Raw genomic sequence first — 55,964 nt, 5'->3', positions numbered from 1 at the left:
CGTCGAGGAGGTTGGCCGATGATCCTGTTTCCCGCAATCGATCTGATCGGCGGCAAGGTTGTGCGCCTGGAGCGCGGCGACCGCAGCCGCTGCAAGGTATATTCCGACGACCCCGTGGCCGTCGCCCGCTCGTTTGCCGAGCAGGGCGCGAGCTGGGTGCACGTCGTTGACCTGTCCGCTGCCTTTGGCGAGGACGAGGACAAGTGCGCTGCCAACTCGGCGGCGATTAAGGCCATCTGCGGCGTCGACGGTCTGTCCGTGGACGTGGGCGGCGGCGTTCGCTCGCTCGCACGCATCGACGAGCTGGCCGGCTATGGTGCTCGTCGTATTGCGCTGGGCACCGTGCTGGTGACCGAGCCGGGTTTTGCCGAGGTGGCGGCCCAAGGCTTTGGCGAGCTGCTGGTCGCCGATATTGCCGCGCGCGACGGCCAGGTTAAGGTGAATGGCTGGCGCGACGGCGCGGGCGTGGCGCTCGACGATGCCGTGGCGCAGCTTACCGAGCTGGGCTTTAAGCATCTGGTGTATACCGACATCGCGCGCGATGGCATGCAGACGGGCATCGATGTGGCGGCGTATCGCCATGTGGCCGAGGTCGCGGGATTTCCCGTCGTGGCTTCGGGCGGCATCTCGACGCTAGACGACATCCGCGCGCTGGCCGCGGTGGGCGAGGGCGCGATTGAAGGCGCCATTACCGGCCGTGCGCTCTACGAGGGCAACTTTACGCTGGTGCAGGCGCTGGCCGCCGCCCGAGGGGAGGAGTAGCCCATGCTTACCAAGCGCGTGATTCCCTGCCTAGACGTCAAGGACGGCCGTGTGGTCAAGGGCGTCAACTTTGTGAGCCTGCGCGATGCGGGCGACCCGGTGGAGCTGGCACGTGCCTACGACCGCGAGGGTGCGGACGAGGTCGTCTTCCTGGACATTACCGCCACGAGCGACAACCGCGCGACGACTATCGAGATGGCAGCGCACGCGGCCGAGGAGCTGGCCATTCCCTATACCGTGGGCGGCGGCTTTCGCGACTTGGCGGGCATGCGGACCATGGTTGCCGCCGGTGCCGACAAGGTGTCGCTCAACTCGGCGGCCGTGCGCGACCCGTCGCTGATTAGCCAGGCTGCCGCGGCGTTTGGCAGCCAGGCCGTGGTCGTGGCGATTGATGCCAAGCGCGTGGGCCTGCCCGGTCAGCCGGATGCCGACAAGTGGGAGGTCTTCACGGCGGGCGGTCGCAACGCCACGGGTATCGATGCGGTGGCGTGGGCCGAGGAAGCGGCTCGTCGCGGCGCCGGTGAGATCTTGCTCACCAGCATGGATCGCGACGGCACCAAGGCTGGCTTCGACCTGGCACTCACCCGCGCCGTGGCGCGCGCGGTGCCGATCCCGGTGATCGCAAGCGGCGGCGTGGGCACGCTCGAGCATTTTGCCGAGGGCGTGATCGAGGGCGAGGCCGACGCCGTGCTGGCAGCAAGCGTCTTTCACTTTGGAACCTTCAGCATTCGCCAGGTCAAGGAGTATATGGCCAGCCAGGGAATACCTGTGAGATTGGATTTTTAAATGGAGCAAGTGACAACCGCGGCAGAGCTTAAATACGACGCCCGTGGGCTCATTCCTTGTGTGGTTCAGCAATATGACACCGGCGAGGTGCTTATGGTTGCTTGGATGAACGAGGAATCGGTGGGGCTGACGCTCAAGACCGGGACCACGTGGTTTTGGAGTCGCAGCCGTCAGGAGCTCTGGAACAAGGGCGCGACGAGTGGCAACATGCAGGAGGTCAAGGAGCTCTGGGCCGACTGCGATAGCGATACGCTGCTGGTCAAGGTGGACTCACCGGGCCCGGCCTGCCATACCGGCAACCGTACCTGCTTCTTTAAGCGCGTGGAAGGGGGAGTGCGATGAAAGTCGTGACGCCGTTCGAGGTCGCCGAATGCAACACCGAGCTCCTCCGCGCGGGCGTGCCATGCCGCGTGCACCTGACTGATGCCTGCGGGGCGCAGTCGCTTTGGCTCGAGGCCGAGAAGGAAAGGCTCAATGAGGCCCATGCCGTCATCGTCGAGTTCTTTGAGAAAAAGGGCGCAAAGCCTCGGTTCGATGAGACCGGTACCTACTTTACGCTGCAGTAACGAGAGGAAATAACCATGGGAGTCAGAACAGCTAACGTGCAGCCGGGAAATATCGGCGAGACGCTGACGGGTCTGGCCGAGGTGATTCACGGTCGTCGCGATGCGTCGCCACAGGAGAGCTACACCGCCCGTCTGCTGACCGACGTCGAGGACGAGCTGCTCAAGAAGCTTGCCGAGGAGGCGAGCGAGGTGATCATGGCCTGCAAGGATAACGACCACGATCACATTCGCTACGAGGCCGGCGACCTGATCTACCACCTGCTCGTGACGCTCGAGCGCTACGGCATCACCCTCGACGAACTGGCCGGCGAACTCAACGCCCGCCGCCACTAGTCATTGGGGACGTTCTTAAACGACTAGTTAGGCGAGGGGCGTGGATTCCCATTCGCCGGTGGGGTGGGGGATATCGAAGGCCCGGTAGCCGCAGTCGTAGGCGTGGGCCTGGGCCTCGCGGATGTTCCAGCAGATGTCGCAGGCGCGGTGCGCGTCCGAGCCAAAGGTGATGGGCACCTCGGCATGGGCGAAGCGGCGCAACAGCCCGGTCGCGGGGTAGTAATCGTCGAGCCCCTTGCGCGGTGCGGCGGTCGAGACCTCAACGCGGCGACCCGTATCGTGGGCGCATTCGGCCATCTGCTCCCAAAACGGCGCGGGGTCAAAGTCGGGTGCAAAGCCGTCCTTCGAAAAGCGCATGACCAGGTCGGGATGGGCCATCGCGTCAAAGTTGAGTGAGCTTTCGCAAGCACGGCACCAGTCGTCGACGTAGCACTCCCACACGCCGCGCACGCCTAAGTTTTCCCAAACATGCAAGTTGGTATCGTCGTCGATCCAACCGCAAAGGGAATCGGGTGTATCGGGGCGCGCGACGTCCTCTGTCCCTGCCGTGCCCGCGGCGCCTGCCGCAATATCGCCCGGGTTGCCAATCCAGTGCACGCTGCCCAGACGTACGACGGCGCCCTGGGACCAGTGCTCTACCAAGGGCTCGCAGCCCTCGTACCAATCGCATTCAAAACCGTAGATAAAGGTGAGCTCCGGCGCAATCTGCGCGGCGAGTTTGCGGGCGTCCTCAAAGGCCAAACGATGTGCCGGCAAGTCGCCCTCGACGACCTGCACCTCGCAGTTAGCATCCATACTGGCGGGCAGGGTAAGGTGGTCGGTCGAGACCATGACGCGGCAGCCGGCGGCAGCAGCGGCACGGACGTTGTCCTCGAACGAGGCGTGCCCGTCCGAGAACGAGGTATGAGTATGGCAATCGACCAGCGGGCAGGCGGGCATGGCGACTCCTTTGCATTTGGTGAATCCGCTCCATTGTAATGGTGCAGCTCTCAACACGCCGCGCACGCCGGGGGTCGAAATCGATCGGAAAGGCTGCGCGGTGCGGCCTCGTTTGCTCTCAAAACGTGTACGTCAGCCTCCAAAAGCTGCAAAAAATGACATGTTTGGAGGCTGACGTACACGTTTTGAGATGAGGACGAGGGGCGGGGCGGCGCGTGCCGGCGCCGGCGACTACTTGCTTCGTGCCGCCACGCGTTTGGCCTGCACCGTTACCATCGCGTGTCTTACGGCGGTGATGGGGCGATAGCGGATCATACACGGTCCCGACCAGCGCATGATCTCGCGGATCTTCTCGCGCATGGCAGGCCGGTAGCAATGCGAAGGACAGGCCGAGCAAAATGTCTTGGTGCCCATGTGCGGGCAGTGCTCAATGCGCGCGATGGCGTATTTCTGCAGCTCGGCGCATTCGGGGCAGAGCGTAATGGTCCGAAGGCGGAGCTTCACGCGCACGGGCTCATCGTCGCCAGCCTGTTCGACCGCATGCCCGCCGCCATGATGCCCACGACACCACAGCGCAATCATCTGCGACACCATTTGGGCCTCGCGCTCACGTTTGCGTGCCAGCTCCGGTGTGTCGGCGGTGCGCGCCATCTAGCTCAGCCTCCCGTGCTCGACCGAAAGCGAGCAATCGGCAAAGGCGCAGGTGCTGGCACGGTGGCTTACGAGTACGATGGTCTTGCCGCGGCGCTTGAGCTCGTCAACGGCCTGCATTACGGACGCCTCGTTGAGGGCGTCGAGTGCGCTGGTGGGCTCGTCGAGCAAGATGAAAGGCGCGTCGTTGAGGAAGATGCGCGCAAGGCCGATGCGTTGGCGCTCGCCGCCCGAGAGCGAGTCGCCCAGCTCGGCAACCGGGGTGTCGAGACCCTGCGGCAGGCGGTCGATGAGGGCGGTAAGCGAAGCGGAGCGGCAAGCGTCGAGCAGCTCGGCATTGGTGGCGTTGGCGCGCGCGACCAGCAGATTCTCGCGCACGGTGCCGCAGAACAGATGTGTGTCCTGGGTCATATAGGCCTCGTGGCTGCGCAGGCTCGCTGTGTTGATGTGGCGGGCATCGACACCGCTCACCGTGATGGTGCCGGCTGCGGGGTCCCAAAAGCGCATGAGCAGCTTAAGCAGCGTCGACTTGCCCGAGCCCGAGCGCCCCATGATGCAGGTCATGGTACCGGGCGCAAAGGTGCAGGTCACGTCGTCGAGGATGAGATTCGCAGCGGCGTCGTTCGCGACCTGCTCTGTGGCGCCGGCACCGCCCGCGTCCACGCCGCCCGCATAGCTAAAGCTCACATGCTCGGCTGCGGCGCCGGCAAACTCAACGTCCTGTCCATCGGCGACCTCGGCGCACTGGGGCCGCTCGTCGAGCAAATCGAGCACGCGTGCGCCCGAAGCGAGCGTCTCCTGCAGTGAGGCGCCCAGGCGGCTCACGGCCATTACCGAACCAAACGACGACACAAAGGTAAAGACGGCGACAAACGCTGCGGCAAAATCAATCGTTCCCGCAGCCACCAGCTGCAGCGCATGCCCGAGCATCACCAGATTGGCCGCAAGAATAAGCGCATCGGCTACGGCCTCGCTGGCCGCCTGGCGGCGCTTGAGGCGCGCGTCCACGGCGCCGACTTGCTCGGTCAGCTTGGCCAGGGCACGGCTGCGATCGGCGCCACCGGCGAACTGGATAGTCTCGGACGCGCCGCGTAGACTGTCGAGCACATAGGCGCCCAGCTTACCGGCGCCCTCGCGGCTCTGGCGGCCGGTGGTGCCGCATGCCTTGGCCGAGGTCAGGGGCAGTAGCACGCCCAGGACCGCGTAGGCCACGAGCGCGATGCCCGCGAGCTCGGGGCTCACAGCCAGCAAAAAGCCCTCAAACACAACGGTGCAGACCAGAGCGATGGCAATGGGCGAGATGGTGTGCGCGTAGAAGACCTCGAGCAGCTCGATATCCGAGGTGACCAGGCTCACGAGCTCGCCCTTGCCGCGGCCCTCGAGCTTGGCGGGGGCGAGCTGGCGCAGGGCGCCAAACACCAGGTCGCGAATGTGTGCGAGTAGGCGGAACGCGATGTAGTGATTGCAGAGCTGCTCTCCGTAATGGAGCGGTCCGCGTGCGATGCCGCAGGCGGCGCAGGCCGCGCATGCTGCGATAAGACCAAGCCCCAAGGCGTTGCGGCCCAGCGCGGCCATAAGGCCAAAGGCGCCAAAGGCCGGCACGAACGCGGCGGTGAGCATGCCAATGCTGCCCAGCACGACAGCTAGCATAAGCCAGCCGGCAAGCGGTCGGACGAGCCCCATCATGCGCCACATGATGGACGGCGCCGAGCGACGGGCGCGGCCGGAGTCAGGCGCCGCGGCAGCGGAAGACGAGCCGGCACCGTTGAGGCCATCGGCACAGGCGGCGCTGCCGTCAACAGCCTCAACCGCGCCGGCATCCTCGGCATCACCCTCTGCATACGCATATGCCGAGAGCTGCTCCTGGCTGTTCCACATGCGCACATAGGCGCCCGCGGTGGCCAGGAGCTCGCCGTGAGTCCCGCGCTCGGCAATGCGTCCGCGCTCCAGCACCATAATCTGGTCGGCGTCCACGATTGTCGACAGGCGATGTGCCACCACGATTACGGTGTGCTCGCCTGCGAGCGACGCGATGACCTCGCCGATCGCGGCCTCGCTTGCGGCATCGACGCTGCTCGTAGCCTCGTCAAACACATAGATCGGCGAGTCGTGCAGCAGGGCGCGGGCCATGCACACGCGCTGGCGCTGGCCGCCCGAAAGGTTGGTGCCGCCCTCGTTAATCACCATGTCGAGCCCGCCGTTGGCCTGCACAAAGGCCGCCACGCGCGTGCGGTCGAGCGCGCGCAAAAGCTCGGTATCGGTGGCGTTGGGCTGGGCGAGCAGCAGGTTGTCGCGCAGGGTGCCGGCAAACAGGTAACCGTTGGTGGGCACCAGGGTGACGGTGCGCATGAGTGAGGCGGCCGTGGCATCGCGCAGCTCGACGCCGCCGATGCGAACGCTGCCACGGTAGGCACCCTTGCGGCCCGCGATAATCCCCGCGAGCGTGGACTTGCCGCCGCCGCTTTCGCCCACGAGTGCCACGAGCGAGCCGTGCGCAATGGTCGCGCTGGCGCTGTCCAGCACCGTGCGGTCGCCGTATGCATAGCTCACGCCCGCGAGCTCGATATCGCCGCGACCGTCAAGCTCAACATCGCCGCGCTCGGGCTCGGGCGTATCCAAGATGCCAAACATGCGGCGCGAGGCGGCCATGCCGTTCATGGCTGTGTGGAACAGCGATCCCAGGCAGCGCATGGGCAAAAAGAACTCCTGCGACAGAAAGACGATGAGGAAGGCCGCCTCAAAGCCAATCTTGCCCGTGGCGAGCTGCAGTGCGGCTACGATAATGCCGAGCGCGGCGCCCATATAGACGACCAGGTCCATAACGCAAATGGAGCGCAACTGCATCACCAGCAGGCGCATGGTCGCCGTGCGGAAACGCTCGGACTCGGCGTTGATGCGCTCGTGCCAGCTGCGATCGGCCTGGTAGACCTTAAGGGTGGTGAGACCCTGCACGGCCTCCAGGAACATGCCGCCCAGATCGACATAGCTACCCCAGTACTCGGCACCGATCTTTTTGGCGTTGCGCATGACCATCATAATGGAGATAGGGATGACCGGAACGCACGCGAGCAGCAGCGCGGCGGGAAGTCCCGCTTGGCCCATGAGCAGGACGAACAGCGTGGCAGGCGCCAGCCCGGCAAAGAAGAGCTGCGGCAGGTAGCCGCCAAAGTACACCTGGAGCTGCGTGGCGCCCTCGACGCTGGTCTGGACGGCCTCGGCGGTGGGGACGGTCTCGGTGTAGGAGGGGCCGAGTGCGGTGAGCTTGTCGTAGACGAGCGAGCGCGCGCGGCGGACGGCCTCGAAGGCGGCCTTGTCGCCGGTGCGCTGAGCCAGGTAGATGGCGGCGGCGCGCACGATGATGGCGACGGCGAGCGGCAAGGCGGCTTGTGCGAGCGCGTCGACGGCGAGCGCGGCGGAAAGGCCGTCCGTGACGATACCGCCCAAGATGCGCGCAAGCACCCACATCACCGTGATGTTTGCCATGAGCGCGATCCACTTAAACAGGACGCTTGCCATAATGTAGGGCGTTGCCTGCGGAACCAGGGAGAAGAGCCGCTTCTCGAACATGAAACCTCCTATGCCGTAACGGTGCCGGGCTGGGTCCTCGGCAGCCGCTTAGTTAGCCAAATGCAACTAGAGTAACATCGTGCAGCGGGTAAGTATGCCGAGGGTAATTTTTAGCCGATGAACTGCGTAGTAAGTTCAAAATTGTTGAGTGCGGCGAACTTTGTGGTGGACGGAATGCGGGCGCAATTTTGATCGTGTGCGGCCCGCTCCAAAACGTGTACGTCAGCCTCCAAAACCGACAAAAAATGACATGTTTGGAGGCTGACGTACATGTTTGGATAGGGGCAAGGGCGACGACGGACGAAAGTCACGCCTGTGCCACGTTCGATGTGCTAGCGTTTGGGTGAATAAAACGAGCCCGTGCGGAAAGGATCCGGACCGTATGCAACGTGGAAGTACATCTCCGCTGTCCCGCGAGACCGATGCGCCCGAAACTATCGTCAAGCTGGAGTGCGACATCGATGACGCGTCGCCCGAGGTGCTCGCCTACGCCGCCGACCGCCTGCGCGAGGCCGGCGCCCGCGAGGTGCACTGGCTGCCCCTCTACTGCAAAAAGGGCCGCCCCGGATGGCAGTTGCAGGTGATTTGCTCGCATGAGGATATCGAACGCCTGCAGACGACTATCTTTTTGGAAACCACGACCAACGCCGTTCGTCGCCAGGTGATGGAACGCGTCTGCCTGCCGCGTCGTTTTGAGCAGGTAGCGACGCCTTGGGGCGAGGTGGCCGTCAAAGTAGCCACCCTGCCCGACGGCAGTGAGCGTGCGGCGCCCGAGTACGAGGACTGCGCCCGTCTTGCCCGCGAGCATAATGTGCCGCTCCAGCGCGTGATGCAGGCGGCACAAGCCCCGGCACTGCGATTTGAATAGCGCGGCCGGCGACATCCCGCGCCCAGCCCCATCAACCCCACACCGAAAGGACTCCCCATGAAATACCTCATCGCTTCCGACATTCACGGCTCGGCATACTGGACCGAGCGTCTGGTCGCCGCCATCGAATCCGAGCAGCCCGACCGCATCGTGCTGCTGGGCGACTTGCTCTACCACGGCCCGCGCAACGACCTGCCGCGCGACTACGCTCCCAAGCGCGTGATTCCGCTGCTCAACGCCCTGGCCGACCGCATCATCGCCGTCCGCGGCAACTGCGACGCCGAGGTCGACCAGATGGTGCTCGACTTCCCCGTCATGGCCGACTACGCCACGCTGTTCGACGAGACCGGCCGCGAGCTGTTCCTGACGCATGGCCACGTCTTTGGCGCTGGCATGCATAACAGCGTTGACCACGCGCCCGCGCTGCCCGAGGGCTCCGCGCTCGTCTACGGCCACACGCACATCAAGGTTAACGAGGCAAGCGAGGCGCACCCGGGCCTGTGGCTCTTTAACCCCGGCAGCGTGAGCATTCCCAAGGACGGTACGCACAGCTATGGCATCTACGAGGACGGCGCGTTCCGTCACGTGATCCTGGAGGAGGAATAACCATGGCCGAGCATATGGCTCAGCAAAATGCCGAGGGTTCGCGCGACCTGTCCACGCTGGTCGACGCGTCGGCCGAGCTGCAGCATCTGGTGCAGACCATCTGGCGCCTGCGTCAGCCCGATGGCTGCCCGTGGGACCGCGAACAGACGCATCAGAGCATTGGCAAGAACATGATCGAGGAGGCCTACGAGGCGCTCGACTGCATCGAGGCCGACGATGCGGCACACCTTCGCGAGGAGCTGGGCGATGTGCTCATGCAGGTAGTGCTGCATGCACAGATTGCCGCGGATGCCGGCGAGTTTACGCTGGCCGACGTGGCGCACGATATCGACGCCAAGCTCATCCGTCGGCATCCGCACGTCTTTGGCGATGCGGATGCTGACAGCTCCGATGAGGTGCTCAAGATTTGGGACGAGGTCAAGCTTGCCGAGAAGGCCGCCAAAGACCAGGCCGTGGCGGCAGGCGAGGCCGCGCCCGAGGGTCTGCTCGACGGCGTGCCCACGCACCTGCCGGCGCTGATGCAGGCTCAGAAGGTGTCGCGCAAGGCGGCTGCCGTGGGCTTTGAGTGGGAGACGGTCCAGGACGTGTGGGACGAGGTCGCCGAGGAGCGTGCCGAGTTTGAGGCCGAGGCTTCCGGCTCGCCCGAGCGCGAGATGGAGTTTGGCGACCTGCTCTTTGCCCTGGTCAACGTTGCGCGCAAAGAGGGCATCGACGCCGAGAGCGCTCTGCGCGCCAGCACGGCCAAGTTCCGTCGCCGTTGGGCCGCAATGGAGCAGATGGCATCCGACGCCCACGTTGATCTTGCCGAGCTTTCGACCCACGGCCTCAACGACCTGTGGGATGCCGCAAAGGCGGAGGAGTAAGACTGCGGGAACGACGGGCTGGCACGCCTCATCGTTCCCGCTAAATTTTTCGAAAATCAAGTGTATCCCTCGGCTAACTTAGGGCATAATGCAAAAAGTGCGACATGGCTAACTTACGGAGGCGCACCGACGGTGCACGGTCAGCCGGTCGCTTGCATCCACTATGTTTCCAAGTGAGAGGGAGACAACATGAGCGATATTTTGGACGTCTACGGTCGCGAGGTGCTCGACAGCCGCGGCAATCCCACCGTCGAGGTCGAGGTCGTGCTCGAGGACGGCAGCTTTGGCCGCGCAATGGTGCCTTCGGGTGCTTCGACCGGCGCCTTTGAGGCCTGCGAGCTGCGTGATGGCGACAAGGGCCGCTATCTGGGCAAGGGCGTCTCTCGGGCCGTCGAGCACGTCAATAACGAGTGCGCTAACGCCGTCGTGGGCCTCGACGCCTTCGACCAGCGCGCCGTCGATGCCGCGCTGATTGCCGCGGACGGTACCCCCAACAAGACCAAGCTCGGTGCCAACGCCATCCTGGGCGTGTCGCTGGCCGTCGCCCGCGCCGCTGCCGAGTCGGCGGGCCTGTCGCTGTACCAGTACCTGGGCGGCGTCAACGCCCACCTGCTGCCCACGCCTATGATGAATATCCTCAACGGTGGCGTCCATGCCGACAATAACGTTGACTTCCAGGAGTTCATGATCATGCCGGTGGGCGCCCCGAGCTTTGCCGAGGGCCTGCGTTGGTGCGCCGAGGTCTACCACACCCTTAAGGGCGTGCTGCACGAGGCGGGCCTGGGCGGCGGCGTGGGCGACGAGGGCGGCTTTGCGCCCAACCTCAAGACCAATGCCGAGCCGTTCGAGTACATTACCAAGGCCGTCGAGAAGGCTGGCTTTAAGCCCGGCGTCGACTTCATGTACGCCATGGATCCGGCCTCGACCGAGTTCTACAACGCCGAGACCGGCATGTACGAGCTCAAGGGCGAGGGCGTGGAGTACACGAGTGCCCAGATGGTTGATTACTGGGAGAAGCTCGTCGACACCTATCCCATCATCTCCATCGAGGACGGCATGGCCGAGGAGGACTGGGACGGTTGGGTTGAGCTTACCCGCCGCATTGGCAACAAGGTGCAGCTGGTGGGCGACGACCTGTTCGTCACCAACACCGAGCGCCTCAAGAAGGGCATCGAGCTGGGTGCCGCCAACGCGATCCTGGTCAAGGTCAATCAGATCGGCACGCTCACCGAGTCGCTCGAGGCCATCGAGACCGCCAAGGAGGCCGGTTACGCCTGCATCGTGAGTCACCGCTCCGGCGAGACCGAGGATTCCACGATCGCCGACCTGGTCGTGGGCGTCAATGCCGGCCAGATCAAGTCGGGCGCCCCGTGCCGCAGCGACCGTATCGCCAAGTACAACCAGCTCATTCGCATCGAGGACGAGCTCGAGGGCAGCGCGCGCTACGCCGGCAAGGCCGCGTTCTACAACATTCGCTAAACGGGCGAATTTGGCGAGGAGGAGGCTGACTCGGTTCCGCCCCGCCTTGGCTGGACGCCGCAAAGCGCTGTGGGCGCTGGGCCATATGGCTCAGCGCCTTTTTTATGTCGAGCAATGGCTGGCGAAGGCGGTGCGGGCGCTCGTGCTATAACTAAAGGACTTAGCGCAAACAAACCTCAACCGCACAAGGCGCACATGGATCAGATTTACGACAACAGGTACTATTCCGCCGGTTCACGCGAGCCGTCGCCTCGCCGTGCACGCACGGTGCAGCTCGGTGGGCCCGCCTACGCCGGCGTCGACCGCCCCGTGCAGCGCCCGACAAGTACCTCGCGCCCCAATGCTCAAGTGAATACTTCGACAGATGGACCGGTGCGCCCGGCACGTTCGTCGCATACGTCGCGTCCCTCGACTCAGGCACACGACAAATCGAGCAGGCCCTCGAACCGCTTTTCGGGCTCGGACTTTATGCGCTACGCCAACGACAACGCGGTGGTCAAGGCGATCTATGACTTTACGCATGGCTCTCTGCGTCCGCTGTTTATCGGTGTCGTGGTGGCGCTGGTGCTCGTGAGCCTGTATTTCCCCGTGCGCGACCTGTACGTGGCAAAGCGTTCGAGCGATATCTTGGCCAAGCAGGTCGAGATTCGCCAGCAATACAATGATGAGCTGCAAAAAAGCGTCGACAAGCTGCTCTCGGAGGAGGGTATCAAGGACGCGGCGTCCGAGGACCTGGGCCTGGTGATGCCCGGCGAGAAGAAGATTGACGTGCTGGGCTTGGACGACGATTCGGACTCGTCGTCGAGCAAAAAGTCCTCAAACGCCAAGAAGGCCAGCGAAGTGGCCAAGGAAATCGAAGAAGTCGGCAAGGACGCGCCGTGGTACATCCAGGCGCTCGACATGCTGTTTGGGTTTAACGGCGTCGAGGGCCAGACGGTCGTGTCCAACGGCAAATAGCGCCCGGAGGGGAGCCCGCAATGACAAATTGCAAACGCTATAAGGTAGCCGCGATCGACCTGGGAACGGTGTCGTCGCGACTGGTGCTGGCGCAGGTCGAGGCCGGGGCGATCGTGGAATCGTCCAAGCATACCGAGATTACCGACCTGGGCGAGGGCGTGGACGCGACGGGCCGCTTTTGCGAGGCGGCCGTTGAGCGTGTGCTCGCTGCGTGCCGTACGTTTGTGGACGAGGCGCGCGCCTTTGGGGCCGTGTGCGTCTGCACCACGTGCACGAGTGCCGCGCGCGATGCGTCCGATGCCGCGTTGCTGCTGGACGGCCTGCGCGAGTTGGGGCTCGAACCACAGGTGATTCCGGGCGAGGTCGAGGCGCGCCTGACGTTTTTTGGCGTGGCGCACGACTTTGCCGGCGAGCGCATCATCGTCGCGGATTCGGGCGGCGGGTCCACGGAACTCGCGACGGGCGTATACGCTCCGGAGCGCGGCGTCTTTGCGCTGGAGGGAACGCGCTCGCTGGACATCGGTTGCCGTCGCGTGACGGAGCGCTTTTTCTCCGCGTTGCCGCCCGCGGATGGCGAGCTTGCTGCCGCTGCCGCGTGGGCAGGCGAGCAGTTCGCCGCCTATTTTGAAGGCCTGCCCAGCGACTTTGAGCGCGCCGAACGCCTCGTTGCGGTGGGCGGTACCGTCACCACGCTCGTGGCGCTCGTTCACGAACTGGAGCCGTACGATTCGAGCTTTGTGCACCTGCGCGAGCTTTCGATGGAGCAGGTCTCGGCCGCTATCGAGCGCATGTCCGCGCTGGACGTTACGGGCATTGCCGCGTTGCCGGGCGTGCAGCCCAAGCGCGCGGGCGTGATTCTGGCCGGCGCCGTGGTGATCCGCGAGCTTATGCGCGCCGGTGGCTACAGGGCGCTTACCGTGAGCGAGAACAGCCTGCTTGCCGGTATGGCCGCCACCATTAACGAGGTTCTCGACGGCGAGCTACCCACCATCGGCTGGACCCCCCCAGCCTCAGCACCCTCCAATAAGTTGCGGTGAAATACGGACTAAAATCGCCCTTTCGGGCCCCAAACAGTCCCTATTCCACCGCAACTCAACAGCCGGCACTTAGGGACGTTCCTTTTCTGCCGGCACCTGGGGACAGTCCTTGGGTTGATATGGGCAGTCAAAAAAGCCCCGTCCCAAATTATCTGCTCTGCAGTTGACGGCGTTCAAAAGAAATGAGCCCGCATCCCCGGGGGACACGGGCCCGTAAAAGCCAAATGGTAGGGGCGGTGGGACGTCTGCGCATTTGCTGCGCAAATACGCACCGGCTTCGGCCGCCTGTCGGCGCCCTCGCCGGCTCGCTACGGACGCTGCGCGTCCGCTTAACGCTCGCCCCCTCGCGGGTTCGAGTCCCGCCGGCATCTTAAAGAAACGAGCCCGCATCCCTGGGGGACACGGGCCCGTAAACAATACGTGGTAGGGGCGGTGGGACTCGAACCCACAATCCTTGCGGCGAGAGATTTTAAGTCTCCTGCGTATGCCAATTCCGCCACGCCCCCGTGAGACTAGAAGTCTAGCACAAGCCGCCCGTTACGCGTTGACGGCCATCGAGTGTTGGCCCGACTTCTCCAGGAACTCCTGGAACTTGGCTTCGTCGCCCTTGTTCTGGTACTGCAGGGCCAGCAGGTATTCCAGGCGGCAGCTCTTGACCTTGTCGTCACCGGCTTCCTTGAGCATGCGCTCCAGCTCGGGAATATCGTTGTGGCGCTTGAGGATCATCGTGTCATACATCAGCTGGCATTCGTGTGCGACCGCCTCGGCCTGATCGCCCTCAAAGCCCTTGATCTCGTGCAGGAGCTCCTTGGACTTTTTGCGGTCCTCCTGACCAACGTAGTAGTTAAAGGCCTTAATGACCAGGTCGACGCGCTGCATCTTGGGCAGATTGAGCCCCAGCAGCAAATCGAACATCTCATCGGCGCGCTTGTGGTCCTCGCGCAGCAGATAGGAGTTCAGGCGCAGGTAGTCGCGGTTGTAGCGCGGGTACAGCATGCTGGTGAGTTTGCCGTCGAGCAAACGATCGAACTCGTCCCACTGCTTAGCGGCCATAAGCTGCTGCAGGCGTTTAAACGTGGTGCGTTTTTTGACGCTAAAGAACACCGACACGGCGATGCAGATGATAACGACGGCGGTCCAGAGTGTGCGGGAATCGGGCATATTAGGGTCCTTAGTCACTCATAAAGCGAGCGGTATGACAACACGTACTGGATGTATTATACGCAGCGCGCAAGCAAACTGGCATAAAAGCTCATCGAGGCCGAGTGCTATCGCTCGCTGCGGTACACTTACCTAAAGTAAACCATGAAGGGAGACATTACCTATGAAGAAGATCGTTTTGGCTTGCGGTGCTGGCGCTGCTACTTCCACGCTCGTTGCCCAGAAGGTCGCCACCTTGCTCGACGCCAACGGTTACGCCGGCAAGTACGAGATCGTGCAGTGCGCCATCTCCGAGGCCAAGGACTACTGCGACGAGGGCGCCGACCTGCTGATCGCCACCACCGTTGCCCCCGAGGGCCTCACCTGCCCGTACGTGAGTGGCGTGCCCTTCATGACCGGCATGAACCGCGTCGCTGCCGAGAAGGCCGTCCTCGACGTCATGGCTCAGTAGGCGCTGACTGTATGAGTGAGCAGAACGCCAATCCGGTCGAGCTCTTTGGCATGCGCGTTGCCCATGTGGGCATTAACGCCACCGACCCGGCAGATGCCCTGGAGATCGCGGAGCTGTTCTCGACGATGATGGGCCTGCCCGTTATCGAGACCCCGGTTTCGTACTTTAACGATTCGCTGGTCGAGATCATGAAGCAGAACGGTCGTGGCGCCAAGGGCCACATTGGCTTTGCTGTCAACGACATCGATGCGGCCGAGAAGTGGTTTGCCGAGCGCGGGCTCGAGGTCAACGAGGAGTCGCGCGTGCTGCTGCCCGACGGCGGCACCAAGCTCGTGTACTTTAAGCGCGAGTTTGCCGGTTTCGCCGTGCACCTGTGCCGCGAGTAGCGCACAAGCTGCCATAGCTAGCAAAAAGGGATAGGGCCGTGTGGCCCTATCCCTTTATTTATGCCGAGGGGCTTCCTAGCGCGGCAGGCGAATCGTAAAGCGGCTGCCGACGCCCTCGACTGAGGTCACGCCAATGACACCGCCATGGCTGTCGACGATCCACTTGGCAATGGCAAGCCCCAGACCCGAGCCCTGCGCGCCGGCATCGCGTGCGTTGTCGGCGCGGTAGAACCGTTCAAACGCGTGGGCTGCGGATTCCTGGTTCATGCCGATGCCCTCGTCCTCAACACTTATGTCGATCGTGCCCGCGCCCGCATCCGGCGTCACGCCAAACGAGATGGATGTGCCCGCGTCCGAATACTTGGCGGCGTTCTGCACGATCACGCGCAGAGCCTGCTTCACGAGCGCCACGTCAACGGGCGCGTCGCAGCGCGGGTCGCTGGTAAGTGCGGCATCGTACGCCAGTCGATATGTGTGCGCGGCATCGATCATCTGCGATTCCTCGCATACCTCGCCGACCAGTGCGGCCAGGTTAGTATTCGCACGCCGCAGGACCGTGCGCCCGGCATCGCCGCGCGCCAAAAACAGCAGCTGCTCCACGAGCTCCTGCATATGCTCGCTTTCGGCCTTGAGCGAGGCAATGGACTCTGCCAGCACGTCCGGGTCGTCTTTGCCCCAGCGGTCGAGCATGTTCACGTAGCCCTGAATCACCGCGATGGGCGTGCGCAGCTCGTGGCTCGCATCGTTGACAAAGCGCATCTGCTGCAGCTTGGCCTCTTGCATCTGGCGCAGTAGGCGGTTGAGTGCAACCTCGATGCTTGCCAGGTCGGCGTCGCCGGTAGTGACGCTCGGCGAGTCGACGCTTGCGCGCTCGATGGCCTGCTCCAGTGTTTCCATCTTGCCGCCGGAGAGCTGCATGCGGCCGAGTTCGTCCACGCGCAGGGCCAGATCGTTGAGCGGCGCCATGGTGCGGCGCACGCGGCGGGCGCCGCCGAGCATGTTGAGCACGCTGATGACCTGCCCACCTGCAACGACAAGATAGAGGGGCCACAGCGCGATGAGGTCCTGCGCGAGGGGGAAGGTCTTGGTGGTGCGCGCAAGCTCGACGGTATAGGTGAGCGTGGCGGGGTCCCAGCCGTGCGCGGGCGTCAGCGACATGCCGCGAACGGTGGCGCTGGGGATCCATCCTGCGGTAAACGCGCCGTTGGGCAGCGTCTGGTTGTATCCATAGACGAGGATCGCCGCCGCAATAACCAACAGTAACAGATCGAGCCAGATGTGGCTCATCAAGCGGCGCCACATATAGCTCCAGTTGATGGCGCGGGCGATGGAGGTGACGCGCTTGACCTCGGCGTTACGCACGGCAGACATAGCCCACCCCGCGCACGGTTTGGATGATGCGGGCACCGCCGGCGTCTTCGATCTTGGCGCGCAGGTGCGCGATGTGCACGTCGACGTTGTTGGTGTCGCCCACGTATTCGTAGCCCAGCGCCTCGTGCGCGATGCGCTCGCGCGTGAGCACGGTTTCGGCATGCGTCATAAGCAGGGCGAGGACGTCGAACTCGCGGGCCGTGAGCGCGATGGGCGAGCCACCGACCGTGACTTCGCGGCGGTCGGGGTCGAGCGCAACCGAGTCAACGGTAAGCGCGGCGTGGGAGGGCGTGGCAGCGGTCTGGGCCGTGTCGGTTGCCGGGGGCATTGTGGCGATACCGGCGCCCGCGCCGCCTGCCGCGCCCGCCCCAGTACCGGCGCCTCCAATGCCCGAAGCCGCCCGCACGGCCTCCGAGCGCTTCAGCGCCACGCGGATCCGTGCGAACAGCTCCTCAATCGCAAATGGCTTGGTCAGGTAATCGTCGGCGCCGGCATCGAGCCCGGCCACCTTGTCCATCACGGCATCGCGCGCGGTGACCATAATCACCGGCACATCCTTGTGCTTGCGGACACGCCGCAGGACCTCCATACCGTTGAGCTGCGGCAACAGCACATCGAGCAGAATCAGATCGTAGTCGCGCTCCAGCGCCAGGTTCACGGCGGTGCGACCGTCGGCGGCGTGCTCCACCTGGTAGCCTTCGTGCTCCAGCTCGAGCGTCACAAAGCGGGCGATTTTCTCCTCGTCCTCTACGATCAGAATCCGTGCCATGCGTGCCCCCGTCTGCGACTACTTGTCGTCGTTCAGATTTTGCTTGATGTCATCCGCGGCGTTAGCAGCGCTATCCATAAGGTTGTTGATGCTGCCGGGCACGTCGCCGTCGCTGTCGATGCGGTAGCGCATGCCAAAGAACAGGCCAATCAGCATCAGCCAAATCGTAGCGCCCCAGGCAAACAGCGCGACGATGGGAATCAGGATGGGGATGTTGAGGATGATCGCATCGCGGCGCGTGGCGATAAACTTGGTGTCCAGGCTCAGGCGGAAGAGCTTTTTGAGGTACTCCCACACGCCGTCCATCTTCTTGGAGAAGTCGGTCTTTTCGCTCGACTTTTCGTAGGCGGCCTGCGCGGCGACCATCTCGGCCGAGGGCTCATCGACCGGTGCGGACTCGGTCGCGGCGTGCGCCGACGTGGTCGGGGTCTTGCCCTGCGACTCGAGCCAAATGATGGCATCCAAAACGTTGCCGTTGGCAGCGTCGAGCGCCGCCTTGGCATCGGTGTAGCTCACGCTGCACTTGGTGCGGATGGTTTCAACTTTTTCGAGGTCGTCCATGGCCTGTCCTTTCGTTCGATGGGCGCGACGCCGGGCAATTTGCTCGGGCGCGAGCGTTGCGTTCGGCGGTCTGCGTTGCGCCGCCCCGCCCTTGGTCGAACTCTATAGTGCAGGTTATAGATTAAGCGATTCTTGAGCCAAGATTAATGTTGGATGAGTTTTTGGGTGGCAGTGGGAAAAGTATTAGACCTCGATAACGGGGGATGGTGAGCCGATGACAAGCCGGCGGCAGAAATGGGATAAGCAAGGCGAACGGATCATATGGATTAAAATCGCGTTGCAAAAGTATGAGTTTCACACACGGCAGCCATGGAAGGACCTTAATATTACTTAGGCATGTGGCATTTGACGCCAGTCCTAATTGAAAGGCCAAGGGTAAATGGCTCCATGGGCAAGTGATTCTGTTTGCTAATGACCGAAAGCACCAATCCGTCATGTTGATTAAGGTTTCTGTTTGCTTGCATGGTTCGCTAGCTGCTAAAAGGCTGACCGATTGACTGTTTATGGCATCGTTAGTCGTCGGTGTTTTATAACATTAATTTAAAATAGCTGCAGTGGCTGAATGAATATAGAGAAAGGACTATCAATGGAGTGCAACTGGATTTACTTCCCATTAAACGGTCGTCCGCCGCAGCCGTTAATGGACGTTGTAAAAGCTGTAAATAAAAATATTGAGCAGATTCGTTCTGATAAAAACAGTGAGCACAGCGATAGCGTGCTCCGAATTTTGGCGTTCGATTTGGAGCAATTTGGTTTCAATGTTGAGGTGGGGAAAAAGAAAAACGAGAAACTATCGATGCCAGTGTTGTATGGGGAGAAAGGCTTAATTGATAAAGCTTTTGAGGTCGATGCCGTCCATAGGGACACTAACACGATAGTGGAGATTGAGGCCGGGCGCGCTGTCGCGAACAACCAGTTTCTGAAGGATTTTTTTGAAGCGTGCATGATACAGGATGCAGCATATCTTTGTGTAGTCGTTCGTAATGTGTACAAGAGTGGTGACAACTCAAGCAGAGACTACGAAAAGGTCGTAACTTTTTTCAAAACATTGTATGCAAGCGGGCGCATGCCTGTTCCGTTAAAAGGCATTATGGTTATTGGGTACTAACTGCAGTGGTTCTTTCAGTTTTGGAATAGTTCCGCGTGTAACTATTTGTGTGTCGGGCACATGGTGACTTGGGCAGCGGCTCGGACTCAGCGGATGCGAACAGCATGTATGCGGCAAGGTTTTCAAATTGTTTTAGAGGAAAACCTCTGCTGCTCAGTCAGCATTCGGCACCCTTCCCAACGCACGTATGATTAGCTTTTGAGATCGCTTCTGCTCTCTAATGGCGGCCGCAAGAGCCCTTCGACGTTCGATTTTGGCTTGCAGCTCATCAACCTTTGTAGCGGGTACATAGTCACTTTTGACCTTGTCGCCGACTCGATAGTTGAGATAGCAGTATTCGTGGCCCTTTATGTTTCGCATGCGGATGCTGCCCTTTGGAAGGAGACTGATTTCCTGCTCCATGAGGCCCAAGAGGCGGCTCGAGCGTGCATATTCCTCTTCTAGGACATCTTCTAAGACGGACATGGAGCCTCCTTTCCGAGTAGTTACCCTACATTCTATCAAATCCATTAACTTGTAGGGTAACTCAAGCATGTCCGCACGACATGTGACACTTACCCTGCCGCCCTGCTCTGCCGCGGCGGCATGTACCCAAACAACGGTCCTCTAAGGAGTTCGATATCGATGAGTGATAACACCAAGCATCTCGCAAAGAAGTGCGTCAAGAACGCGGGGCCGTGCCTCGTGCTGTGCCTTGCCGGCGCAACGGTCGCGCTGCTGGCTGTTCTGGGGCCGTTTGATGTGCTCCGAAGTGCCAGTTCTCTGCATGTTTGCATGGCTCTTGCCGGCGCCATGATGACCGGCGGCGTGCTCGATCTGATCTTTTGGGTGTTTGACCCGTTTGGATGGAAGAGCGAGGGGTAGGTCCCAAAGGATGGAAGGGCTGGAACGGTTGACTTAGTGATCGTGCAGAATGTGGGCTAGCGACTTACAGGGAAGCGGTGATCCGATGACGGTCTATGTGACGGGCGACGTCCATGGCGGCGCTGACATGCAAAAGCTGCGCGATTGGGATCTTGGGGAAAGCCTGACGAGCGACGACCATCTCATCATTGCCGGCGACTTTGGCTTTCCGTGGGATTTCTCTGCCGAGGAGTGCGCCGACATCGCTTGGCTGGAGTCGCGCCCCTATACCGTGCTGTTCGTCGACGGCAACCACGAACGTTTCGACCACTGGGCGGAGCGACCCATGGAGTTGTGGCACGGCGGACTGACACAGCGCCTGTCGGACACCTCGCCCATACGGCGCCTGACGCGCGGCGAGGTTTTTGAACTCGACGGCTCAACGGTCTTTACCATGGGCGGCGCCACGAGCGTGGACAAGGAATACCGCATTCCGTATTCCAGCTGGTGGCCGCAGGAGTTGCCGGACGAGCGCAACTTTGAGGAGGCACGGACGAAGCTCGACAGCGTGGGCTGGAAGGTCGACTACGTGGTCACCCACACCTGCTCTACGCGCATGCTTTCGCCCACGCTCTATCCGGCGCCCGGCTGGAATTGCCCCGCCGTCGATCGACTTACGGCATTTTTTGACGAGTTGGAAGACCGCTTGGACTACAAGCGCTGGTACTACGGGCATTTTCATCGGGATGCCAACCCGACCGAGCGCCATACCGTGCTCTACGACTGCATCGTTCGCCTGGGCGACGAACTCCAGCCTTGGGATGTTGCGTAGGGGTGGGGCGTATTTGGCTACTCGGCCGTTACAGTGATGTTCTCTCGGTGCGCGCGGATAACATCCCAGCTAAAGTGCTCGACCAGCCGCTCGGCAGAGCGCGGCGTGGTGTCCGGCGCGATGCCCGTTTGCCCGGCGAGCCAGCCCAGCAGCGCTTCGGGCGTGCCAAAGCGGGCGCGGAGTTCGCCCAGGTCCAGATCGCGATCTCGTTTGGAAAGGCGGCGGCCGTCCGGTGCCATGAGCAGCGGAATATGTGCGTAGTGCGGCGTGGGCAGTCCCAACAGGTGCTGCAGATAGATCTGGCGCGGCGTGGACCCCAGCAGGTCGCATCCGCGCACGACCTCGGTGACGCCCATGGCGGCGTCGTCGACCACCACGGCTAGCTGATAGGCAAACACGCCGTCGCTGCGGCGGACCAAAAAGTCGCCGCACTCGGTGGCGAGCGCCTCGCATTGGGCCCCGTACGTGCGGTCCACAAATTCGATCACGTCGTCTGCGAGGTCGTCGACGGTGGGCACGCACAGACGTGTGGCCGGGGCGCGCAGGGCGCTGCGGCGGGCCACCTCCTCGGCCGAAAGACTTCGGCAGACACCACGGTAGATGGGCGTGCCGTCGCTCGCGTGCGGTGCACTCGCGGCGTGGAGCTCGGCGCGTGTGCAAAAGCAGGGATAGGTGAGGCCGGCGTCTTTCAGCCGGCGCAAGGCGCTCTCGTACAGGTCCAGGCGGTCGTGCTGGTAGTAGGGGCCTTCGTCCCACTCCAGCCCTAGCCAGGCCAGGTCGTCAATCAATTGGGCGGCAAATTCCGGGCGCTTGCAGCGATCGTCCAGGTCCTCAATGCGTAACACGATGCTGCCGTCCTGGCTGCGGGCCGAAAGCCATGCGCACAGGCAGCTGAACACGTTGCCCAAGTGCATACGGCCCGAGGGCGACGGGGCGAAGCGCCCCACGACGGGCGCGGGAGCGGCCGGCGTCGTTGGCGCGTCGGCGGCGGGTGTTGCTATGTTGCGTGCGTTGATGTCCATGCGGACGAGTATAGCGCGGGGCGCGGTGGGGGAGACGCTGCCGTGGCCTGCAAGTTGCTGAGGCCGCGCGTTGCGCGTGCCGGACCACCGGCTCGGCACCTTAATCGTCGTCAATCAATTTAGCCCTCAAACGACAGAAACCCCGGCAGCTCTTCGCAACTGCCGGGGTTTCCGCGGAAAAGGGGGACATGATCCTCGAGCGGACGGCAAAGGGGCAAACCGTTTTCGCTCAACTGCTTTATGCCCCTCAACTGGCGGCTCAATCAGCGCATGCCGCGCCCACACAAAGCCGCTACACCTGTGACGGAGCTGTGAAGTGGTGTCTGCTGCTGGCGCGGGCCATGGCAAGGAGTGTCCCAGACTGCCGGCAGATAAGGAACGTCCCCAAGTGCCGGCCGTGGACGTGACTTTCGTCCCGTTTGATACTCCGCTGGCCTAGATGTTCGTCACATGAGCCCGCAAACGTGGGACAATGACGCTACTGGTACCACAGACAAAGGATGTGCCTATGAACGCCCCCGTTGCCCAGCCCTGTCGGCAGCGCCGCCTGTTTGCGCGATTCGCTTCCGTCTGCGCACTCGTCGCGCTTGCGTTGTTGCTGCTGCCTGCCGCCGCGCACGCCGACGGCTACTCCATGAGCCAAACCTACATCGGCGCCACGGTTGAGGCCGATGGCTCGCTGACCGTTGTCGAGGGACGCCAGTTCGATTTCGACGACGACATCAACGGCGTGTATTGGGATATCAATACAGGCTCTAACCAGCAAGGCGGCTCGGTGGTCGTCAATGTGCTAAGCGTCGAGGAAGACGACACTGCGTTTAACAAGGTCGACAGCGCAAACAAAGGCGACGACGGCGTTTACACGGTGGAACAGTCCGACGACGGCGTAAAGATTAAGGTGTTCAGCCCTCACGAGAGCGGCGACAGCGCAATCTACTACGTGAGTTATTCCATGACCGGTGCGGTTATGAACTGGGCCGATACCGCCGAGCTCTACTGGAAATTTGTGGGTGACGGCTGGTCTGCGGACTCCGATGACGTCGAGATGGAAGTCTACTTTGCAAATGCCGCTGCCGGGACGGCCGCCGTCAAGGGCGATAACTTCCGCGCATGGGGCCACGGCCCGCTGACGGGCGACGTGTCACTCGATGCGGACGAGCCCATGGTCACCTATACCATTCCCTGCGTGCATGAGGGAGAATTCGCCGAGGCACGCATCGCCTTCCCCAACGACTGGGTGCCGCAGCTCGCCGCCTCGAGCGAAGAGCGCATGTCGACGATTCTGAGCGAAGAGAAGGAATGGGCCGACGAGGCCAACGCTCGCCGTGAGCACGCGCGTGCGGTTGCCGGCGCGATTGCCGTGGTGTGTGTTGTCGTGGCGGTTGCCTATACCGGTGTGATCGTGATGCTTAAGCTGCGCAGGCCCAAGCCCAAGCCACTCTTCCAGGACGAGTACTTCCGCGATGTGCCCTCGGCCGACCATCCCGCGGTGCTTGCAGCTCTCATGAGCTGGAACGACGTGCCCGATCAGGCATATATCGCCACACTTATGAAGCTCACCGACGACCGCGTGATCAAGCTGGAAGAAGCGACCGAGACCAAGAAGAAGGGTCTGCTCCGTCGCGAAAAAGAGGAGCAGACGTATCGCATCACAGTGACCGACGAGGCCTGGAAGGCTGCCAAGAAGGACGGCATCGATCGCGACGTGCTCAAGGTCTTCTTTGCTGGCGTTAAGCCCGATAAGGACGGAGTCCGTTCGCGCACGTTTAGCGAGTTGGAGGAGTACGCTAGCGAGCGCACCACATCTGTTGGCGACAAGCTCGAGGACTATCAGAGCACAGTTAAGGGCAAGCTGGAGGCGCGCGAGCTTATTGCATCGGATGGCACTATCGCGATGGTGGCCGGCCTGGTTCTCGGCATCATCATTGTCTTTGGCATTCTGGGCTCTCTGTTCTATACCGACTTTGCGGATGCCAACGTCGGTGCCGCTATGATCTCGATCCCCGTTACGATCGTGGGCTTTGTCCTGAGCTGCACCTTCCGCCGTTACACGCCGGAGGGCGCCGAGGTGGCGGCTCGCTGCAAGGCGCTCAAGCATTGGCTCGAGGACTTTACGCGCCTGAAGGAGGCTATCCCCAGCGACCTAATCTTGTGGAACAAACTGCTGGTGATGGGCGTTGCCCTGGGCGTTTCGAAAGAAGTGCTGCGACAGCTGGCCGAGGCCGTGCCTGCGGATCTGCGCAACAGCGACGATTTCTACGACAACTACCCCTGCTACTGGTGGTATTACCATCACTACGGCAACGAGTCTCCGCTCGATTCGTTCAACGAGGTGTATCACGAGACCATCCGCGAGCTGGCTTCGAGTTCCGATAGCTCGAGCGGCGGCAGCGGCGGCGGCTTTTCCGGTGGCGGCGGTGGCGGCGTCGGCGGAGGCGGCGGCGGAACGTTCTAGCGAGCGCTTGCTTTGGGGTGGATCTTTCTGGGCGGTTGCCAGGGAAGATTCATCCCATTTTTGTGCATCGAAACGGGTCAAACTTTCCGCTGCGGACCTTCGCGCAAGGGACAGTGGACAAAAAATGCCAAATATGAGTACTGTTGCTGCGTTGGTCACATATGTTTGCACATAATAATGGGCTCCTAATGAGAGTACTTCTCGTTAGGAGCCCATTTTATTGAACATTTGGGGAGTTATGTCAGCTCGTGCAGCTGGTCGTCATGCCTATAAGCATCAAAAATGCCCCAAATCGCTGCTACTAAAAAGGTAACAGTACTCATATTTGATGTTTTTTGACCAGGGCTATCTACAAACCCCCTAGGCCACTCATTGGGGACAGACTTAAATGACTAGTTGTTGGGGATCAGTCATTGGGGACGTTCTTAAATGACCAGGTGTGGCTGCTTGGGCTAGGCTGTTAGGTCGAGTTCGTAGAGAAAGCTTTCACGCGGCATGTCGTGACGACGCTCTTCGCGGTTGGCGCGGTGCGTGGCCGTGCGCTTAAAGCCGTGCAGCTCGTAGAACTTCCACGAACAGTTGGAGTCGGTGTACAGGTGCGCCCTTGTCGCCCCGCGCGAGGAAAGGTACGAGACAGCGGCATCGAGCAACACCGAGCCAACGCCCAGGCCATGGACATCGGGATCGACGGCGAGCAGCGTGACTTCGTTGTCGTGCGGCAATGGGCTGCTCTCGAGCAGGCGGTTGTTGGTTCGGATGGTTGCGCGCACAAACGAGAGATACTCGGCGCAGGCATCGGGCTCCAGTTCGCGCATCTGCGACAGCAACGCGCGTTCGGTATCCATCCAATGCTCGTTGATAGTGACGCCGGGGCTCTGTCCTGCGCGTGCAAGCGCAATGCCGCGCGCCTCGCCGTCAATTACCGCAACCTGCGAAAACGTCGAGGACGAAAGGCAATAGGCGAGGTCGCATGCGGCCTCAAGGCGGTTGTACTCATCGTTATCCGAATTGTTATGCCAAAGCTGCTGCAGAATCAGCGCGATGGCGTCGAAGTCTTCGGTATCAAACGGTCGGTAGAGAACCCGCGAGACCATGGTGCCTCTTTCTTTTGCGGATGCATATCGAGCACAGTTCTACCACGCTATTGGCATCTAATTATGGTGCCCCTGTGTTCCATGAACTCACCGTGCCCGGTGCCGTGCCCATCCCCTCTGCTCGCAAACTTTTTCTGCACATGCGCCCGTTGCGGGGTGCATCGATGCGCTCGATGCGCTACATTGAATCAGTATTTTCAATGCCGCTGCGCGAGCGCTGCAGATCGACGTATCACCGACTCACAGAGCACGGCGGCGTACCAGACAGGAGGACTGCATGGGATCTGATGTGAAGATCGCGCGCGCGTTGATCTCGGTTACCGATAAGACGGGCGTCGTCGATTTCGCACGGACGCTGGTCGATGACTTTGGCGTCGAGATCATCTCTACGGGCGGCACGGCTCGTGCCATCGAGGACGCGGGCGTTCCCGTAACCCCCATCGAGGAGTTCACGGGCTATCCCGAGATGATGGACGGCCGCGTTAAGACCCTGCACCCCAAGGTTCACGGCGCGCTGCTGGCCCGCCGCGATTCCGAGCAGCACATGCAGGAGGCCGCCCAGCACGGCATTAAGCTGATCGACCTGGTCGTCGTCAACCTGTACGAGTTCGAGAAGACCGTCGCCAACCCCGAGGTCACCTTTGCGGATGCCATCGAGCACATCGACATTGGCGGTCCCTCCATGCTGCGCTCCGCCGCTAAGAACGCTGCGAGCGTTACCGTCATCTCTGACCCGGCCGACTACGACGCTGTCCTTGCCGAGATGCGCGAGACCGGCGGCTGCACCACGCTTGCCACCCGTCGTCGCCTGCAGGTGAAGGTCTACCAGACTACCGCCGCCTACGATACGGCTATCTCCCGTTGGCTTGCCGCCCAGGCAAGCGACGTGGCGGACACCTCTGCCAAGCTCGAGATTTCGCTGGAAAAGGTCGACGACCTGCGCTATGGCGAGAACCCACAGCAGAAGGCCACGGTCTATCGTTTTGCCGAGGGCTGCGAGAACACCGCGAGCTCGCAGTTCCCGCTCGTGGGCTCCGAGCAGATCCAGGGCAAGCCGCTCAGCTACAACAACTATCTGGATGCCGACGCCGCTTGGAACCTGGTCCGCGAGTTCGACGAGCCGGCCTGCGTGATCCTCAAGCATCAGAACCCCTGCGGTTCCGCCGTTGCCGAGGACATCACGGCCGCCTACGATCGCGCCTTTGCCTGCGATCCCAAGAGCGCCTTCGGCGGCATCATCGCCTGCAACCGCGAAGTTCCCTTTGAGCTGGTTGAGCACTTCGCCGACCAGAACAAGCAGTTCGTCGAGGTCATCATCGCCCCGAGCTATACCGCCGAGGCGCTCGAGCGCATGGCCAAGCGCCCCAACCTGCGCGTGCTGGCTACCGGCGGCGTGGACCACGGTGCCCATGTGGAGCTGCGCTCCATCGACGGCGGCATGCTGGTGCAGGAAGTCGACCACGTGACCGAGGACCCCGCGACCTTTACGTTCCCCACCGACCGCAAGCCCACCGACGCCGAGATGGCCGAGCTCGAGTTTGCCTGGAAGGTCTGCAAGGGCGTCAAGTCCAACGCCATCCTGGTCTCCAAGGGTAAGGCCGGCATTGGCATGGGCCCCGGTCAGCCCAACCGCGTGGATTCCGCGTTGCTGGCCTGCGAGCGTGCTGAGGACTTCTGCGAACGCGAGGGCGTGGAGAAGGGCGGCTTTGCCTGCGCAAGCGACGCGTTCTTCCCGTTCCGCGACAACGTCGACGTGCTTGCCGCGCACGGCGTGACCTGCATCATTCAGCCCGGCGGCTCCAAGCGCGACGACGAGAGCATCCAGGCCTGCAACGAGCATGGTATTGCGATGGTCTTCACCGGAGCTAGGCATTTTAGGCACTAGAGGCTTTCCCAAGCACCCGACCTTGCCCCTCAAACCGTCGCCTGCGTACATTTAGTACGCGGCGCTCCTCTTTCGGGGCAATCTCGGGCACTTGGAAAACCCTTAATGGGATGTTTCTCTATCCCATTAAACTGTTCGGTCGCCTGACCATATCGTCAAAATAATCTCTGCAAAAGACGGCTGCTCCGTTTGGAGGGCCGTCTTTTTGGTATAAGAGGACGGAATGACTAACACGAAAGGTACAACCATGCCCCAGATTGATGATGCCGAGCTGTTTGGCAATGCCGAGGATCAGCGTGCGTACGAGGACTTTTGCGCCAATCAGGAGGCGGTCGAGAAGTTCACGCTCGACAAGCCCGCGCTTGTCTGCCGTTGGCGCATGTCCAATAAAAAGGTGCCCATGCTCAACCGCCACATCCGCGCGCTGTCCGAGCGCCTGGTGCAGGGCGAGCTACTTACCCATAACATGCTCAGCTGGGCCAAGCAGCACGTTGAGTGGTCGCTAGCCGAGGGCGATTACACCGCACACGACGGTGTGCTCATGCTGGTGATCGACATCAACGGCAACGCCGCCATGACAGTGGGGGAGTACGAGCCGCTCGCCGATACGTCGGCCAAGGCGCTGCGTGCCCGCTCCGCCGAGGCCCGCTCCGAAGCCGACGAGACCGGCGTGGCGCCCGAGCTGCTCGCCGCCGTCAACAACGGCGAACTCGCCTTTGTGGCGCCGGCGGACGAGTGCCTGTGCGGCACGGCGACGCTCATCGAGCAGCTGGCCCAGACCAAGGGCATCCCGGTCACGCGCGTAGATATTCCCGCGCAGCTTAAGGGCGCGCTGTTCCTGGTGAGCGACGAGCACGGCGTGGTCCCCGCAACCGAGACGGATGCCGCCGAGGCCGACGCCGCCACGGTCGCCTTCTTTGTCGACGGCTACGAAAAGCTTCGCGCCCGCCGCTAAATGATTATTCTGGGACGGGGATTAAAGAATCATTTTGGTTCCCGCCACCGCTGCGAGTGCGAGGCGGACAAAACGCCCCCGCTCGCGAACAATTCTGTCACCTTGGCGACGTGCGTGGCGCGCACCTGCAGTTTCGCAGCCATAATGGTGGCAAGACAATCAAGAGGGGAGCGGAATCCATGGCGCTAATCTATATCGTTGAGGACGACGAGCCCATTCGTCGTGAGCTTGTCGACATCCTTGCCCGCGCCGGGTTTGAAATCGAGGCCTGCGAATCGTTCGAGCATGTCTCGCGCGATATTCTCGCCGCCGCGCCCGACCTGGTGCTGCTCGACCTCACGCTTCCCGTCAAGGACGGCCAGCATATCTGCCACGAGGTTCGCCGCGAATCCGAGGTCCCCATCATCGTCCTCACCTCGCGCACGACCGAGATCGACGAGGTCATGGCCATGACGCTCGGCGCGGACGACTTTGTTCCCAAGCCCTATAGCGCGCGCGTGCTCGTGGCGCGCATCAACGCACTGCTGCGTCGCACCGCGGCGTCAGGCGAGCGCAGCACGCTCGTCCACAAGGGGCTGGAGCTCGACCTCGCCCGCTCTATGGTCACCAACACGGCGACCGGCGACAGCACCGAGCTCACCAAAAATGAGCTGCGCATTCTCTCGCTGCTCCTGAGCCGCGCGGGCAAGATCGTCTCGCGCTCGGCCATCATGCAGGACCTGTGGGACTCCGACGCCTTCGTGGACGACAATACGCTCACCGTCAACATCAACCGCCTGCGCACCACGCTCGAAAAAATCGGCATCAAGGGGTATTTGACGACGCATCGCGGCCAAGGCTATTCGGTCTAGGGGCCGGCTATGTCGTTTGGCAAGTTCTTTAAAGATGCACTGCTTCCCGTCGCCGTGTGGACGTGCGGCGTGCTGCTGAGCTGCTTTGTGCTGACGGTCGCCGGCGCACCCGTTTCTATCGTGGTCGTGGCGGTTGGCGTGTCCTTTATCTTCGGTATGCTCGGCATCGTGATCGAGTACGCTCGCCGTCGCCGTTTTCTGCGTCAGTTGGAGCGCGCGGCAGAGGAGCTCGAGAGTCCCGCATGGGTGCAGGAGATGGTGCAATGCCCAACCTATGCCGAGGGCGAGCTCGAGTACGAGGTCCTGTGCCGGGTGGGCAAAGCCGCCTGCGACGAGGTTGCCGAGGGCCGGCGTCAGACCGAAGACTATCGCGACTATATCGAGAGCTGGGTCCACGAGGCCAAGCTGCCCCTGGCGGCGGCTCACCTGATTCTGGAAAACCTCGACGGCGGCGCAGATGACCCAACACGTGTCGATGACCTGGGTCGCGAGTTGGCTCGCGTGGAACGCTATATCGACCAGGCGCTGTACTACGCGCGCTCGGAAGTCGTGGAGCGCGACTACCTGATTCGCCGCTGGGACCTTAAGACCTTGGTGACGGGTGCGATTAAGGCCAACGCGCGCGAGCTCATTGCGGCGCACGTGGCTCCGGTGTGCGAGAACCTCGACTTCGAGGTCTTTACCGACGAAAAATGGCTCGAGTTTATCCTGGGCCAGCTCATTCAGAACAGCATTAAATATGCGCGCGAGGACGGCGCGAAGATCGTGTTTTCGGGCGCGTTACTGGACGAGGGCCTGGCGAGCGAGCGCATCGAGCTCACCGTTGCGGACAACGGCTGCGGCGTGTGTGCGGCAGACCTGCCGCGCGTGTTCGAGAAGGGCTTTACCGGCGACAACGGCCGCACCACCAAGCGCGCAACGGGCATCGGCCTCTACCTGGTGGCGCGCCTATGCTCCAAGATGGGCATCGACGTCACGGCGGCATCCGACTCCGGCGAAGGCTTTGTCGTAACGTTCGCCTTCTCGACGAACAAGTTCCAATACTTAGAGTAGCCGGGCCGTCTTGCGCTGCGGACGGCTATGTTCCCGAACGTGAACTTAGCTAAGGCAACTGGCGTTATGTTCCCGAACGTGAACATAACTATGAGGCTCAAATGGATCTCCCAAAACAAAAACGTGCAGCCCAAACAAAACGTGCCGCCCCAAACGGGGCGGCACGCCATCTTTTATCAGCCAACTCGCTGAAGTAAGGCTGCGAAGGCCGCGAGGCCGGGAGGGGTTTCCTAAGGGCACATCCCGCAGCCGCAACGCGGCGAGGACGTGCCCGTGGAAACCCCGCAGGCCCCGCGGCCGGTGGGAGCAACGCTACTTCACAACCAAAATGTCGCAGTCCGTATTGCGCAGCAGGAACGTCGAAATTGAACCCAGTAGCGCATACTTGATCGAGGACAGGCCGCGGGCGCCGCAGAGCACCAGGTCGGGCTTGACCACGTCGAGCATCTCGTCCTTGAGCGTCTCGCGAATGCGGCCGGCGCGAATCATGACCTCGACCTCGGGAATATCGGGATTGGCCTTGGCCTCTTCGAGCTGCTTGGCGATGGAGTTCTTAAATGCCTCCTCTAGGCCGTTGACCAGATCGACCGGATAGGAACCGGCGCTCTCGAGTGCCGTGGAATCGATGACGTGGCCGATGATCAGCTTAGCGCCGTTGTTCGCGGCGACTTTGATGGCGCGTGCGAGCACAAAATCCTGCTGCTCAGTACCGTCGAGTGAAACAAATACCTTGGTGTAGCCCTCGTTCATGGTTTCCTCCTTGGTCTATCGCACGGGCGCGGGGCTCGTGCGTCGGGCGGGCGCGGGTGCGTTGACCGCCGGACACTTTATCTTGTTGCAGTTATACCCAAGGATTTCGGTTTAACTGCTCGCAATTCTGTGAACGGGCGAGTTTTTTGGTAAGGGTAGGCGCGGTCGCACCGCCAACGGTTGATAATGGGACATCGCCCGCATCGTCCGCAGAACATCTACCGGCGGGTGTCTAACGAGGGGGTCCCTTTGGATATTATCGAGCTTCTAAAATCTGCCTTCATGGGCCTGGTCGAGGGCATCACCGAATGGCTGCCCGTTTCGTCGACGGGTCACATGATCTTGGTGGACGAGTTCGTCAAGATGAACGTGAGCGAGACGTTCTGGAATATGTTCCTGGTCGTGATTCAGCTCGGCGCCATTCTGGCCGTCTGCGTGCTGTTCTTCCATGAACTCAATCCGTTCTCGCCCAGCAAGGGCAAGGAGGGCCGTCGCGACACCTGGGTGCTGTGGGGCAAGATTGTGCTCGGTTGCATTCCTGCGGCGGCGATCGGCCTGCCGCTCAACGACTGGATGGAGGAGCATTTCTACAATGCTCCCGTCGTGGCGCTGGCGCTCATTGTGTACGGCGTGCTGTTTATCGTGATCGAGAACTGGCGCGCGAGCAAGCGCGAGGAAATGGCCGTTGCCGGTTCGTTTGGTTCGCGTGCTGTGGTGTCGGGTGGACGTCCCGCCGGTGCGCACTTTGCGGCGCCCCCCACGGCTACCGCTGAGGATGAGGACGATGACGAGAATCTGGACTTTGGTTCCATCGCCACGCTCGAGGACCTCAGCTGGAAGACTGCGCTGGGTATCGGCTGCTTCCAGGTGCTTTCGCTGGTGCCTGGTACGTCTCGCTCCGGTTCTACCATCATCGGCGGCCTGCTTTTGGGCTGCACGCGCTCGGTGGCGTCTAAGTTTACGTTCTTCCTGGCTATTCCTGTTATGTTTGGCGCGAGTGCGCTCAAGCTGGTCAAGTACTTCATCAAGGGCGGCACGTTCGGCACCAACGAGATCGCCATCTTGGGCGTGGGCTGCGTTGTGGCCTTTGTGGTTTCGCTCATCGCCATCAAGTGGCTTATGGGCTTCGTTCGCCGTCACGACTTCAAGTGCTTCGGCGTCTACCGCATCATCCTGGGCATCGTGGTGCTCGCGTACTTCTTCGTCCTGGAGCCTATGCTCGGCCTGTAACTTGGTTGACGCTGCGCGGCGGCCAGAGCGACAACTTGTCATTCAAAGAGGGCGGCATGACCAAAAGGTCTATGCCGTCCTCTTTTTTGGGCGATGGGGCGGGCCTGACGGCGGCGCACGGAGTCGTGGTGTGATTTGCGTCGGTGTCCGCGCGGCTCGGTATACTGGTACGGCTCAAACTATGGCGCTGCCCGCAGGCGCGCCGTCTGTCAGATGAGGAGTCGCCCATGACCCAGCCCTTGCCCTGGGAAAAGAACGCCGCGGTGCCCGTGCCGCCCGCGCCGGAACCCGTGCCGCTCGATGCATACACCGCCCCCGCTGCGCCGGAGCCCGAGCTCGTTCCGCTCGACATCTACGACGCTCCCGCGCCGGCGCCCAAGCCCGCCAAGCCGCTCGTCGATATCGATAGCCTTAACCCCGCCCAGCGCGAGGCGGTCCTGACCACCGAGGGCCCGCTGCTGGTCCTTGCCGGTGCTGGCTCGGGCAAGACCCGCGTCCTGACCTTCCGCATCGCTCATATGCTCGGCGACCTGGGCGTTAAGCCCTGGCAGGTCCTGGCCATCACGTTTACCAACAAGGCCGCGGCCGAGATGCGCGAGCGTCTGGCGGCGCTCATTCCCAGCGGCACCCGCGGCATGTGGGTGTGCACCTTCCACGCCATGTGCGTGCGCATGCTGCGCGAGGACGCCGATCTGCTGGGCTACACCGGTCAGTTCACCATCTATGACGACGATGACTCAAAGCGCATGGTGCGTGACATTATGCAAGCGCTCGGCATCGAGCAAAAGCAGTTCCCCATTAACATGATCCGCAGTAAGATCAGCTCGGCTAAAAACGCCATGATCGGGCCCGAGGACATGCTCAAGAGCGCCGATAGCCCTAACGACAAAAAGGCCGCGCAGGTCTACCTAGAGCTGGAGCGCCGCCTGCGCGCCGCCAATGCGATGGACTTTGACGACCTGCTCGTGCGTACGCTCGAGCTGCTGCGTACCCGCCCCGAGGTGCTCGACAAGTACCAGGAGCGCTTCCGCTACATTAGCGTCGACGAGTATCAGGACACCAACCACGTCCAGTACGAAATCGCCAACCTGCTGGCCGCCAAGTACCAAAACCTCATGGTCGTGGGCGACGACGACCAGTCAATTTACAGCTGGCGCGGCGCCGACATTACCAACATCCTGGACTTTGAGAAGGACTTTAAAAACTGCAAGACCGTTAAGCTGGAGCAGAACTATCGCTCCACGGGCCATATCCTGAGCGCCGCCAACGCCGTGGTGCGTCACAACTCGCAGCGTAAAGAAAAGCGCCTGTTTACGGCCGAGGGCGACGGCGAGAAGATCCAGGCCTTCCAGGCAAGCGATGAGCGCGACGAGGGCCGCTGGATTGCCGGTGAGATCGAAAAGTTGCACTCCAAGGGTACGAGCTACGACGACATCGCCGTCTTCTATCGCACCAACGCCCAGTCGCGTATTCTCGAAGATATGTTCCTGCGCGCGGGCGTGCCCTACAAGATCGTGGGCGGCACGCGATTCTTCGACCGTGCCGAGATCCGCGACGTCATGGCCTACCTCAAGATGATCGTGAACCCGGCCGACGAGATGAGCGTCAAGCGCGTCATCAACACGCCACGTCGCGGCATCGGCTCCACCTCGATCCAAAAGATTGAGCAGCTGGCGCGCGACAACCGCTGCTCGTTCTTCCAGGCCTGCGAGATCGCAACAGCCGAGACGGGCATGTTTAGTGCCAAGGTGCGCAACGGCCTGTCGAGTTTTGTGGCGCTGGTGCGCGAGGGCCGCCGCATGGACGGCGAGCTCAAGGATGTCGTCGAGATGATCGTCGACAAGACGGGCCTGCTGCAGGCGTTTCGCGCTGAGGGCACCATGGAGTCCGAGAGCCGCGCCGAAAACATCCAGGAATTCCTGGGCGTCGCCGCCGAATTTGAGGAGACGCACGAGGATATCGAGGGTACGCTCGAGAGCTTGGAAGAGCTGCGCGCGGCTGGCGTTGCCGATGTGCCGGTCGGCGCTGAGCCCGAGCCCGTTGTGGTGAGCACACCTGCGCCCGAGCCGGGACCGTCCGCACCTGCGTCCTCGTTTGAGGCGCTCGTTGGCGCGCGTGATGCCGCAGGTTCCAATCCGCTCGATAGCCTAGCCGCCCCGGCGCTCTCGCCACAGGATGCCCTGGCCGCCGCCATTGTGGGCAACGCCTATGCCGCGCCGACGGAGATGCCGGCGGGCGCCGTGCATGCTGACGAGATTGAGCGCACCTACGGCCCGCTCACCTGTAAGGCGCTGCCGGCACTCATGGAGTGGCTTGCCCTGCGCTCCGACCTGGATTCCCTTGCCGGCGAGACGCATGCCATCACCATGATGACCATCCACTCCGCCAAGGGCCTGGAGTTCCCGGCGGTGTTCGTGGCCGGTATGGAGGAGGGCATCTTCCCACACGTGCATGACTTTGGCGGCAGCGATGATCCGGGCAAGCTCGAGGAGGAGCGTCGCCTGGCCTACGTCGCCATCACGCGTGCCCGTAAGCGCCTGTTCCTGACCTATGCGGCCACGCGTCGCACCTACGGCTCGACCTCTGCCAACCCGCGCTCGCGCTTCCTCAACGAGATTCCGTTTGAGGATATCGAGTTTAGCGGCATCGGTTCTGCCGGTTTTGAGGGCACGGGCTGGGAGAAGCGCGGCGACCGTCACGGCACCTTTGGATCGGGCATGGGCTCGGATATGTACGGCGGCAAGGTGTTTGGCTCGCATACGCGCTCGACCGGCGGTTCTGGTTCGCGCGGCGGATCGAGCTTTGACGACTTCTTTGGCGGCAGCAGCTATGGGACCGAGCGCCATCGTGGGGTCTCGGCCGACGCTGGCCGCGTTGCCTCGACCTTTGGCTCGGGCGCGCCGCGAGCCAAAAAGCCGTCGTCCAAGGTGTCGCCGACGGTGGAGCGCAAGGTCGATCGCACCAGCGCGTCGCAGGACTTTGCCGCGGGCGATACCGTGAGCCACAAGACCTTTGGCACGGGTACCGTGATCTCGGTCGCCGGAGACATGATCGAGGTTCAATTCGAAAAGACCGGCCAGACCAAAAAGCTCATGAAGGGCTTTGCGCCGATCGTCAAGCTGTCGTAATCTCGGCGGCCCCGGACAGGCGCCATGGACAACGTCGCCTGCTCGGACAGTCCTGCTCGCACGGAGAGCACATTAAGTGCTCTCCGGCTCGTGCGGAACTCGCGATCGACGTTGTCCATGGCGCCTGTCCGGGGCCTTGGGTAACGTTGCTTGCGAACGTCGCTTTGCTCGTTCGCTTTTTGGTCTGGAGAGCCGGGTGGGCTGATAGAAAAATAGATGTGAGTAGGGGCTCCTCCGTTGATGAACGAGGGAGCCCCTTGTTTCGTTTTGGTTGTTGTTGCGACCTAGAGGTGGCTGATGATCAGTTCCATCTTGCCTTCGAGTTCGATCTGGTTCACGGTGCTCGGGGCCAGCAGGTGGCTGCCCTTGTGAACGGGCTCGCCGCACACGGTGCCCTCGCCGTCGATGACCGACAGGCACATGAAGGGCCAGTGCTGCTCCAAGGTCTTGCTGCCGTTGACACGCACGCGATCGACGGTGTAGCAGGAGTTAGACTCGAGCTCGGTCACGCCGTCGATCTCGGGCGCGGTCACGGTGCCGTCGGTCGGTGCCTGAGCATTGAAGTCGATGCAGTCGAGGCTCTGCTCAATGTGCAGCGGGCGCAGCTTGCCGTCGGTGCCGGGGCGGTCGTAGTCGTACAGGCGATACGTCACGTCGCTCGACTGCTGCGTCTCCAAAATGAGCGTGCCGGTCTTGATGGCGTGCACGGTGCCGGAGTCAATCTGGAAAAAGTTGCCCTTGTGAATCGGCAGCACGTTGAGCATGTCGTCCCAACGGCCTTCCTCGATCATCTGTGCGGCCTCGGCACGATCCTTGGCGCGCTGCCCGACGATGATCGTGGCGCCGGGCTCGCAGTCCAGCACATACCAGCACTCGGTCTTGCCCAGGCTTCCGTTCTCGTGCTCGGCGGCGTACTCGTCGTTGGGGTGAATCTGGATCGAAAGGTCGTCCTTGGCGTCCAGAATCTTGATGAGCAGCGGGAACTCCTTGCCCTCGCAATTGCCAAAGAGCTCGCGGTGCTCGGCCCACAGCCACGAAAGCGTGTGGCCTGTATACGGGCCCTCCGCAATCTGGCAGTCGCCGTTGGGATGGGCCGAGATGGCCCAGCACTCACCGATGGGACCCTCGGGAATGTCGTAGCCAAACACGGTCTCCAGCTGGCGGCCGCCCCAGATCTTCTCGTGGAAGATCGGCGTGAGTTTAATCAAATCGGACATGTGCATACTCCCATAAGGTTGTGCGGGTGCCGCGTAGGACAGCTCAAAACGAGCACCCACTGGATTGCAAAACTAGGCCAGCGTTACGTTGTGCAGCTCAAAGCGGTCGCCTACGTTGTGCGAGACAGAATATTCAAACGCGGTGCCGCTATCCAAGAAGCCAATCTGGTTGAGTTCGAGCAGGGGAGAGCCGGGTTTGGTATCCAGGCGCTCAGCCTCTTCTTCAGTTGCCGCGACAGCGCGAATGGTACGGTGGAAACTCGAGATCTTGAGTCCGCACTGCTCGCGGATGAAGCTGTAGACCGATGCGTACAGGTCTTTTTTCTTAAGACCCGGAATCAGCTCGAGGGGCATATAGGTGTACTCAATAACGATGGGCTGACCATCGACCTCGCGTACGCGCACGATGTGATAGGCAAAGTCGTCTTCGGCCATTCCCAGCTGGGTCGCAACCTCTGCCGGCGGATTGACGATCGAGAAATCGTAGACCACCGAGGTTACCTTCTCCCCGCGGTGCTCATACGAAAAACCCTGGGCGCGGTCATTCTTGCCCTGGAAAAATGCCTGGCCGGGAAGCCCCGCCGTGTCCTTAACGTAGGTGCCCGACCCGCGCCGGCTGGTGACAAGGCCCTCCTCGGTGATCTGCTCGATAGCTCGCTTGACGGTGATTTTGGAAACGCTATAGAGCTCGCAGAACTCAACGACGGTGGGTAGCTTGTCGCCCGGTTTAAGAGCGCCGTCCTCGATGCTTCGACGGATATCTGCAGCTATTGCCTCGTATTTGGGAATCATGGAACCTCCTTTCCAGCTTGATTGAGTATAAAAAAAGTATAGTCCACGCCTAAGCATCCCTATTGCGTTTTTGAAAAGTTCGAGAAAGATATAATTAAAAAACGCTTCTCTTTATCAACTAGAGCGCTCTAAATGAATATGCATTCGAATAATGTGGTATTGAGCAAATTGATCGGCTCGAAGATGGGGTTGGGCTGTTTTGCCGCCCAGCGAACCGAATCTCATGCCTTGCGTTTTCCCAGATAAAACCTGCCAAAACAAACCTGTCCCTTTTTGGTAGGTTTTTGCCTTGGGAGCGGTACCATACTGGCAATGTTTAAACGAGAAAGGTGGGCTCCCATGGAACCTAAGCAGTACTACATCGGCATTGACGTCGGCGGCACTTCGGTTAAGGAGGGCCTGTTCGACGAAGACGGTAACCTGCTTGCCAAGGCCAGCGTGCCTACGCCTCCCATCGTTGACGCTGCGGGCTTTGCCGCGGTGACCGAGGCTATCGACCAGGTGGTTGCCAAGGCGCAGATTCCGCGTGCCTTTGTGGCGGGCATTGGCCTGGCTGTTCCGTGCCCTATCCCGGCGTCGGGCGATGCCAAGGTCAAGGCCAACATTGCCATTAACCTGCCCGAGCTTAAGATCGCCATCCAGGAGCACTGCCCCGACGCGGTCGTTAAGTACGAGAACGATGCCAACGCCGCTGCCATGGGCGAGGCCTGGCTCGGCTCTGCCAAGGGCGTGCAGAACGTCGTGATGGTCACCATCGGTACCGGCGTGGGCGGCGGCGTTATCGTTAACGGCGACGTGGTGTCGGGCGTTGTGGGTGCCGGCGGCGAGATTGGCCACATGTGCCTGAACCCGGCTGAGGAGCGCACCTGCGGCTGCGGCGGCCATGGCCACCTGGAGCAGTATTCCAGCGCTACCGGCGTGGTGAGCAACTATCTTGCCGAGTGCGAGAAGGCGGGCGTCGACCCCATCGAGCTCACCGGCCCCTCCGATTCCAAGGACGTGTTCCAGGCCTGTCGCGAGGGTGACAAGCTCGCGCTAGCCGCGGCCGATACCATGGCCGACTATCTCGGTCGCGCTCTGGCGCTTATCGCCAACGTGGTCGACCCCGAGATGTTCCTGATCGGCGGCGGCGCATCCGCCTCGGCCGATGTCTACCTCGACAAGGTCCGCGAGCACTTTAAGCAGTACGCGCTTTCTGCCTCGCGCGAGACGCCCATTAAGGTCGCCTCGCTCGGCAACGACGCCGGCATCATCGGTGCCGCCTACGTAGCCCTGCGCGCCGCCGGCAAATAGCTGGCGCAAGGGGGCAGGTTAGTTTGCGCCACATGGTGCAGAGGGGACAGACTTTGCCTCAGCGCCTGCCCCAATTTGTGCTGCGGCCCTTCCATCTCATAGGGTTCGGCGTCAGCGTGCTACCATAGCTACGTCCAAGTACACATATCAAGTGGAGGATATCCATGGCAAACGTTCTTGTCTTTGGTCACCAGAACCCCGATAACGACGCCATCATGAGCGCCGTCGTCCTGTCCCAGCTGCTCAACCAGGTTGAGTATGCCGGCAACACCTACGAGGCCTGCGCACTGGGCCAGCTTCCGGCCGAGTCCGCCAAGCTACTTGCCGACGCCGGCATTGCCGAGCCCCGCGTGATCGAGTCCGTCGAGGCCGGCCAGCTCGTCGTCCTCACCGACCACAACGAGTCCGCCCAGTCTGTCGCCGGCCTTAAGGACGCCACGGTCTTTGGCGTCGTCGATCATCACCGCATCGGCGATTTCGAGACCGCCGGCCCGCTGCACTACATCTGCCTGCCCTGGGGTTCCAGCTGCACCATCGTCACCAAGCTCGCCGGCGTGCTCGGCGTTGAGCTTTCCGACGTCCAGGCCAAGCTGCTGCTCTCGGCCATGATGACCGATACGCTCATGCTCAAGAGTCCCACCACCACCGATGTCGACCGCGCCGTCGCCGCCAAGCTCGGCGAGCAGGTGGGTGTCGACCCGGTCAAGTTTGGCATGGAGGTCTTCCTCACCCGTCCGTCCGGCTCCTTCACCGCAGCCGAGATGGTCGGCAACGACATCAAGATGTTCGAGCCCGCCGGCAAGAAGCTGCTCATCGGCCAGTACGAGACCGTCGACAAGAGTCGTGCGCTCGGCATGATCGACGAGATTCGCGAGGCCATGCGTGCCTACGCCGCCGAGAAGGGTGCCGATGGCATTGTCCTGTGCATCACTGACATCATGGAGGAGGGCTCGCAGGTCCTGCTCGAGGGCGAGACCGAGGCCGCTCAGAAGGGCCTGGGCATTGCCGACGAGCACGACGGCGTCTGGATGCCGGGTGTCCTCTCCCGTAAGAAGCAGGTCGCTGCCCCCATCATGGCCGCCTGCTAGGTTTAGTTGACCAAACGCCACGACCGGATCGCGGACGTCCCGCGCTCCGGTCGTTTTTTGTGCACGGCGCCGCGTCGTCTCTTGGACAGGCGTGCCCGTGCCGTTGAGCAAATAATGTTCAACCTGTGGTTCCGCTTTTCGGCCACGCCTGCGTGCTTGTCGTGCAGGGTAGGCTAGATGCAAGCGTAATACGTTAGAGCGCGGCGCCGCCACTTGGGCGGGCCGTGCTTTTTTAAGACGGGAGCTTTCCCGAGAAAGGAGCCGCCCATGGCAGCAACTGAGCAGCTGTTCAACGTTCGTGAGCGCAAGCGCTTTGAACGTCACGACATTTGGGAGCGCATCGCCGAGAACGGCACGATTTCCGCCGCCGTCATGGTCTTCGCCGCTATCGCCGCCGTTATCTGCGCCAATACCGATGCCTACGAGGCCATCCATCACTTTTTGGAGACCCCGCTGTATGTGGGTCTGGGCAACCTTACGGCTGGTCTCACCGTTGAGCTTTTCGTCAACGACTTCCTCATGGCGATTTTCTTTTTGTTGGTGGGCATTGAGCTTAAGTACGAGATGACGGTCGGCGAGCTCAAGAATCCGCGTCAGGCCATGCTTCCCATGCTGGCGGCCGTGGGCGGTGTCGTCGTTCCCGCCTGCATCTACCTGATCTTTAACCATGCCGGCGCGCACAACGGCTGGGCCATTCCCATGGCAACCGATATTGCCTTTGCGCTGGGCGTGCTGTCGCTTTTGGGCAACCGCGTGCCCAACGGCGTGCGCGTGTTCTTCTCGACGCTCGCCATCGCCGACGACCTGATCTCCATCGCCGCCATCGCCATCTTCTACGGTCAGAGCCCCAATCCGTTTTGGTTGGGCGCCGCCGCGCTTGTGACCTGCGCGCTCGTGTGGCTTAACAAGACGCAGCATTACCGCCTTGCCCCGTATTCGGTACTGGGGCTGCTGCTGTGGTTCTGCATGTTCAAGAGCGGCGTACATGCCACGCTTGCTGGCGTCATCTTGGCCTTTACCATCCCGGCCAAGTGTGGCGTCAAGCTCGATAGCCTCACCGATTGGCTGGGCGAGTGCCTGCCGCTGCTCGATGACCGCTACGATGATGAGGCACACATCCTGGGCCAGCATGACTTTACCGTCTCGACAACCAAGGTCGAGCGCGTCATGCACCGCGTGACCCCGCCGCTTATCCGCATGGAGCGTCTGATCTCCACGCCGGTCAACTTTGTGATCCTGCCGATCTTTGCGTTCGTAAACGCTCAGGTTCGCTTAGTGGGCGTGGACATGAGCACGCTGCTCACCGACCCGGTGACGCTCGGCGTGTACTTTGGCATGCTGCTGGGCAAGCCGATCGGTATCTTTGGCATGACGTTTGCCCTGGTTAAGCTCAAGATTTCCGAGCTGCCGCACAATGTCAACTGGCACATGATTGCCGGCGTGGGCATTCTGGGCGGTATCGGCTTTACCATGTCGATCCTCATTAGCGGCCTTGCCTTCCCGACGGCCCAGTTTGAGGTTCTGGCCGCAAAGGCCGCCATTCTTGCCGGCTCTGTCACCGCGGCCGTGCTGGGCATGATCTACATGAGTGTGATCTGCAAGCACCCCGCGCCCAAGGACGAGTAAAAGCACATATAAGTTTGAAAACGCCGCCTGTGAACACCATCACAGGCGGCGTTTTAGTCATTGGGGACGTTCTTAAATGACTAGGTTTATTCCACCGTTCCGTAGACGGCGCCCCAGCCGTGGGCGGCCAAGGCGGAGTTGAGCTGGTCGCAAAGTGACTGGCGATCGTAATAGCCGGGCGGCAGCAGGTTGACGATCTCCATGAGATCGGGCGCTAGGTCCAAGATCTCGGCCTGCACAATCAGGTCCAGGCGGTCGATGGCGTGGCGGTCGTAAAACAGTCCGTCGACCAGGCGCTGCAGGTCGCCGAATTCCTCGGCCTGAAATGATCCGTACTCCATAGTGCCTCCTTGGGCGCCCCACGCCGGCATGCGCGGCGATTCGTAATTCATTGCGATGAACTTAATCTATCACGGCTTCATAACGTTGCGGCGGTGGCGGTCTATACTTAGACGAACTGCAACGTACCGCTTCGCGAAAGGTCGCACCCATGCAGACGATCTACCAGAAGATGGAAACCACCGAACTCGATGCCGCCATCGAGGCGCTCAAAGCCGAGGTCGCCGAGGTCAAGGCCAAGGGCCTGGCGCTTGACATGGCCCGCGGCAAGCCGTCGCCCGCCCAGGTGGACATCTCGCGCCCCATGCTCGATATCCTCAATGCCGACGCCGATCTGCACGACGGCAACGTCGATTGTTCCAACTACGGCTGCTTTGAGGGCATTCCTTCGGCACGCAAGTTGGCAGGGGAGTTCCTGGGCTGCCCCGCCGAGCAGACGCTCGTGCTGGGTTCGTCGAGCCTTTTGATCGAGCATGACATCGCCGGCATGTTCTGGCGCTGTGGCTCGTGCGGCAGCGAGCCCTGGGACGCCTACGAGGCCGCGCACGACGGCAAGAAGGTCAAGTTCCTGTGCCCCGTTCCCGGCTACGATCGCCACTTTGGCATCACCGCCGACTTGGGCATCGAGAACGTCCCCGTCGCGATGACCGACAACGGCCCCGACATGGCCGAGGTTGAGCGCCTGGTTGCCACCGACGACTCCATCAAGGGCATCTGGTGCGTGCCCAAGTATTCCAACCCCACGGGCATCACATTTAGCGAGGACACCGTGCGTCGCCTGGTCGAGATGCCCACGGCCGCGCCCGATTTCCGCATCTTCTGGGACAACGCCTACTGCGTGCACGACCTGTACGACGAGACCGACGAGCTCGCCAACATCTTCGATCTTGCCCGCGCGGCGGGCACCGAGGACCGCGTGGTGGCCTTTGCCTCGACGTCCAAGATCACCTTCCCGGGTGCCGGCATCGGCTTTATCGGTGCGAGCCCCGCGGTCATCGCCGAGTTCTCCAAGCGCCTGAAGGCCGGTCTTATTAGCGCCGACAAGCTCAACCAGCTGCGTCACGTGCGCTTCCTTCCCACCATCGAGGCGGTCAAGAAGCACATGAAAAAGCATGCCGAGTTCCTGCGCCCGCGCTTTGAGGCCGTTGAGCGCAAGCTCACCGAGGGCCTGGGCGACACGGGTTGCGCCACCTGGACGCATCCCCGCGGCGGCTACTTTGTGAGCTTCGATGGTCCCGAGGGCTCGGCCCAAAAGGTCGCCGTGCTTTGCGCCGACTTGGGCGTCAAGCTCACGCCGGCCGGTGCCACCTGGCCTTATGGCAAGGACCCGCGCGACACCAACATCCGCATCGCGCCGAGCTATCCCACGGTCGAGGACCTGGAGGCCGCGCTCGATGTGCTGGTGCTGGCCGTTAAGCTTGTCGCTGCCGAGCTTGCGCGTGCCGAGCGCGCCTAACGCGTAGGGCCCCGCAAGTCCGCGCCTAGTACTATCCGCACTTTCGATACGTAAAGGAGCGTATACATGGATTTGGGTATTTCCGCCAACCCCACGCCAGAGCTCTACACCATTAAGGTGACCGGTGAGATCGATATCTCTAACGCCGATAGCCTGCGCAATGCCATCGACCTGGCGCTCGAGCAGCCCACTGAGGCCGTTGAGCTCGATTTTGCCCAGGTGAGCTACATCGATTCGACGGGCATTGGCGTGCTCGTGGGCGCCGCGCACCACGCGGTTGACCACGGCAAGCGCTTTAGCTGCACCAATGTGCAGCCCCCGGTGATGCGCGTGGTTCAGCTGTTGGGTGTCGACCAGGAGATTTCGATCACCGCTGCGTAATCTTTGCCCCAAAAGGGCGTGCCGTTTGGCATATGTTTGTGATGCGCTCGGACGTTTTGGCGTCCGGGCGCTATACTTGACCGAATGAATAGACGAGTTCCGGCCGAATGGCGCGGTGCGGGCTCGACTCACATCGAGCCTTGGAGGTATGTGTGTTTGGTATTGGAGAGGGTGAGCTCGCGATCATCGTGGTCTTCGGCTTTTTGCTGTTTGGCCCGGATAAGCTCCCGCAGATGGGCCGCACGATCGGCCGTGCTATCCGTCAGTTCCGCGAGACGCAGGAAAAGATGACGGCCGTTGTTCAGTCCGAGATTATCGATCCGGTGAGCGAGGCCGCGTCGGCCCCGGTCAAGCCCAAGAAGACTGCTGCGACCGACGACGATTCCGATGCGGACGAGGATGCCGCCGAGACGGCAGCGCCCGCCAAGAAGGAGACCTTTGCCGAGCGTCGCGCCCGTCTTGCTGCCGAGAAGGCCGCAAGCGAGGGCGCTGCTGAGGGCGAAGGCGCTGTTGATGAGGCCGAGGGTACAGAGCCTGCTGCTGCCGTCGAGCCCGAGCCTGCTGCAGAGCCCAAGCCCGAGCCGGCAGAGCCCACGACGGCTGACCTCTACGCCCGTCGTCCCCGCAAGCGCAAGGCCGTCGTCGACCAGCTCGCTCGCGAGCTCGAGGTCGAGGACGATGCCGAGGCTGCTGCCGCCGACGCCCCGAAGGGAGGCGATGAGTAATGCCGATCGGACCTGCGCGCATGCCGCTCTTCGATCACCTGGGAGAGCTCCGTCGCCGCCTGACCATCGTGGTCGTTTCGGTGTTTGCCGCCGCCATCGTGCTGTACTTTGCCACGCCCGTGGTGCTCGATATTCTTGAGGACCCCATCCGCTCCTTTGTGCCGGACGGTAAGTTTTACATCACCACCACGCTCGGCGGCTTTGGCCTGCGCTTCTCGCTTGCCATCAAGATGGCCGTGGTCATGTGCACGCCCATGATCATCTGGCAGATTCTGGCATTTTTCCTGCCGGCACTGCGCCCCAACGAGCGCAAGTGGGTTGTGCCCACGGTGCTCGCCTCGACGGTGCTGTTCTTCCTGGGTGCCATCTTCTGCTACTTCATCATCATCCCGGCGGGCTTTGAGTGGCTCATCGGCGAGACCTCGGCTGTCGCTACGGCGTTGCCCGATCTGGAGAACTACGTCAACATGGAGCTGCTCTTTATGATCGGCTTTGGTGTGGCGTTTGAGCTGCCGCTCATCATCTTCTACCTGTCCGTTTTCCACATCGTGTCCTATGCGGCCTTCCGCAGCGCCTGGCGCTACGTGTACGTAGGCCTGCTCGTGGGTTCGGCTGTGATTACGCCCGACGGCTCGCCCGTTACGCTGGGTCTCATGTATGGCGCCCTGCTCTCGCTCTACGAGATTTCGCTCGCCATCGCTCGCGTGGTCATTACCGCGCGCGAGGGCAAGGAGGGCCTGTTCGTGAGCCGTCTGGACCTGTTCTCGGACGACGAGGACGACGAGGAGTAAATCGGTATGCACGAGGTTGGCATTGTCAACGGCATACTCGATACAGTGATTCGCGCGGCGCGTGGGGCGGGGGCCTCGCGCGCCGTTTTGGTAACGCTTCGTATCGGGGATATGACCGAGGTCGTGCGCGAGGCACTCGACTTTGCGTGGGAGACGTTTCGCGATGAGGACCCGCTCACGCGCGGCTGCGAGCTTGCCGTGGAGGAGGTCCATCCACAAAGCGAGTGCCTGGACTGCGGCGAGGTCTTTGAGCACGACCGTTTCCATTGTCGCTGCCCCCAGTGTGGCGGCGCCAACGTGCGCCTGCTGCACGGCCGCGAGCTCGATATCGCAAGTATCGAAATCGAAACCCCCGACGATTAGCCCGCTAGCCATCTAATGATGGGGTATAAAGGGGCCAAAGTAAGGAGCGCTAAGTATGGCCGAGAAAACGATTGATATCGCGTCGCCGATCCTGTCGCGCAACGAGCGCCTGGCAGATCAGCTGCGTCAGCGATTTAATGAGGCAGGCACCTACGTGATCAATGTGCTGTCGAGCCCCGGCTCGGGTAAGACCACCACGATTCTGGGCACCAACGAGCGCCTGCGTGACAAAGCCGGCCTGCGCTGTGCCGTCATCGAGGGCGATATCGCCTCGGATGTCGATGCCATCACCATGAAGGAAGCCGGCATGCCCGCCATCCAGATCAACACGGGCGGCCTGTGCCACCTCGAGGGCAACATGATCATGGAGGCCGTCGACGCCTTCGACCAGGCTGTGGGTCTGGAGAACATCGACGTCATCTTTATCGAAAACGTGGGCAACCTGGTCTGCCCGGTCGACTTTGACCTGGGCGAGAACCTGTCCATCATGATTCTCTCGGTGCCCGAGGGCGACGACAAGCCCATCAAGTACCCGGGCATCTTCCAACACGCCGGCGCGCAGCTGCTCAACAAGGTCGACGTGGCTCCGGCTTTCGATTTTGACATGGATAGGTATACTAAGACCCTCGATGACCTCAATCCGCAGGCGCCGCGGTTTGCCGTGAGCGCGCGCAAGGGCGAGGGCATGGATGCCTGGTGCGATTGGCTCATCGGGCAGATTGAGCAAGCAAGGGCGTAAGTCGGCCGCCATACGGGCGGGCGTAGCCGCAGAGATACGAGATAGGAGCCTCTTTTGAAGCTCATCATCGCCGAGAAAAACGACGCCGCGCGTCAGATTGCCGAGCGTCTGTCCACGGGCAAGCCCAAAAAGGACAAGGTGTACAACACCGCCATCTACCGTTTTGAGTGGAAGGGCGAGGAGTGCGTGACGATCGGCCTTGCCGGTCACATCCTTGCGCCCGATTTTTGCGACAGCGTGCTGTTCGATAAAAAGCTGGGCTGGTATTCGGTCACGGAGGACGGTGAGATGCTGCCGGCCGATATGCCCGATGGCTTGGCCCGCCCGCCGTACGACACCAAGCGCAAGCCGTTTCTTGCCGACGGCATCTCCATCAAGGGCTGGAAGCTCGAGAGTCTGCCCTATCTCACCTGGGCACCCGTCATTAAGCTGCCGGCCGAGAAGGAACTCATCCGCTCGCTCAAGAACCTCGCCAAAAAGTCCGACAGTGTCATCATCGCCACGGACTTCGATCGCGAGGGCGAGCTGATCGGTTCGGACGCCCTCAACAAGGTGCGCGAGGTGGCGCCCGACTTGCCGGTCGCCCGCGCCCAGTATTCTTCGTTTACCAAGGCCGAGATCACGCAGGCCTTCGATAACCTTGTCTCGCTCGACCAGAACCTGGCCGACGCCGGCGAGAGCCGTCAGCACATCGACCTCATTTGGGGTGCAGTGCTCACGCGCTACCTGACGCTCGCCAAGTTTGGCGGCTTTGGCAACGTGCGTTCCGCCGGCCGCGTGCAGACGCCGACGCTTGCCCTGGTGGTCGAGCGCGAGCGCGAGCGCATGGCGTTTGTGCCCGAGGACTATTGGCAGATTCGCGGCATGGGCGCCGCGCAAGGCGCTGCCGAGGACGATCGCTTTAAGATCGCGCACAAGACGGCGCGCTTTACCGACAAGGATGCTGCTGAGACGGCGTACGGTCACGTTGACGGCGCTACGACGGCAACCGTCGCCGCGGTGACCAAGCGCTCGCGTAAGCAGCAGCCGCCCACGCCGTTTGCGACGACCTCGCTGCAGGCTGCCGCCGCGGCCGAGGGCATCTCACCTGCGCGTACCATGCGCATCGCCGAGTCCCTCTACATGGCCGGTCTCATCAGCTACCCGCGTGTCGACAACACCGTGTATCCCGCGACGCTCGATCTGGGCGCCGTGGTGAGCGACCTGGCAAAGATCAACCCGGCGCTGGCGCCCGTGTGCAAAAAGGTGCTCGCCGGCCCCATGAAGCCCACGCGCGGCAAGGTCGAGACCACCGACCACCCGCCTATCTACCCCACGGGCGAGGGCGATCCGTCCACGCTCGACGGCGGCCAGCGCAAACTCTATGACCTCATCGCCCGTCGCTTCCTGGCAACGCTCATGGGGCCCGCGACCATCGAGAACACCAAGCTCGAGCTCGATGTGAACGGTGAGCCGTTCGTGGCTTCGGGCGACGTGCTCGTGACCCCGGGCTTCCGCGAGGCATATCCGTACGGTCTCAAGCGCGACGAGCAGATGCCGCCGCTTGAGCAGGGCGACACGGTCGACGTGTTCGACATTAAGCTCGAGGCCAAGCAGACCGAGCCGCCCGCGCGCTACAGCCAGGGCAAGCTCGTGCAGGAGATGGAAAAGCGCGGCCTGGGCACCAAGTCCACGCGCGCGAGTATCATCGAGCGCCTGTATGCCGTGCGCTATCTCAAAAATGATCCCGTTGAGCCGAGCCAGCTGGGCATCGCCATCATCGACGCGCTGTCGCAGTTTGCCCCGCGCATCACGAGCCCCGATATGACCAGCGAGCTCGACGGCGACATGACCCGCGTGGAGCGCGGCGAGGACACCGAAGAGCATGTCGTGACGCACTCGCGCGCGCTGCTGGCCGGCGTGCTCGACGAGCTGCTCAAGCATACGCAGGAGCTGGGCGACGCCATCAGCGACGCCGTCACGGCCGATGCGCGCGTGGGCGCCTGCCCCAAGTGCGGCAAGGACCTGGTTATGAAGACGAGCGCCAAGACCCGCGGCAGCTTTATCGGCTGCATGGGTTGGCCCGACTGCGACGTGACCTATCCGGTGCCGAGTGGCGTCAAGGTGAGCCCGCTCGAGGGCGAGGCCGCCGTGTGCCCCGAGTGCGGCGCGCCGCGCATCAAGTGCCAGCCATTCCGCCAGAAGGCCTTCGAGATCTGCGTGAACCCCACGTGCCCCACCAACTACGAGCCCGATCTTAAGGTGGGCGAGTGCAAGGTGTGTGCCGAGGCCGGACGTCACGGCGACCTGATCGCGCACAAGAGCGAGAAGAGCGGCAAGCGCTTTATCCGCTGCACCAACTACGATGACTGCGGCGTGAGCTATCCGCTGCCGGCGCGCGGCAAGCTCGAGGCGACGGGCGAGACCTGCCCCGAGTGCGGCGCCCCCATCGTGGTGGTCAACACGGCGCGCGGTCCGTGGCGTATCTGCGTCAACATGGACTGCCCGACCAAGGAGAAGAAGCCCGCCCGCGGTCGCAAGACCACAACCAAGGCGAGCACGGCGAAGAAGACGACCGCTGCGAAGAAGACTTCGACGGCGAAAAAGTCGACTGCCAAGAAGTCGACCACCAAGAAGACGACGGCCAAGAAGGTCGCCGACAAGTAACGGCGCAGTCGAAACATTGCCCAAAAAAAACGAGCGAGGACCCCGCGATCCTCGCTCGTTTTTTTGACCGGCAGTTAGGGATGTTCTTTTTCTGCCGGCAGTTTAGGAACGTCCCTAACTGCCGGCTCGGGAACGACAAAGCGCTAGTTCACCTCGACAGGCTTGGCGCCGGGATAGCGCTCCTCAAAGTCTAGGCGGTACTTATTGTCATTGGTGCCCGCCACGTTGTCGCGCGACAGCGGCGCCACGATCTCATTCTTGTGGTCCGCAGGCTTGGCGTATTTCAGGCTGATCTCCCAGGCATCACAGATTGCGTCAATGCGGTGATCCAGGTCGTCGTACAGGGCGATGATGTCCTTCCAGGAGCTGTAGTTCTTGGAGCTCGTCGGGACGTCCAGGTCCTCGACGATGTCGTAATACTGCTCGATGGTGTCCTCCGTGCGCTCGGCGACGTCGGCGAGATTTTGACGGGTGGTTCGATCCTCTTCCAGATAGTTGCCGTTGAAGTTCTGCGCGCAGCCACGGACCTGGCTGTCGAGATCTTCGAGCAGGTCGTAGTATTCGCTCAGGCGACGGTAGAGGTTCTGCTCGGAGAGCGTTGCTTCGCCGCCATCCTCGTCGTCATCGTCATCATCGTCGTACAGGCTGTTGGGATCGCCGAGAGGCTTTAGGTCATCGTCGTCGACGTCATGGTGCAGCTTAGCTACCGCGGCAGTCGTCTGCGTGGCGGCGTTGTCGAAAGGCTTGATCACAAAGAAAACGACCAGGGCGATGATGATCGCCACCAGCACAACGATAACGGCGATAAGCGGCCCGGTGCCGCTCTTTTTGGGAGCGGGGGTCTGTGGCGAAGCGGGCGCGTATGCGGGAGCCGGCTGCTGTTGGGGCGAGCCGCTCGCGACGGGTATGCGCTGCGTGGTCTCGACGGCCTCGGTCCCTGCGGCGGGGTCGGGGCTATAGGCGAGGGGGTCGTCCGCCTTGGCTTGCGGCGTATCAAGGGAGCCGGTCTGCTCAAAAGCGGGCTGGCTATCGCTCGCGGCTGTTTGCTCAACGGGTGCACCGCACGAGGTGCAGAACTTGGCATCATCTGCAAGAAGCTTGCCGCACGAGGCGCAATACCGAGACATTGCCACTCCTTTCGCCACATTTCAATGCAATACGACGATTATACCCAGCATCCAAAATTCCCCATCATACGTTGCGGTGAAATAGGGACTGTTTGGCGGTCTCAGAGCTTCAATCAGTCCCTATTTCACCGCAACTTTGGAAAGGCGCCTTTAGCCATTGGGGACGCGCCGAGCACTGGGGTATCATGGCTTAGTTGATATATCTGCATTTACGCGCCTTGTAGGAAGGGGCTGCGCCCATGGCTTTTGAGCCTGCTCAACATAGCTTTATCACGCTCGAGGGCGTCGACGGTGCCGGCAAGTCCACGCAGGCGCGTCTGCTTGCCCGTGCGCTCGACCTCGCTGGCTATCAGGTCGTAACTCTGCGTGAGCCGGGTGGTACTGCCATCAGCGAAAAGATTCGCGCCCTGTTGCTCGACCCCGCCAACACGGCGATGGGCGATACTTGCGAGTTGCTGCTCTACGAGGCGGCGCGCGCCCAGTTGGTGCACGAGGTCATAGCCCCCGCCCTTGCGGCCGGCAAGGTGGTCCTGTGCGATCGCTTCTACGATTCCACGACCTGCTACCAGGCATTTGCCGATGGCCTCGACCGCCAGATGGTGCGCGACGCCAACAACCTGGCCGTCGCGGGAACGCACCCGGCGCTCACACTCGTCTACCACATCACGCCCGAGCAGGCGGCGCTACGCATGGCAGCCCGTGGCGCGGCGGATCGCATGGAGGCCAAGGGCATGGCATTCCAGGAGCGTGTCTACGAGGGGTTTTGCGCAATTGCTACCGAGGAGCCAAACCGCGTAAAGCTCATCGACGCCACTACGACCGTCGAGGTAGTTTTCGAGAAGACGGTCGAGCAGGTTCGCGCGTACGGTCTCGACATTCCGCGGGAAGCCGTCGCCGCCGCGCTTGCCAAGGAGGCCGAGTAACATGGCCCCCGCTCAGGCAAGCCTGCTGGCCAAGCTCGACACCCAAGAGCGCGTGCGCGATTTTTTGACCAACGCCGTCGCCAGCGGCCGCGCGTCGCACGCCTACCTGTTTTTGGGCGCCCCCGGCGCCGGCAAGCTCGATGCCGCATGGGCGCTCGCCCAGGCCTTCCTGTGCGAGCAGGATGGCTGCGGCGCATGCGACAGCTGCGTGCGCGTTGCACGGCACACGCATCCCGACGTGCACTATTACACGCCCGAGAGCGCCATGGGCTACCTCATTGCCCAGACCCGCGAGCTGCTCGATGACGTGCCGCTGGCGCCCATCCGCGCCAAGGCCAAGGTCTACATCATCGACCGTGCCGAGCAGCTGCGTGCTAACACTGCCAACGCACTGCTCAAAACACTCGAGGAGCCGCCCGAGGGCGTCATGTTCATCTTGCTGGGCACCTCGGCAGACGTGATGCTGCCCACCATCGTGAGCCGCTGTCAGTGCGTGCCGTTTCGGCTGGTGTCGCCCGCCGCGGCCGCGCAGGCCGTGAGTCGCGCGACGGGCCAGGATCTCGCACGCTGTCGCATGGCGGTCGCCGTGGCGGGGAGCCCCACGCGCGGCATCGAGTTCCTTAAGAGTGCCGAGCGCCAGGACGCCCGCCGTCAGATGGTCCGTGCCATCGACTCACTCATTGCCGCCGACGAGGCCGATGTGCTCAGTCGCGCCAAGTCGCTCATCGTCGCCGTTAAGGCGCCGCTCGCCGAGGTCAAGTCCACACAGGAAAAGGTGCTCGAGCAAAACGCCGATTACCTGTCGCGTGGAGCATTGAAGCAGCTTGAGGACCGCAACAAGCGCGAACTCAACGCGCGCGAGCGTTCGGGTATCATGGAAGCGCTGGCGAGCGCACGGACGCTCATGCGCGACGTGCTGCTGACGCTTCAGGACGAGGCAGCCGACGTAGTGAACGAAGACGTGCGCGACACGATCGGGCGGCTTGCCGCCGCGACCAATGTTGCGGGTGCCACCCGGGCGCTCGAGGCGGTCGCAATTGCCGAGCGCAACATCGCCAGAAACGTTACTCCCCAGCTGGCCATCGAGGTCATGCTGTTCGATATCAGGAAGGCACTGAAATGCCGTTAGTCGTACCCGTTAAGTTTACCTACGCCTCGCGCGACCTGTGGTTCGACCCGCAGGATCTGGATATCCTCGAGGCCGATTATGCTATCTGCTCCACCGAGCGCGGAACCGAGATCGGCTTGGTCACGGCCGATCCCTTCGAGGTGCCGCAGGACGAGATCGGCCAGCCGCTCAAGCCCGTGCTGCGCGTGGCGAGCGACATCGACCTGCAGCTTGCCGATGATCTGGCCATCCAAGGCGACGAGGCCATGGTCGATTTCCGTCGCCTGGTCAAGGAGCTCGACCTCGAGATGAAGCCGGTCGGCGTCGAGTACCTGTTTGGCGGCGAGAAGGCCGTGTTCTACTTTGCGGCCGAGGAGCGCGTCGATTTTCGTCAGCTCGTCAAGGATCTGTCCTCGACGCTGCACATTCGCGTCGACATGCGCCAGATCGGCGTGCGCGACGAGACTCGCCTGGTGGGCGGCTATGCCCAGTGCGGCCAGGAGCTCTGCTGCACGCGCTTTGGCGGACAGTTTGAGCCCGTCTCGATCCGCATGGCAAAAGAGCAGGACCTGCCGCTCAATTCCTCCAAGATCAGCGGCGTTTGCGGCCGCCTGATGTGCTGCCTGCGCTATGAGTTCGAAGCGTACAAGGACTTTAAGAGCCGTGCGCCCAAAAAGAAGACGCTCATCGATACGCCGCTCGGCAAGGCGCGTATTCAGGAATATGACACGCCGCGTGAGCAGCTGGTGCTGCGCCTGGAGAACGGCAAGGTCTTTAAGGTCAACCTGGCCGATATGACCTGCTCGGAGGGCTGCAAAAAGAAGGCCGCCGAGCAGGGCTGCAACTGCCGCCCCGACTGCGTGACGCGCGACGTGCTCGAGCGCATCGAGTCGCCCGAGATGCGCCTGGCGCTCATGGAGCTCGACCGCGAGAACGGCGTCGACGTGGGCGATGGCCTGTCGAGCGCCGACCGTCTTGCTGGCACGTCGATGCCCAAGCGCCGTCGTCGCGATGCTGAATCCGATGCTCGCGCCGGTCAGGGGCAGGGCGAGGGCCGTGGCCGCGGAAAGGGCCGTGGCAATGCCGCAACGCCCGAGGCCGAGGAGGCTGCCGGTGGACGTCGCCGCCGCAAGCGCTCGGGTGCGGGCGATGCCGGCGAGGCCGCTCCCGCAGGCAAGAACTCCTCCCGCGAGCGCGAGGCTCAGCAGCCCCAGCAGCAAAACCGCGGCGGTGGTATGAATCCCACGCGCCGTCGCCGCCGCCATTTGTCGAGCGAGGAGCGCGAGGACGCCTTCCGCGCCGCAGCCGCTCGCGAAGCCGGTGCCGCCCCCAAGGGTGGTTCGGGTTCCGATACGCCTGCCGACAAGGGTAGCAAGCAGCGCAACGATGACGAGCGCGCCCCGCGTCCGCGTCGCCGCCATTCCTCGGGCACGCAGCAAAAGCCCTCGGTGCCCTCCGTGGCCGATCAGGTCTCGGATGGCGAGGTCAAGGTCACACGTCGGCGCCCTGGAGATGGCGGAGGGGCGGCTGCCAAGGCCGCGCGCGGCGCTGCTCGCGACGAACGCGAGTCGTGCGAAGATCGTGGTGGCGAGGGTTCGGCCGACCAGGGCCAGAAGCGCCGTCGCCGTCGTCGTTCCCGCAAGCCGCGTCAAGATGGTGGCGAGGGTTCGACCCCGTCTTCGTCTGCACCACAACCGCCTACCGGCGAATAACGCCCGCGAGCGGATTTAACCTGCCTGACCCCAAACGCGTCGGGGTACCATAGCGCTGAATCAACAACCCTCCCTGCGACCGAGCGTAGGGAGGGTTGTGTCGTGAAGAGACATTTGAATGTGTTGGGATGCCTGCAAGGTGCCGGCATCCTACCGTTTGCGGACGAATTGCTACCGTTTGCCGAGCGGGTGGCACGCGAGGCGCTCGAGGCATTGTCGCCAACACGATGTGCCGGCTGCGAGCGCGCCGGTGCGCTTATTTGCCAAGACTGCCTGGCTGCGCTCACGCTCATCGACCCATGTCATAGCTGTACCCGATGCGGCGCCCCGTTTGGGGATTTGCTGTGCACTGAGTGTTCGGTCGAGGGCACGTCCTCGGCAATGTCGGAGGCGCTCGACCGCTGCCTGGCGTGCGCCGTCTATGCGCATCCGCTGCCGCGCATCATTAAAGCGTACAAGGACGCGGGCGAGCGACGTCTGGCTCCGTATCTGGCGGAGCTGCTCTACGACACCGCCCTGCATGCCCAGGTCGTAGCGCCCGAACGCTTAGGAGGTGTGCTGTCCGGTGCGGATGCGGTGGTGTTTGTGCCTGCGACGGCGGCAGCGTTTCGGCGGCGTGGTTTTGATCATATGGAGGCTATTGCGCGCCCATTTTGCGAGCTGTCGGGTGTTCCCCTGCTCGATGCTCTCGTCAAGTACGGGCATGGCGACCAGCGCGAACTCGGTCGTGAGGAGCGCCGCGAGCGTGCCCAAGGCATGTACGAGACGGTTGAGGATGTGCGGGGCAAGTGCCTGCTGCTTATCGACGACGTTATCACCACGGGTGCGACGATGGCCGCGGCTTCGGCGGAACTCAAGCGCGCCGGCGCCGCAGCAGTCGATGGCCTCGCTATCGCACGCGTTTGGTAGGGGTGGTTTTGTGGCAGTAAAGATTGAGCGGTGCAACGAGCCGACAGGCGAACAGCTAGCGGCTTCCGTAATCCTAACAGGCGCCTCGGCGCTACGCATGATGCGCGCCGAGCGCCGACAAATGGGTTACATCAGCTGGAGGGACCTCGATCCCGATGAAGAGCGCCGTGTGCTGTGCACGTCGTCGCCCTCGACCGAGGACATCTATCTTCCCGACTTGGTGCGGATTGGGGCCGCAAGCGGCGAGGTGCAAGAAGATCTTTGCTTGCTGGTGGGATCTGCGGCGCAGCGCCGCCGCATGCCTGGCGTGGGCTGGTCCGTATGCTCTGGGTTGCCCGCCGGCTCGATTCTAGAGGTGGAACCGGGGGTGTACAGTCTATCTCCCGAGGCCCTTTGTGTTGCCGTCGCCCGCGAGGTCGGTTGTATCCAGGCATTTGCCCTGGCCCAGGAACTGTGTTCCAAGATTTCACTGAGCGATCGCGGGAAGTATCTGCCTCCCTACACCTCGCCTGTTGCGAATAGGCTTGCAAAGGACAAGGACCAGCTAGCAGACGTGGGCTACTTTGAAGTCGAGCCGGTGCTGATGCCCGATCGTCTGGCAGATTACCTTGCGGCATGCAAGGGGAATGTGGCCAAAAAGCTGCTGCGTCTGTGTCCCTATCTTTCGGAAAACCTGCTCTCGCCCATGGAGTGCATCATGCTCGCTCTGTTTTCGCTTCCGTTTCCCTATGGCGGATTTGCTTGCGGTCCCTTTAAGACCGACTACAAGATCGAGTTCGATGACCGCGCGCAGGCAATCTCGGGGATGCCGCATGCAGTTTGCGATGCGTATCAAGAGGCAGCCCGGTTTGACCTGGAATACAACGGTGAGCTGGGCCATTCCTCCCGGAGGGGACGTATCCATGATGAAAAACGCAACACGGGCTTGATTACTATGGGAATCGAGGTCGCGACGGTCAACAACGAAATGCTCTGCGACATGGAAGCGATGGAAGCGCTCGCATGGCGCATCCACCAGCGTATGCGAAAGCGGTACCGGAATCGTGTCGATGCCCGCAGGAAGAAGCAAGAGGCGTTGCTTAACACGCTGCGGGCGTGTTTTGGGCTTAAGCCGGTCTAATTCGCGACGAAAATAGGGGGTTAATCATATACCCTGGCCAAAAAATGGCAAATATGAGTACTGTCACTAAATCAGTAACAGCAAAATCAGGATTTTAAGACTCGGAGGTGGCGTAAAGTCAGAAGATAATAAACAAATGTAGAATAACTAAGCATCAAGTTGGCGGCGCTGAGCGCAAAACCTGTCCGAGAGGCCAAAATTACCTGTTACTAAATTGGTAACAGTACTCATATTTGCCATTATTTGGCCACGGTACCCTAAGAAGGGCGCCCCGGAGCTCCCCGTAGGGG

General features: G+C 62.1%; 54 protein-coding genes and 1 tRNA gene (1 of these 55 running past the window's edge). 39 read left to right on the top strand and 16 right to left on the bottom strand.

All coding sequences use genetic code 11. From position 1 onward, the window contains the following. The 6 genes in view from hisH to hisE are tightly spaced (at most 15 nt apart) and all read left to right on the top strand, a layout consistent with a single transcriptional unit that may run on beyond the window. On the top strand, positions 1-22 hold the end of the coding sequence (hisH, locus tag PMX72_RS04125; RefSeq protein ID WP_233540581.1) for an imidazole glycerol phosphate synthase subunit HisH. The gene continues 680 nt to the left of window position 1, outside the view; 22 of the gene's 702 nt are visible here — the last part of the coding sequence; its start codon lies beyond the left edge, outside the window; the stop codon is at positions 20-22. Further along, on the top strand, positions 19-762 hold the full coding sequence (locus tag PMX72_RS04120; protein ID WP_117785993.1) for a 1-(5-phosphoribosyl)-5-[(5-phosphoribosylamino)methylideneamino]imidazole-4-carboxamide isomerase: 744 nt from the start codon (positions 19-21) through the stop codon (positions 760-762). Before hisH ends, PMX72_RS04120 begins: the two co-directional genes overlap by 4 nt. 3 nt (positions 763-765) lie before the next feature. Beyond that, positions 766-1,548, top strand: coding sequence for an imidazole glycerol phosphate synthase subunit HisF (gene hisF, locus PMX72_RS04115; protein WP_117759418.1), 783 nt, complete (start codon positions 766-768; stop codon positions 1,546-1,548). Further along, on the top strand, positions 1,549-1,890 hold the full coding sequence (gene hisI / locus PMX72_RS04110) for a phosphoribosyl-AMP cyclohydrolase (protein ID WP_271728939.1): 342 nt from the start codon (positions 1,549-1,551) through the stop codon (positions 1,888-1,890). It begins immediately after the preceding gene. Further along, positions 1,887-2,114: an RDAC family protein gene (locus PMX72_RS04105; RefSeq protein ID WP_117772820.1), complete on the top strand. Its 228-nt coding sequence runs from the start codon at positions 1,887-1,889 to the stop codon at positions 2,112-2,114. The genes hisI and PMX72_RS04105 overlap by 4 nt, the downstream gene beginning before the upstream one ends. Before the next feature lie 15 nt (positions 2,115-2,129). Continuing rightward, positions 2,130-2,447, top strand: a complete 318-nt coding sequence (hisE, locus tag PMX72_RS04100; protein ID WP_117583614.1) for a phosphoribosyl-ATP diphosphatase — start codon at positions 2,130-2,132, stop codon at positions 2,445-2,447. A gap of 27 nt (positions 2,448-2,474) precedes the next feature. Here hisE and PMX72_RS04095 read toward each other — a convergent pair whose 3' ends face one another. From PMX72_RS04095 to PMX72_RS04085, 3 genes are all read right to left on the bottom strand, one after another. Then, positions 2,475-3,386, bottom strand: a complete 912-nt coding sequence (locus tag PMX72_RS04095; RefSeq protein ID WP_117767024.1) for a PHP domain-containing protein — start codon at positions 3,384-3,386, stop codon at positions 2,475-2,477. 231 nt (positions 3,387-3,617) lie between these two features. Then, entirely contained in the window at positions 3,618-4,037 is a 420-nt protein-coding gene (locus tag PMX72_RS04090) for a nitrous oxide-stimulated promoter family protein (RefSeq protein ID WP_271728938.1), read from the bottom strand. Beyond that, positions 4,038-7,604 (bottom strand): thiol reductant ABC exporter subunit CydD/CydC, encoded by a 3,567-nt coding sequence (locus tag PMX72_RS04085; RefSeq protein WP_271728937.1) that lies wholly within the window; start codon positions 7,602-7,604, stop codon positions 4,038-4,040. Between the two features lie 382 nt (positions 7,605-7,986). On the opposite strand from PMX72_RS04085, the gene larC2 reads away from it, so the two are divergent. The 6 genes from larC2 to PMX72_RS04055 all read left to right on the top strand — a co-directional run bounded on the left by larC2 (position 7,987) and on the right by PMX72_RS04055 (position 13,414). Then, complete coding sequence (larC2, locus tag PMX72_RS04080) at positions 7,987-8,472, top strand: nickel pincer cofactor biosynthesis protein LarC2 (RefSeq protein ID WP_271728936.1); 486 nt, start codon at positions 7,987-7,989, stop codon at positions 8,470-8,472. A 57-nt stretch (positions 8,473-8,529) separates the two neighbouring features. Further along, positions 8,530-9,078 (top strand): phosphodiesterase, encoded by a 549-nt coding sequence (gene yfcE / locus PMX72_RS04075; protein WP_117646212.1) that lies wholly within the window; start codon positions 8,530-8,532, stop codon positions 9,076-9,078. A 2-nt stretch (positions 9,079-9,080) separates the two neighbouring features. Next, positions 9,081-9,941, top strand: a complete 861-nt coding sequence (mazG, locus tag PMX72_RS04070; RefSeq protein WP_271728935.1) for a nucleoside triphosphate pyrophosphohydrolase — start codon at positions 9,081-9,083, stop codon at positions 9,939-9,941. 189 nt (positions 9,942-10,130) lie between these two features. After that, complete coding sequence (gene eno, locus PMX72_RS04065; protein ID WP_117629967.1) at positions 10,131-11,420, top strand: phosphopyruvate hydratase; 1,290 nt, start codon at positions 10,131-10,133, stop codon at positions 11,418-11,420. A gap of 195 nt (positions 11,421-11,615) precedes the next feature. Beyond that, positions 11,616-12,377: a hypothetical protein gene (locus PMX72_RS04060; protein WP_233502567.1), complete on the top strand. Its 762-nt coding sequence runs from the start codon at positions 11,616-11,618 to the stop codon at positions 12,375-12,377. 20 nt (positions 12,378-12,397) lie between these two features. Continuing rightward, positions 12,398-13,414, top strand: a complete 1,017-nt coding sequence (locus tag PMX72_RS04055; RefSeq protein WP_271728934.1) for a Ppx/GppA phosphatase family protein — start codon at positions 12,398-12,400, stop codon at positions 13,412-13,414. A gap of 421 nt (positions 13,415-13,835) precedes the next feature. On the opposite strand, the gene PMX72_RS04050 is transcribed toward PMX72_RS04055, so the two are convergent. Further along, a tRNA-Leu gene (locus PMX72_RS04050) sits at positions 13,836-13,920 on the bottom strand. Positions 13,921-13,951: 31 nt separating this feature from the next. Continuing rightward, on the bottom strand, positions 13,952-14,575 hold the full coding sequence (locus tag PMX72_RS04045) for a hypothetical protein (RefSeq protein WP_271728933.1): 624 nt from the start codon (positions 14,573-14,575) through the stop codon (positions 13,952-13,954). Between the two features lie 163 nt (positions 14,576-14,738). Here PMX72_RS04045 and PMX72_RS04040 point away from each other — a divergent pair, with 163 nt between their 5' ends. Both PMX72_RS04040 and PMX72_RS04035 read left to right on the top strand, forming a co-directional pair. Further along, entirely contained in the window at positions 14,739-15,026 is a 288-nt protein-coding gene (locus PMX72_RS04040) for a PTS sugar transporter subunit IIB (RefSeq protein WP_117564906.1), read from the top strand. 11 nt (positions 15,027-15,037) lie between these two features. Beyond that, positions 15,038-15,412 (top strand): VOC family protein, encoded by a 375-nt coding sequence (locus PMX72_RS04035; RefSeq protein ID WP_117757630.1) that lies wholly within the window; start codon positions 15,038-15,040, stop codon positions 15,410-15,412. 75 nt (positions 15,413-15,487) lie between these two features. Here the strand turns inward: PMX72_RS04035 and PMX72_RS04030 are convergent, their stop codons facing one another. From PMX72_RS04030 to PMX72_RS04020, 3 genes are read right to left on the bottom strand one after another with little or no spacing between them, the layout of a single operon-like run. Then, positions 15,488-16,783: a sensor histidine kinase gene (locus PMX72_RS04030; RefSeq protein WP_117785978.1), complete on the bottom strand. Its 1,296-nt coding sequence runs from the start codon at positions 16,781-16,783 to the stop codon at positions 15,488-15,490. Next, entirely contained in the window at positions 16,767-17,552 is a 786-nt protein-coding gene (locus tag PMX72_RS04025; RefSeq protein ID WP_117785977.1) for a response regulator transcription factor, read from the bottom strand. Before PMX72_RS04025 ends, PMX72_RS04030 begins: the two co-directional genes overlap by 17 nt. An 18-nt stretch (positions 17,553-17,570) precedes the next feature. Then, the gene (locus PMX72_RS04020) at positions 17,571-18,113 is read right to left on the bottom strand and encodes a UBA domain-containing protein (protein ID WP_117785976.1); all 543 of its coding nucleotides are present in this window, start codon (positions 18,111-18,113) and stop codon (positions 17,571-17,573) included. A 586-nt stretch (positions 18,114-18,699) separates the two neighbouring features. On the opposite strand from PMX72_RS04020, the gene PMX72_RS04015 reads away from it, so the two are divergent. Continuing rightward, complete coding sequence (locus PMX72_RS04015) at positions 18,700-19,221, top strand: hypothetical protein (protein ID WP_117772846.1); 522 nt, start codon at positions 18,700-18,702, stop codon at positions 19,219-19,221. A gap of 153 nt (positions 19,222-19,374) precedes the next feature. On the opposite strand, the gene PMX72_RS04010 is transcribed toward PMX72_RS04015, so the two are convergent. Continuing rightward, complete coding sequence (locus tag PMX72_RS04010) at positions 19,375-19,686, bottom strand: DUF6788 family protein (RefSeq protein ID WP_117772848.1); 312 nt, start codon at positions 19,684-19,686, stop codon at positions 19,375-19,377. A 159-nt stretch (positions 19,687-19,845) separates the two neighbouring features. Between PMX72_RS04010 and PMX72_RS04005 the strand changes: the two genes are divergently transcribed. Next, positions 19,846-20,085: a hypothetical protein gene (locus tag PMX72_RS04005; protein ID WP_117772850.1), complete on the top strand. Its 240-nt coding sequence runs from the start codon at positions 19,846-19,848 to the stop codon at positions 20,083-20,085. An 85-nt stretch (positions 20,086-20,170) separates the two neighbouring features. Continuing rightward, complete coding sequence (locus PMX72_RS04000) at positions 20,171-20,896, top strand: metallophosphoesterase (protein ID WP_118226857.1); 726 nt, start codon at positions 20,171-20,173, stop codon at positions 20,894-20,896. 17 nt (positions 20,897-20,913) lie between these two features. Here PMX72_RS04000 and gluQRS read toward each other — a convergent pair whose 3' ends face one another. Further along, positions 20,914-21,918 carry a tRNA glutamyl-Q(34) synthetase GluQRS gene (gene gluQRS / locus PMX72_RS03995; RefSeq protein WP_271728931.1) on the bottom strand — a complete coding sequence of 335 codons (1,005 nt, stop codon included), beginning with the start codon at positions 21,916-21,918 and terminating at the stop codon, positions 20,914-20,916. 508 nt (positions 21,919-22,426) lie between these two features. Here gluQRS and PMX72_RS03990 point away from each other — a divergent pair. Then, positions 22,427-24,373 carry a DUF2207 domain-containing protein gene (locus PMX72_RS03990; RefSeq protein WP_158564553.1) on the top strand — a complete coding sequence of 649 codons (1,947 nt, stop codon included), beginning with the start codon at positions 22,427-22,429 and terminating at the stop codon, positions 24,371-24,373. A gap of 452 nt (positions 24,374-24,825) precedes the next feature. On the opposite strand, the gene PMX72_RS03985 is transcribed toward PMX72_RS03990, so the two are convergent. Continuing rightward, positions 24,826-25,467, bottom strand: coding sequence for a GNAT family N-acetyltransferase (locus tag PMX72_RS03985; RefSeq protein ID WP_118206253.1), 642 nt, complete (start codon positions 25,465-25,467; stop codon positions 24,826-24,828). A 277-nt stretch (positions 25,468-25,744) separates the two neighbouring features. Between PMX72_RS03985 and purH the strand changes: the two genes are divergently transcribed. The 4 genes from purH to PMX72_RS03965 all read left to right on the top strand — a co-directional run bounded on the left by purH (position 25,745) and on the right by PMX72_RS03965 (position 30,211). Then, the gene (gene purH, locus PMX72_RS03980) at positions 25,745-27,352 is read left to right on the top strand and encodes a bifunctional phosphoribosylaminoimidazolecarboxamide formyltransferase/IMP cyclohydrolase (protein WP_118206252.1); all 1,608 of its coding nucleotides are present in this window, start codon (positions 25,745-25,747) and stop codon (positions 27,350-27,352) included. A 247-nt stretch (positions 27,353-27,599) separates the two neighbouring features. Then, positions 27,600-28,307, top strand: coding sequence for a hypothetical protein (locus PMX72_RS03975; RefSeq protein ID WP_233539219.1), 708 nt, complete (start codon positions 27,600-27,602; stop codon positions 28,305-28,307). Positions 28,308-28,486: 179 nt separating this feature from the next. After that, positions 28,487-29,158: a response regulator transcription factor gene (locus PMX72_RS03970; RefSeq protein WP_117564915.1), complete on the top strand. Its 672-nt coding sequence runs from the start codon at positions 28,487-28,489 to the stop codon at positions 29,156-29,158. 9 nt (positions 29,159-29,167) lie between these two features. Beyond that, on the top strand, positions 29,168-30,211 hold the full coding sequence (locus tag PMX72_RS03965; protein WP_271728930.1) for a sensor histidine kinase: 1,044 nt from the start codon (positions 29,168-29,170) through the stop codon (positions 30,209-30,211). Positions 30,212-30,523: 312 nt separating this feature from the next. Here PMX72_RS03965 and PMX72_RS03960 read toward each other — a convergent pair whose 3' ends face one another. After that, entirely contained in the window at positions 30,524-30,961 is a 438-nt protein-coding gene (locus tag PMX72_RS03960) for a universal stress protein (RefSeq protein ID WP_006235921.1), read from the bottom strand. 249 nt (positions 30,962-31,210) lie between these two features. On the opposite strand from PMX72_RS03960, the gene PMX72_RS03955 reads away from it, so the two are divergent. Next, entirely contained in the window at positions 31,211-32,191 is a 981-nt protein-coding gene (locus PMX72_RS03955; RefSeq protein ID WP_089572431.1) for an undecaprenyl-diphosphate phosphatase, read from the top strand. A 227-nt stretch (positions 32,192-32,418) separates the two neighbouring features. Then, positions 32,419-35,319: an ATP-dependent helicase gene (locus PMX72_RS03950; RefSeq protein ID WP_271728929.1), complete on the top strand. Its 2,901-nt coding sequence runs from the start codon at positions 32,419-32,421 to the stop codon at positions 35,317-35,319. A gap of 284 nt (positions 35,320-35,603) precedes the next feature. Here PMX72_RS03950 and PMX72_RS03945 read toward each other — a convergent pair whose 3' ends face one another. Both PMX72_RS03945 and PMX72_RS03940 read right to left on the bottom strand, forming a co-directional pair. Continuing rightward, complete coding sequence (locus PMX72_RS03945) at positions 35,604-36,536, bottom strand: type I phosphomannose isomerase catalytic subunit (protein ID WP_416378025.1); 933 nt, start codon at positions 36,534-36,536, stop codon at positions 35,604-35,606. A gap of 72 nt (positions 36,537-36,608) precedes the next feature. Further along, entirely contained in the window at positions 36,609-37,328 is a 720-nt protein-coding gene (locus tag PMX72_RS03940) for a GntR family transcriptional regulator (RefSeq protein WP_271728928.1), read from the bottom strand. 339 nt (positions 37,329-37,667) lie between these two features. Between PMX72_RS03940 and PMX72_RS03935 the strand changes: the two genes are divergently transcribed. The 3 genes from PMX72_RS03935 (at position 37,668) to nhaA (ending at position 41,335) form a co-directional block, all read left to right on the top strand. Then, positions 37,668-38,621, top strand: coding sequence for an ROK family protein (locus PMX72_RS03935; protein ID WP_271728927.1), 954 nt, complete (start codon positions 37,668-37,670; stop codon positions 38,619-38,621). A gap of 164 nt (positions 38,622-38,785) precedes the next feature. Then, a complete protein-coding gene (locus PMX72_RS03930) occupies positions 38,786-39,709 on the top strand; it encodes a manganese-dependent inorganic pyrophosphatase (RefSeq protein ID WP_006235927.1) in 924 nt (307 codons plus the stop codon). Positions 39,710-39,976: 267 nt separating this feature from the next. Next, positions 39,977-41,335, top strand: coding sequence for a Na+/H+ antiporter NhaA (nhaA, locus tag PMX72_RS03925; RefSeq protein ID WP_138340240.1), 1,359 nt, complete (start codon positions 39,977-39,979; stop codon positions 41,333-41,335). Between the two features lie 86 nt (positions 41,336-41,421). On the opposite strand, the gene PMX72_RS03920 is transcribed toward nhaA, so the two are convergent. After that, on the bottom strand, positions 41,422-41,676 hold the full coding sequence (locus tag PMX72_RS03920) for a hypothetical protein (RefSeq protein WP_022093864.1): 255 nt from the start codon (positions 41,674-41,676) through the stop codon (positions 41,422-41,424). A gap of 149 nt (positions 41,677-41,825) precedes the next feature. Between PMX72_RS03920 and PMX72_RS03915 the strand changes: the two genes are divergently transcribed. From PMX72_RS03915 to PMX72_RS03885, 7 genes are all read left to right on the top strand, one after another. Then, positions 41,826-43,130, top strand: a complete 1,305-nt coding sequence (locus PMX72_RS03915) for an aspartate aminotransferase type Ic (protein ID WP_271728926.1) — start codon at positions 41,826-41,828, stop codon at positions 43,128-43,130. Between the two features lie 66 nt (positions 43,131-43,196). After that, positions 43,197-43,511 (top strand): STAS domain-containing protein, encoded by a 315-nt coding sequence (locus PMX72_RS03910; protein ID WP_271728925.1) that lies wholly within the window; start codon positions 43,197-43,199, stop codon positions 43,509-43,511. A gap of 152 nt (positions 43,512-43,663) precedes the next feature. Further along, complete coding sequence (locus tag PMX72_RS03905; protein WP_158564964.1) at positions 43,664-44,236, top strand: twin-arginine translocase TatA/TatE family subunit; 573 nt, start codon at positions 43,664-43,666, stop codon at positions 44,234-44,236. Continuing rightward, positions 44,236-45,027 carry a twin-arginine translocase subunit TatC gene (gene tatC / locus PMX72_RS03900; protein ID WP_055285525.1) on the top strand — a complete coding sequence of 264 codons (792 nt, stop codon included), beginning with the start codon at positions 44,236-44,238 and terminating at the stop codon, positions 45,025-45,027. Before PMX72_RS03905 ends, tatC begins: the two co-directional genes overlap by 1 nt. A 6-nt stretch (positions 45,028-45,033) precedes the next feature. Next, a complete protein-coding gene (gene hypA, locus PMX72_RS03895) occupies positions 45,034-45,390 on the top strand; it encodes a hydrogenase maturation nickel metallochaperone HypA (protein WP_117565013.1) in 357 nt (118 codons plus the stop codon). A 55-nt stretch (positions 45,391-45,445) separates the two neighbouring features. After that, entirely contained in the window at positions 45,446-46,129 is a 684-nt protein-coding gene (hypB, locus tag PMX72_RS03890) for a hydrogenase nickel incorporation protein HypB (RefSeq protein WP_117583579.1), read from the top strand. Between the two features lie 54 nt (positions 46,130-46,183). Then, entirely contained in the window at positions 46,184-48,775 is a 2,592-nt protein-coding gene (locus PMX72_RS03885) for a DNA topoisomerase I (protein ID WP_271728924.1), read from the top strand. 143 nt (positions 48,776-48,918) lie between these two features. Here PMX72_RS03885 and PMX72_RS03880 read toward each other — a convergent pair whose 3' ends face one another. Beyond that, a complete protein-coding gene (locus PMX72_RS03880) occupies positions 48,919-49,902 on the bottom strand; it encodes a zinc-ribbon domain-containing protein (protein WP_117817248.1) in 984 nt (327 codons plus the stop codon). Between the two features lie 239 nt (positions 49,903-50,141). Between PMX72_RS03880 and tmk the strand changes: the two genes are divergently transcribed. The 5 genes from tmk to PMX72_RS03855 all read left to right on the top strand — a co-directional run bounded on the left by tmk (position 50,142) and on the right by PMX72_RS03855 (position 55,674). Continuing rightward, positions 50,142-50,825: a dTMP kinase gene (tmk, locus tag PMX72_RS03875; protein WP_271728923.1), complete on the top strand. Its 684-nt coding sequence runs from the start codon at positions 50,142-50,144 to the stop codon at positions 50,823-50,825. A gap of 1 nt (position 50,826) precedes the next feature. Beyond that, positions 50,827-51,954, top strand: coding sequence for a DNA polymerase III subunit (locus PMX72_RS03870; protein WP_271728922.1), 1,128 nt, complete (start codon positions 50,827-50,829; stop codon positions 51,952-51,954). Beyond that, positions 51,945-53,645 carry a PSP1 domain-containing protein gene (locus tag PMX72_RS03865; RefSeq protein WP_271728920.1) on the top strand — a complete coding sequence of 567 codons (1,701 nt, stop codon included), beginning with the start codon at positions 51,945-51,947 and terminating at the stop codon, positions 53,643-53,645. The genes PMX72_RS03870 and PMX72_RS03865 overlap by 10 nt, the downstream gene beginning before the upstream one ends. A 102-nt stretch (positions 53,646-53,747) precedes the next feature. Next, complete coding sequence (locus PMX72_RS03860) at positions 53,748-54,554, top strand: ComF family protein (protein ID WP_271728919.1); 807 nt, start codon at positions 53,748-53,750, stop codon at positions 54,552-54,554. 10 nt (positions 54,555-54,564) lie between these two features. Further along, positions 54,565-55,674: a hypothetical protein gene (locus PMX72_RS03855; RefSeq protein ID WP_271728918.1), complete on the top strand. Its 1,110-nt coding sequence runs from the start codon at positions 54,565-54,567 to the stop codon at positions 55,672-55,674. The last annotated feature ends 290 nt before the right edge of the window (positions 55,675-55,964 follow it).

This window comes from Collinsella aerofaciens, assembly GCF_028207065.1.
Taxonomy (GTDB): domain Bacteria; phylum Actinomycetota; class Coriobacteriia; order Coriobacteriales; family Coriobacteriaceae; genus Collinsella; species Collinsella aerofaciens_AR.
Note: the sequence above shows the minus strand (reverse complement) of the source record. Positions and strands in the feature narration are given on the sequence as shown.

Excerpts from the sequence above, each read along its gene's own strand:
- PMX72_RS04120 (WP_117785993.1), top strand. The coding sequence starts at position 19 with ATGATCCTGTTTCCCGCAATCGATCTGATCGGCGGCAAGGTTGTGCGC.
- hisF (WP_117759418.1), top strand. The coding sequence starts at position 766 with ATGCTTACCAAGCGCGTGATTCCCTGCCTAGACGTCAAGGACGGCCGT.
- hisI (WP_271728939.1), top strand. The coding sequence starts at position 1,549 with ATGGAGCAAGTGACAACCGCGGCAGAGCTTAAATACGACGCCCGTGGG.
- PMX72_RS04105 (WP_117772820.1), top strand. The coding sequence starts at position 1,887 with ATGAAAGTCGTGACGCCGTTCGAGGTCGCCGAATGCAACACCGAGCTC.
- hisE (WP_117583614.1), top strand. The coding sequence starts at position 2,130 with ATGGGAGTCAGAACAGCTAACGTGCAGCCGGGAAATATCGGCGAGACG.
- PMX72_RS04095 (WP_117767024.1), bottom strand. The coding sequence starts at position 3,386 with ATGCCCGCCTGCCCGCTGGTCGATTGCCATACTCATACCTCGTTCTCG.
- PMX72_RS04090 (WP_271728938.1), bottom strand. The coding sequence starts at position 4,037 with ATGGCGCGCACCGCCGACACACCGGAGCTGGCACGCAAACGTGAGCGC.
- PMX72_RS04085 (WP_271728937.1), bottom strand. The coding sequence starts at position 7,604 with ATGTTCGAGAAGCGGCTCTTCTCCCTGGTTCCGCAGGCAACGCCCTAC.
- larC2 (WP_271728936.1), top strand. The coding sequence starts at position 7,987 with ATGCAACGTGGAAGTACATCTCCGCTGTCCCGCGAGACCGATGCGCCC.
- yfcE (WP_117646212.1), top strand. The coding sequence starts at position 8,530 with ATGAAATACCTCATCGCTTCCGACATTCACGGCTCGGCATACTGGACC.
- mazG (WP_271728935.1), top strand. The coding sequence starts at position 9,081 with ATGGCCGAGCATATGGCTCAGCAAAATGCCGAGGGTTCGCGCGACCTG.
- eno (WP_117629967.1), top strand. The coding sequence starts at position 10,131 with ATGAGCGATATTTTGGACGTCTACGGTCGCGAGGTGCTCGACAGCCGC.
- PMX72_RS04060 (WP_233502567.1), top strand. The coding sequence starts at position 11,616 with ATGGATCAGATTTACGACAACAGGTACTATTCCGCCGGTTCACGCGAG.
- PMX72_RS04055 (WP_271728934.1), top strand. The coding sequence starts at position 12,398 with ATGACAAATTGCAAACGCTATAAGGTAGCCGCGATCGACCTGGGAACG.
- PMX72_RS04045 (WP_271728933.1), bottom strand. The coding sequence starts at position 14,575 with ATGCCCGATTCCCGCACACTCTGGACCGCCGTCGTTATCATCTGCATC.
- PMX72_RS04040 (WP_117564906.1), top strand. The coding sequence starts at position 14,739 with ATGAAGAAGATCGTTTTGGCTTGCGGTGCTGGCGCTGCTACTTCCACG.
- PMX72_RS04035 (WP_117757630.1), top strand. The coding sequence starts at position 15,038 with ATGAGTGAGCAGAACGCCAATCCGGTCGAGCTCTTTGGCATGCGCGTT.
- PMX72_RS04030 (WP_117785978.1), bottom strand. The coding sequence starts at position 16,783 with ATGTCTGCCGTGCGTAACGCCGAGGTCAAGCGCGTCACCTCCATCGCC.
- PMX72_RS04025 (WP_117785977.1), bottom strand. The coding sequence starts at position 17,552 with ATGGCACGGATTCTGATCGTAGAGGACGAGGAGAAAATCGCCCGCTTT.
- PMX72_RS04020 (WP_117785976.1), bottom strand. The coding sequence starts at position 18,113 with ATGGACGACCTCGAAAAAGTTGAAACCATCCGCACCAAGTGCAGCGTG.
- PMX72_RS04015 (WP_117772846.1), top strand. The coding sequence starts at position 18,700 with ATGGAGTGCAACTGGATTTACTTCCCATTAAACGGTCGTCCGCCGCAG.
- PMX72_RS04010 (WP_117772848.1), bottom strand. The coding sequence starts at position 19,686 with ATGTCCGTCTTAGAAGATGTCCTAGAAGAGGAATATGCACGCTCGAGC.
- PMX72_RS04005 (WP_117772850.1), top strand. The coding sequence starts at position 19,846 with ATGAGTGATAACACCAAGCATCTCGCAAAGAAGTGCGTCAAGAACGCG.
- PMX72_RS04000 (WP_118226857.1), top strand. The coding sequence starts at position 20,171 with ATGACGGTCTATGTGACGGGCGACGTCCATGGCGGCGCTGACATGCAA.
- gluQRS (WP_271728931.1), bottom strand. The coding sequence starts at position 21,918 with ATGGACATCAACGCACGCAACATAGCAACACCCGCCGCCGACGCGCCA.
- PMX72_RS03990 (WP_158564553.1), top strand. The coding sequence starts at position 22,427 with ATGAACGCCCCCGTTGCCCAGCCCTGTCGGCAGCGCCGCCTGTTTGCG.
- PMX72_RS03985 (WP_118206253.1), bottom strand. The coding sequence starts at position 25,467 with ATGGTCTCGCGGGTTCTCTACCGACCGTTTGATACCGAAGACTTCGAC.
- purH (WP_118206252.1), top strand. The coding sequence starts at position 25,745 with ATGGGATCTGATGTGAAGATCGCGCGCGCGTTGATCTCGGTTACCGAT.
- PMX72_RS03975 (WP_233539219.1), top strand. The coding sequence starts at position 27,600 with ATGCCCCAGATTGATGATGCCGAGCTGTTTGGCAATGCCGAGGATCAG.
- PMX72_RS03970 (WP_117564915.1), top strand. The coding sequence starts at position 28,487 with ATGGCGCTAATCTATATCGTTGAGGACGACGAGCCCATTCGTCGTGAG.
- PMX72_RS03965 (WP_271728930.1), top strand. The coding sequence starts at position 29,168 with ATGTCGTTTGGCAAGTTCTTTAAAGATGCACTGCTTCCCGTCGCCGTG.
- PMX72_RS03960 (WP_006235921.1), bottom strand. The coding sequence starts at position 30,961 with ATGAACGAGGGCTACACCAAGGTATTTGTTTCACTCGACGGTACTGAG.
- PMX72_RS03950 (WP_271728929.1), top strand. The coding sequence starts at position 32,419 with ATGACCCAGCCCTTGCCCTGGGAAAAGAACGCCGCGGTGCCCGTGCCG.
- PMX72_RS03945 (WP_416378025.1), bottom strand. The coding sequence starts at position 36,536 with ATGTCCGATTTGATTAAACTCACGCCGATCTTCCACGAGAAGATCTGG.
- PMX72_RS03940 (WP_271728928.1), bottom strand. The coding sequence starts at position 37,328 with ATGATTCCCAAATACGAGGCAATAGCTGCAGATATCCGTCGAAGCATC.
- PMX72_RS03935 (WP_271728927.1), top strand. The coding sequence starts at position 37,668 with ATGGAACCTAAGCAGTACTACATCGGCATTGACGTCGGCGGCACTTCG.
- PMX72_RS03930 (WP_006235927.1), top strand. The coding sequence starts at position 38,786 with ATGGCAAACGTTCTTGTCTTTGGTCACCAGAACCCCGATAACGACGCC.
- nhaA (WP_138340240.1), top strand. The coding sequence starts at position 39,977 with ATGGCAGCAACTGAGCAGCTGTTCAACGTTCGTGAGCGCAAGCGCTTT.
- PMX72_RS03920 (WP_022093864.1), bottom strand. The coding sequence starts at position 41,676 with ATGGAGTACGGATCATTTCAGGCCGAGGAATTCGGCGACCTGCAGCGC.
- PMX72_RS03915 (WP_271728926.1), top strand. The coding sequence starts at position 41,826 with ATGCAGACGATCTACCAGAAGATGGAAACCACCGAACTCGATGCCGCC.
- PMX72_RS03910 (WP_271728925.1), top strand. The coding sequence starts at position 43,197 with ATGGATTTGGGTATTTCCGCCAACCCCACGCCAGAGCTCTACACCATT.
- tatC (WP_055285525.1), top strand. The coding sequence starts at position 44,236 with ATGCCGATCGGACCTGCGCGCATGCCGCTCTTCGATCACCTGGGAGAG.
- hypA (WP_117565013.1), top strand. The coding sequence starts at position 45,034 with ATGCACGAGGTTGGCATTGTCAACGGCATACTCGATACAGTGATTCGC.
- hypB (WP_117583579.1), top strand. The coding sequence starts at position 45,446 with ATGGCCGAGAAAACGATTGATATCGCGTCGCCGATCCTGTCGCGCAAC.
- PMX72_RS03880 (WP_117817248.1), bottom strand. The coding sequence starts at position 49,902 with ATGTCTCGGTATTGCGCCTCGTGCGGCAAGCTTCTTGCAGATGATGCC.
- tmk (WP_271728923.1), top strand. The coding sequence starts at position 50,142 with ATGGCTTTTGAGCCTGCTCAACATAGCTTTATCACGCTCGAGGGCGTC.
- PMX72_RS03870 (WP_271728922.1), top strand. The coding sequence starts at position 50,827 with ATGGCCCCCGCTCAGGCAAGCCTGCTGGCCAAGCTCGACACCCAAGAG.
- PMX72_RS03865 (WP_271728920.1), top strand. The coding sequence starts at position 51,945 with ATGCCGTTAGTCGTACCCGTTAAGTTTACCTACGCCTCGCGCGACCTG.